This window comes from Paenalcaligenes hominis (genome assembly GCF_011927625.1).
GTDB classification, from domain to species: Bacteria; Pseudomonadota; Gammaproteobacteria; order Burkholderiales; family Burkholderiaceae_B; genus Paenalcaligenes; species Paenalcaligenes hominis.
Genome location: NZ_JAATIZ010000001.1, coordinates 749,091 through 806,761, shown reverse-complemented (window position 1 = coordinate 806,761; position 57,671 = coordinate 749,091). Strand labels below are relative to the sequence as shown.

Annotated in this window: 53 protein-coding genes and 1 pseudogene (2 of these 54 cut by a window edge); 34 read left to right on the top strand and 20 right to left on the bottom strand. The window is 45.4% G+C overall.

The genetic code is table 11. The annotated features are described in order from the left end of the window. On the bottom strand, positions 1–2,404 hold the 5' portion of the coding sequence (locus GGR41_RS03870; protein WP_167660713.1) for an AAA family ATPase. Its footprint begins 1,268 nt before the window's first position; 2,404 of the gene's 3,672 nt are visible here — the first part of the coding sequence; it begins with the start codon at positions 2,402–2,404; its stop codon lies beyond the left edge, outside the window. 1 nt (position 2,405) lies between these two features. Next, on the bottom strand, positions 2,406–3,623 hold the full coding sequence (locus GGR41_RS03865; RefSeq protein ID WP_167660712.1) for an exonuclease SbcCD subunit D C-terminal domain-containing protein: 1,218 nt from the start codon (positions 3,621–3,623) through the stop codon (positions 2,406–2,408). Between the two features lie 119 nt (positions 3,624–3,742). Here GGR41_RS03865 and GGR41_RS03860 point away from each other — a divergent pair, with 119 nt between their 5' ends. Continuing rightward, entirely contained in the window at positions 3,743–5,047 is a 1,305-nt protein-coding gene (locus tag GGR41_RS03860; protein WP_167660711.1) for a serine hydrolase domain-containing protein, read from the top strand. 1 nt (position 5,048) lies between these two features. Here the strand turns inward: GGR41_RS03860 and GGR41_RS03855 are convergent, their stop codons facing one another. Beyond that, entirely contained in the window at positions 5,049–6,005 is a 957-nt protein-coding gene (locus tag GGR41_RS03855) for a helix-turn-helix transcriptional regulator (RefSeq protein WP_167660710.1), read from the bottom strand. A gap of 158 nt (positions 6,006–6,163) precedes the next feature. Between GGR41_RS03855 and GGR41_RS03850 the strand changes: the two genes are divergently transcribed. Both GGR41_RS03850 and GGR41_RS03845 read left to right on the top strand, forming a co-directional pair. Continuing rightward, positions 6,164–7,618, top strand: coding sequence for an aldehyde dehydrogenase family protein (locus GGR41_RS03850; RefSeq protein WP_167660709.1), 1,455 nt, complete (start codon positions 6,164–6,166; stop codon positions 7,616–7,618). Between the two features lie 205 nt (positions 7,619–7,823). Then, complete coding sequence (locus tag GGR41_RS03845; protein ID WP_167660708.1) at positions 7,824–8,870, top strand: AraC family transcriptional regulator; 1,047 nt, start codon at positions 7,824–7,826, stop codon at positions 8,868–8,870. On the opposite strand, the gene GGR41_RS03840 is transcribed toward GGR41_RS03845, so the two are convergent. Continuing rightward, on the bottom strand, positions 8,860–9,372 hold the full coding sequence (locus GGR41_RS03840) for a 2,4'-dihydroxyacetophenone dioxygenase family protein (RefSeq protein WP_167660707.1): 513 nt from the start codon (positions 9,370–9,372) through the stop codon (positions 8,860–8,862). The genes GGR41_RS03845 and GGR41_RS03840 overlap by 11 nt on opposite strands. 234 nt (positions 9,373–9,606) lie before the next feature. Here GGR41_RS03840 and GGR41_RS03835 point away from each other — a divergent pair, with 234 nt between their 5' ends. From GGR41_RS03835 to GGR41_RS03825, 3 genes are all read left to right on the top strand, one after another. Next, positions 9,607–9,903 carry an SH3 domain-containing protein gene (locus tag GGR41_RS03835; protein ID WP_167660706.1) on the top strand — a complete coding sequence of 99 codons (297 nt, stop codon included), beginning with the start codon at positions 9,607–9,609 and terminating at the stop codon, positions 9,901–9,903. 70 nt (positions 9,904–9,973) lie between these two features. Next, positions 9,974–11,080 carry an AAA family ATPase gene (locus tag GGR41_RS03830; RefSeq protein ID WP_167660705.1) on the top strand — a complete coding sequence of 369 codons (1,107 nt, stop codon included), beginning with the start codon at positions 9,974–9,976 and terminating at the stop codon, positions 11,078–11,080. Beyond that, a complete protein-coding gene (locus GGR41_RS03825; protein ID WP_167660704.1) occupies positions 11,074–11,673 on the top strand; it encodes a DUF4276 family protein in 600 nt (199 codons plus the stop codon). Before GGR41_RS03830 ends, GGR41_RS03825 begins: the two co-directional genes overlap by 7 nt. 108 nt (positions 11,674–11,781) lie before the next feature. On the opposite strand, the gene GGR41_RS03820 is transcribed toward GGR41_RS03825, so the two are convergent. Then, on the bottom strand, positions 11,782–12,243 hold the full coding sequence (locus GGR41_RS03820) for a MarR family winged helix-turn-helix transcriptional regulator (protein ID WP_167660703.1): 462 nt from the start codon (positions 12,241–12,243) through the stop codon (positions 11,782–11,784). Between the two features lie 172 nt (positions 12,244–12,415). Between GGR41_RS03820 and GGR41_RS03815 the strand changes: the two genes are divergently transcribed. From GGR41_RS03815 to GGR41_RS03770, 10 genes are all read left to right on the top strand, one after another. Next, a complete protein-coding gene (locus tag GGR41_RS03815) occupies positions 12,416–13,375 on the top strand; it encodes a PDR/VanB family oxidoreductase (RefSeq protein WP_209279723.1) in 960 nt (319 codons plus the stop codon). Between the two features lie 34 nt (positions 13,376–13,409). Further along, positions 13,410–14,528, top strand: coding sequence for an aromatic ring-hydroxylating oxygenase subunit alpha (locus GGR41_RS03810; protein ID WP_167660702.1), 1,119 nt, complete (start codon positions 13,410–13,412; stop codon positions 14,526–14,528). A gap of 75 nt (positions 14,529–14,603) precedes the next feature. Further along, positions 14,604–15,935 carry an MFS transporter gene (locus GGR41_RS03805; protein WP_167660701.1) on the top strand — a complete coding sequence of 444 codons (1,332 nt, stop codon included), beginning with the start codon at positions 14,604–14,606 and terminating at the stop codon, positions 15,933–15,935. Between the two features lie 307 nt (positions 15,936–16,242). Further along, entirely contained in the window at positions 16,243–16,842 is a 600-nt protein-coding gene (locus GGR41_RS03800) for a YagK/YfjJ domain-containing protein (protein ID WP_167660700.1), read from the top strand. A 51-nt stretch (positions 16,843–16,893) separates the two neighbouring features. Next, positions 16,894–17,817, top strand: coding sequence for a GIY-YIG nuclease family protein (locus GGR41_RS03795; RefSeq protein WP_167660699.1), 924 nt, complete (start codon positions 16,894–16,896; stop codon positions 17,815–17,817). A 171-nt stretch (positions 17,818–17,988) separates the two neighbouring features. Next, positions 17,989–20,385, top strand: coding sequence for a type I restriction-modification system subunit M (locus tag GGR41_RS03790; RefSeq protein WP_167660698.1), 2,397 nt, complete (start codon positions 17,989–17,991; stop codon positions 20,383–20,385). Beyond that, on the top strand, positions 20,382–21,728 hold the full coding sequence (locus GGR41_RS13235; protein WP_209279722.1) for a restriction endonuclease subunit S: 1,347 nt from the start codon (positions 20,382–20,384) through the stop codon (positions 21,726–21,728). Before GGR41_RS03790 ends, GGR41_RS13235 begins: the two co-directional genes overlap by 4 nt. Before the next feature lie 2 nt (positions 21,729–21,730). Beyond that, positions 21,731–22,876, top strand: a complete 1,146-nt coding sequence (locus GGR41_RS03780) for a DUF4268 domain-containing protein (protein ID WP_167660697.1) — start codon at positions 21,731–21,733, stop codon at positions 22,874–22,876. Positions 22,877–22,885: 9 nt separating this feature from the next. Beyond that, positions 22,886–25,930: a type I restriction endonuclease subunit R gene (locus tag GGR41_RS03775; RefSeq protein ID WP_167660696.1), complete on the top strand. Its 3,045-nt coding sequence runs from the start codon at positions 22,886–22,888 to the stop codon at positions 25,928–25,930. Between the two features lie 549 nt (positions 25,931–26,479). Beyond that, complete coding sequence (locus GGR41_RS03770) at positions 26,480–27,886, top strand: reverse transcriptase domain-containing protein (protein ID WP_167660695.1); 1,407 nt, start codon at positions 26,480–26,482, stop codon at positions 27,884–27,886. Positions 27,887–27,905: 19 nt separating this feature from the next. Here GGR41_RS03770 and GGR41_RS03765 read toward each other — a convergent pair. Together GGR41_RS03765 and GGR41_RS03760 are read right to left on the bottom strand one after the other, a co-directional pair. After that, positions 27,906–28,133, bottom strand: a pseudogene (locus GGR41_RS03765) (JAB domain-containing protein); the annotation flags it as partial. 227 nt (positions 28,134–28,360) lie between these two features. Next, a complete protein-coding gene (locus GGR41_RS03760; RefSeq protein WP_167660694.1) occupies positions 28,361–29,287 on the bottom strand; it encodes a YicC/YloC family endoribonuclease in 927 nt (308 codons plus the stop codon). Positions 29,288–29,371: 84 nt separating this feature from the next. Between GGR41_RS03760 and rph the strand changes: the two genes are divergently transcribed. From rph to GGR41_RS03735, 5 genes are all read left to right on the top strand, one after another. Continuing rightward, positions 29,372–30,139: a ribonuclease PH gene (rph, locus tag GGR41_RS03755; RefSeq protein WP_167660693.1), complete on the top strand. Its 768-nt coding sequence runs from the start codon at positions 29,372–29,374 to the stop codon at positions 30,137–30,139. 4 nt (positions 30,140–30,143) lie between these two features. Continuing rightward, positions 30,144–30,749 carry an RdgB/HAM1 family non-canonical purine NTP pyrophosphatase gene (gene rdgB, locus GGR41_RS03750; protein WP_167660692.1) on the top strand — a complete coding sequence of 202 codons (606 nt, stop codon included), beginning with the start codon at positions 30,144–30,146 and terminating at the stop codon, positions 30,747–30,749. After that, positions 30,746–31,948 (top strand): radical SAM family heme chaperone HemW, encoded by a 1,203-nt coding sequence (gene hemW, locus GGR41_RS03745; RefSeq protein ID WP_167660691.1) that lies wholly within the window; start codon positions 30,746–30,748, stop codon positions 31,946–31,948. The genes rdgB and hemW overlap by 4 nt, the downstream gene beginning before the upstream one ends. Positions 31,949–32,059: 111 nt before the next feature. Further along, positions 32,060–33,475: a type I glutamate--ammonia ligase gene (glnA, locus tag GGR41_RS03740; protein WP_167660690.1), complete on the top strand. Its 1,416-nt coding sequence runs from the start codon at positions 32,060–32,062 to the stop codon at positions 33,473–33,475. A gap of 192 nt (positions 33,476–33,667) precedes the next feature. Further along, positions 33,668–33,973 carry a hypothetical protein gene (locus GGR41_RS03735; protein ID WP_167660119.1) on the top strand — a complete coding sequence of 102 codons (306 nt, stop codon included), beginning with the start codon at positions 33,668–33,670 and terminating at the stop codon, positions 33,971–33,973. A 73-nt stretch (positions 33,974–34,046) separates the two neighbouring features. Here the strand turns inward: GGR41_RS03735 and GGR41_RS03730 are convergent, their stop codons facing one another. The 3 genes from GGR41_RS03730 to GGR41_RS03720 form a co-directional block, all read right to left on the bottom strand. Continuing rightward, a complete protein-coding gene (locus GGR41_RS03730; RefSeq protein WP_167660689.1) occupies positions 34,047–34,835 on the bottom strand; it encodes an ABC transporter ATP-binding protein in 789 nt (262 codons plus the stop codon). Positions 34,836–34,844: 9 nt separating this feature from the next. Continuing rightward, entirely contained in the window at positions 34,845–36,503 is a 1,659-nt protein-coding gene (locus GGR41_RS03725) for an ABC transporter permease (RefSeq protein ID WP_167660688.1), read from the bottom strand. 94 nt (positions 36,504–36,597) lie between these two features. Then, complete coding sequence (locus GGR41_RS03720; RefSeq protein ID WP_167660687.1) at positions 36,598–37,638, bottom strand: Fe(3+) ABC transporter substrate-binding protein; 1,041 nt, start codon at positions 37,636–37,638, stop codon at positions 36,598–36,600. A 270-nt stretch (positions 37,639–37,908) separates the two neighbouring features. Here GGR41_RS03720 and GGR41_RS03715 point away from each other — a divergent pair, with 270 nt between their 5' ends. The 6 genes from GGR41_RS03715 to GGR41_RS03690 all read left to right on the top strand — a co-directional run bounded on the left by GGR41_RS03715 (position 37,909) and on the right by GGR41_RS03690 (position 43,966). Continuing rightward, positions 37,909–38,685 carry a ferredoxin--NADP reductase gene (locus tag GGR41_RS03715; RefSeq protein ID WP_077733141.1) on the top strand — a complete coding sequence of 259 codons (777 nt, stop codon included), beginning with the start codon at positions 37,909–37,911 and terminating at the stop codon, positions 38,683–38,685. 77 nt (positions 38,686–38,762) lie between these two features. Beyond that, entirely contained in the window at positions 38,763–39,149 is a 387-nt protein-coding gene (locus GGR41_RS03710) for a Rid family detoxifying hydrolase (RefSeq protein ID WP_167660686.1), read from the top strand. Positions 39,150–39,167: 18 nt separating this feature from the next. Next, positions 39,168–41,231 (top strand): ATP-dependent DNA helicase RecG, encoded by a 2,064-nt coding sequence (gene recG / locus GGR41_RS03705; protein WP_167660685.1) that lies wholly within the window; start codon positions 39,168–39,170, stop codon positions 41,229–41,231. Further along, a complete protein-coding gene (locus tag GGR41_RS03700; protein WP_077733143.1) occupies positions 41,232–42,155 on the top strand; it encodes a LysR substrate-binding domain-containing protein in 924 nt (307 codons plus the stop codon). Between the two features lie 71 nt (positions 42,156–42,226). Further along, entirely contained in the window at positions 42,227–42,736 is a 510-nt protein-coding gene (locus tag GGR41_RS03695; RefSeq protein ID WP_167660684.1) for a Dps family protein, read from the top strand. A gap of 105 nt (positions 42,737–42,841) precedes the next feature. Further along, positions 42,842–43,966 carry a high-affinity branched-chain amino acid ABC transporter substrate-binding protein gene (locus GGR41_RS03690; RefSeq protein ID WP_167660683.1) on the top strand — a complete coding sequence of 375 codons (1,125 nt, stop codon included), beginning with the start codon at positions 42,842–42,844 and terminating at the stop codon, positions 43,964–43,966. Between the two features lie 69 nt (positions 43,967–44,035). Here GGR41_RS03690 and GGR41_RS03685 read toward each other — a convergent pair whose 3' ends face one another. Both GGR41_RS03685 and GGR41_RS03680 read right to left on the bottom strand, forming a co-directional pair. Continuing rightward, entirely contained in the window at positions 44,036–44,821 is a 786-nt protein-coding gene (locus tag GGR41_RS03685; RefSeq protein WP_167660682.1) for an RsiV family protein, read from the bottom strand. 9 nt (positions 44,822–44,830) lie between these two features. Next, positions 44,831–45,532, bottom strand: coding sequence for a glutathione binding-like protein (locus GGR41_RS03680; RefSeq protein WP_167660681.1), 702 nt, complete (start codon positions 45,530–45,532; stop codon positions 44,831–44,833). A 19-nt stretch (positions 45,533–45,551) separates the two neighbouring features. Between GGR41_RS03680 and arsC the strand changes: the two genes are divergently transcribed. Continuing rightward, positions 45,552–45,890 (top strand): arsenate reductase (glutaredoxin), encoded by a 339-nt coding sequence (gene arsC / locus GGR41_RS03675; RefSeq protein WP_167660680.1) that lies wholly within the window; start codon positions 45,552–45,554, stop codon positions 45,888–45,890. A gap of 93 nt (positions 45,891–45,983) precedes the next feature. On the opposite strand, the gene GGR41_RS03670 is transcribed toward arsC, so the two are convergent. The 3 genes from GGR41_RS03670 to GGR41_RS03660 are packed head-to-tail and all read right to left on the bottom strand — an operon-like array spanning position 45,984 to position 47,674. Further along, entirely contained in the window at positions 45,984–46,559 is a 576-nt protein-coding gene (locus tag GGR41_RS03670; protein WP_167660679.1) for a YceI family protein, read from the bottom strand. A gap of 32 nt (positions 46,560–46,591) precedes the next feature. Further along, the gene (locus GGR41_RS03665; protein ID WP_167660678.1) at positions 46,592–47,143 is read right to left on the bottom strand and encodes a YceI family protein; all 552 of its coding nucleotides are present in this window, start codon (positions 47,141–47,143) and stop codon (positions 46,592–46,594) included. A 9-nt stretch (positions 47,144–47,152) separates the two neighbouring features. Beyond that, positions 47,153–47,674, bottom strand: a complete 522-nt coding sequence (locus GGR41_RS03660; protein WP_167660677.1) for a cytochrome b — start codon at positions 47,672–47,674, stop codon at positions 47,153–47,155. Between the two features lie 99 nt (positions 47,675–47,773). Here GGR41_RS03660 and GGR41_RS03655 point away from each other — a divergent pair, with 99 nt between their 5' ends. Continuing rightward, on the top strand, positions 47,774–48,673 hold the full coding sequence (locus GGR41_RS03655) for a LysR family transcriptional regulator (protein ID WP_167660676.1): 900 nt from the start codon (positions 47,774–47,776) through the stop codon (positions 48,671–48,673). On the opposite strand, the gene GGR41_RS03650 is transcribed toward GGR41_RS03655, so the two are convergent. Further along, the gene (locus GGR41_RS03650; RefSeq protein WP_167660675.1) at positions 48,638–49,627 is read right to left on the bottom strand and encodes a DNA-binding protein; all 990 of its coding nucleotides are present in this window, start codon (positions 49,625–49,627) and stop codon (positions 48,638–48,640) included. The genes GGR41_RS03655 and GGR41_RS03650 overlap by 36 nt on opposite strands. Positions 49,628–49,923: 296 nt before the next feature. Between GGR41_RS03650 and GGR41_RS03645 the strand changes: the two genes are divergently transcribed. The 4 genes from GGR41_RS03645 (at position 49,924) to modD (ending at position 53,485) form a co-directional block, all read left to right on the top strand. Next, positions 49,924–51,102 carry a tyrosine-type recombinase/integrase gene (locus GGR41_RS03645; RefSeq protein WP_167660674.1) on the top strand — a complete coding sequence of 393 codons (1,179 nt, stop codon included), beginning with the start codon at positions 49,924–49,926 and terminating at the stop codon, positions 51,100–51,102. Between the two features lie 149 nt (positions 51,103–51,251). Beyond that, positions 51,252–51,968 carry a molybdate ABC transporter substrate-binding protein gene (modA, locus tag GGR41_RS03640; protein ID WP_167660673.1) on the top strand — a complete coding sequence of 239 codons (717 nt, stop codon included), beginning with the start codon at positions 51,252–51,254 and terminating at the stop codon, positions 51,966–51,968. After that, a complete protein-coding gene (gene modB, locus GGR41_RS03635) occupies positions 51,969–52,631 on the top strand; it encodes a molybdate ABC transporter permease subunit (protein ID WP_167660672.1) in 663 nt (220 codons plus the stop codon). Continuing rightward, on the top strand, positions 52,628–53,485 hold the full coding sequence (gene modD / locus GGR41_RS03630) for a ModD protein (protein WP_229711148.1): 858 nt from the start codon (positions 52,628–52,630) through the stop codon (positions 53,483–53,485). The genes modB and modD overlap by 4 nt, the downstream gene beginning before the upstream one ends. 54 nt (positions 53,486–53,539) lie before the next feature. Here the strand turns inward: modD and GGR41_RS03625 are convergent, their stop codons facing one another. Next, positions 53,540–53,875 (bottom strand): c-type cytochrome, encoded by a 336-nt coding sequence (locus tag GGR41_RS03625; RefSeq protein WP_077733156.1) that lies wholly within the window; start codon positions 53,873–53,875, stop codon positions 53,540–53,542. 122 nt (positions 53,876–53,997) lie between these two features. On the opposite strand from GGR41_RS03625, the gene GGR41_RS03620 reads away from it, so the two are divergent. Continuing rightward, a complete protein-coding gene (locus GGR41_RS03620) occupies positions 53,998–54,426 on the top strand; it encodes a universal stress protein (protein ID WP_167660671.1) in 429 nt (142 codons plus the stop codon). 1 nt (position 54,427) lies between these two features. Here GGR41_RS03620 and fumC read toward each other — a convergent pair whose 3' ends face one another. The 3 genes in view from fumC to GGR41_RS03605 are tightly spaced (at most 45 nt apart) and all read right to left on the bottom strand, a layout consistent with a single transcriptional unit that may run on beyond the window. Continuing rightward, positions 54,428–55,831, bottom strand: coding sequence for a class II fumarate hydratase (gene fumC / locus GGR41_RS03615; RefSeq protein WP_167660670.1), 1,404 nt, complete (start codon positions 55,829–55,831; stop codon positions 54,428–54,430). A gap of 45 nt (positions 55,832–55,876) precedes the next feature. Beyond that, positions 55,877–56,908, bottom strand: a complete 1,032-nt coding sequence (locus GGR41_RS03610; RefSeq protein WP_167660669.1) for a type I glyceraldehyde-3-phosphate dehydrogenase — start codon at positions 56,906–56,908, stop codon at positions 55,877–55,879. A gap of 10 nt (positions 56,909–56,918) precedes the next feature. Then, positions 56,919–57,671: the 3' portion of an SDR family oxidoreductase gene (locus tag GGR41_RS03605; protein WP_167660668.1), read on the bottom strand. Its footprint extends 24 nt past the window's final position; the window shows 753 of its 777 coding nt (coding positions 25–777); its start codon lies beyond the right edge, outside the window — the gene reads right to left on this strand; the stop codon is at positions 56,919–56,921.

Here is a 57,671-nt window from a genome sequence, read left to right as displayed (position 1 = left end):
ATTCGGCGATGAAATCTGCGGGCCGTTGCTCTGCCTTTAAGCCATAAGGCTGACAGGCCTCGACCAATTTTTCTTGTTCTTGCGCTACACGCTTCACAAGTTGGTCCACGTCGTGCTGACACTCTGCCACGCGCTGCGCGTGCTCTTGCCGCTGTGCATGGCATTGCTCAACTTTTAAACGGGTGGTGGCGTCGATTTGCTCTTGCTGCATTAAGGCTTGCTTTGCAGAAAGCAATGCCGTATCTAAGGTGGTGATTTGAGCTAACTGACGTTCTGTGTGTTGCCATGCTTCTTTAGCTTGCTGTAGAGCGTGCTGCAGCGCCTCGGGTTGCGCTAACTGCTGCTGCAGTGTGATTGTGTCTAGACCATGCCGCTCTGCAAATCGTTGCATGCGTTGTGTTTGCTGTTGTTGCTCTTGTTTTGCTTGCGCTTGCTCGCTGTGCAACTGTCCTTGAGTGCGGTGTAAAGCATCACGTTGGGTTTGAACTTGCTGCTGCAGACGCTGCAGCTGTTGGGTAGCTTGATTGAGCTCGTGCTGGGTCTGTGCAATAGGCGGGGTGATCGCCTTGTCAGCCCACGGGTGCTCGGTTGAGCCACAAAGCGGGCAGGGCGTATCCTGCTCTAGCAGCGCGCGTTCATGCTCCATCGTCATGATGCGCTGCTCTGAAGCAAGCAAGCGCTCTAAGGCATGGACCGCTTGCTCTTGAGAGTGCACTACGGTTAATGCTTGGCCTAAAGCGTGTTGAGTCTGCTGCTCTTGTTCGATTAGCGTAGCCATGCGTTGTTGGCGAAGGCGCTGCTGGTGCTGCCACGTTTGAGCCTCTAGAGCGAATTCCATTAAAGCGGTAGCACGGTTGTACTGAACTTTCTGGGCATCCAGTTGCTCTTGCCATTGCGCTAAGGAACGGTTTTGGGTCAGGGCTTGCCAATTATGCTCGTTTTTCTGAACCAGATCGAGCGCTTGCTGTAGCTGGTTTTCATTTTTGGCTTGAGCCAACACCAAGTCTTGATGCTGTGCGTCCAACTGGTTACGGCGCTCTTGAGCCTGCTGCAACACGCCTTTTTTCTTTTTTAATTCAGCCTGTAGGCTATCTACGTAATCCGCGCAGTGCAGCATAGCGCCTAACTCAGCGCTCAAATGGCTATCTTGCTGATTGTGATCCAGATACTGTTTTACCGTATCGTGTTGGGCTTGTGTCTGCTGTAATTGCTTTTGGCTATCCTCTAACCGCTGCCGTTCCGTCTGCTGCGCGGCTGTCAGCTGCTGTTTTTGTTCTGTACAACGCCGTAGCTCTCTGTCTAGCCGTTGTAGCTCACCATCTAAAGCACGCGCCTGCTGAAACACAGGCCGTTGCGTCTGCAATGCAGTTTCAGCGCGCTGGACATCTTTTTCTGTGCGCTCACGTGTTGCTTGGCACTGGTCTAATTGCTGTTGCAATGGCGGTAGACGCTGCATTAACGCGTGCTGTTTTGCTTTGGCCTGCTGCAGCGCGGTACGCTGCGCCGTCAAGGCGTAATGCTTTTTTTCTAGCTGCGCAGCTTTTTCGGCTTCTTTTAAGCGTTGCGCTGCGGCGGCAAAGGTTTGCTTTCTATACTCTAAATCATTGACCTGTTGGGCAATGAGGCGTTTATTTTGCTGCAGTTGCTCACGTTTTTCTAAAGCATGCCGTATGGCTCTATATTGGCTTAGCTCATTATCCAAATCACGCAAGGCGGCATTCACGTCTTCCAATTCTTGCTGCATCTGTTGCTCTTGCTCGGGCGATAACAGCTCAATGTGATCAAGGGATTGCATCAAGTCTTTTAAGGTTTTCTTTTCCGCGCTGTATCGCTCATGCGCCAAAATAGATAAGTCACTGTAAATAGCCGTGCCAGTGATCTGCTCTAAGATAGGGGCGCGTTGATCGGCGTCTGCTTGTAAAAAAGCGGCAAAATTCCCTTGGGCTAAGAGCATAGAACGTGTAAATCGATCAAAATCCATGCCTGTCAGGCGTTCCACTTCGCTAGCAACTCGTCTTAACTGGTGGGCTAATACTGTGCCACACTCTATTTTGGCTAGCTCATGGCGTGGCGACTGCAGCTCCCCTTGGGGCTGTTTACGTGCACGGTGTTGAGCCCAATGAGCCCGAAACTGCCCCTCATCCGTTTCAAAACAAACTTCAGCAAAACACTCGCCTGTGTGCCTAGACATAATGTCATTTTGAGATGCCGAGATACGATCTAAGCGGGGGGTACGACCAAACAAGGCCAAACTAACGGCATCAAGTAGGGTGCTTTTCCCCGAACCCGTTGGACCAGTAATAGCAAATAAGCCTTGAACCTCATAATCAGGATGGGTGAAATCGACTAGCCACTCGCCCTCGAGTGAGTTTAAGTTTTTTAAACGTAAGGACAATAAACGCATATTACGACTCGCGATGCTGATCCCAAATTTCTTGGAACGCGGATGTTAAGGATAAGTGCTGAGACTCGGGAATCTCGTGACTCGCCAAACAACGCTCGAACACGTCCATTGGCGTCAGTGCATCCAGGCATTCTGTTATGGCATTGCTTTTTAATGTGTGTTGCACCATTGCTAGGTTTTGAATGCGTAGAACCTCAACCGAACTCTTGGCGCATATCGTCTCGATGCGTTCGCGCAAATCGGTCATTAAAAGCTGGTCTTGATACACCACCTCTACCCAAACCGATTCACCAGTACCACATAACTCAGTAAGTTGTTGTTCAATATGCGACCAGTCACCTTGTAGTTGCACCAACGCTTGGAAACGGGGAATGGGCAAGGCACGTACTTGATGTAAGGCGGCTTGGTGAAATTCGACAATACACACTTCCTTTTGGTGTGTTGCCTCGCCAAAGCCCATCGGAATGGGGGAGCCACAATACCGGATATGCGTTTGCTGCGCCACTTTTTGTGGCACATGTAAATGGCCTAAAGCAATGTAATCAAACACAGAGGGAAAACGCGCGGCAGAAAAATGCCCTAATTCACCCACATATAAATCACGCACTCCATCATCTTTCAGTAATTGCCCGCCGGCTGTAAACAAATGGCCCGTTGCCACAATAGGAACGGGCTGTGGCAAAGCATCACGCAGTGCGACGGCCAGGCTTGCCACCTCGTCATAATGCGCTTGAATGCCGGCGATCAGCTTTTGCGCCTTATCTTCCACACTTTCCCCAGCTTGCACCGTACGAATATCTCGATCACGCAAATAGGGCACGGCACACACAATTAACTCGACCTCGCCCGCGGCGTTTTTGAGGGCAAGCACCTCGTCTTGGCGATCTGCGCAGGCTTGGCCGATCACATGAATAGCTAAACTGCTTAATAACTGTTGAGGGGCATTGATAAAGGAGGGTGAATCATGGTTGCCTGCGATAATCACCACATGCCGACAACCCGTTGCCGCCACGCGCGTTAAAAACTGGTAGTACTGGGTTTGGGCTTGATTGCTGGGCGTGCTGGTATCAAACACATCGCCCGCTACAACCAACACATCAATGGTTTGTTCTTTTAATGTTACGAGCAGCCAGTCTAAAAAAGCCTGAAACTCTGCCTCACGTCGTTTACCATACAAGTGACGTCCTAAATGCCAATCTGAAGTGTGAAGAAGTTTCATAACGGAAATAAAGACTCTGCAATCTGATAGGGGTGACTCGCTATAAGACAGTGGCTAGAGTATCGCCCTGAGCCAACACGGCTGCCCGAATAGCCAGAAAAAGGATAGAAGGATTTGGAATGAAAAATGTGATTATACCGCTCATGTTAGGGCTAAGCAGCATCAGTCACGCTGGCTCTGAACCGACTGAGCCATTAAATGCGCAGGAATCGGATCCCATTACGATGGGCTGGATGACCGGGTTTCCCCCGCCCCCAACAGCACTGATTATGCAGCCCGAATCCGACTTTTTTAGTTTCCCCAAGCTACGTTGGACCGTCTGCCATATACGAGAGCTTATGCCAACCAAACAGGTCAGTCGAGGCATTGCAGCCCCCAGCAGTTTGCCGTATGCCATAGATAAAAACATCGACGCCATCACCTTTCGCCCTTTAGGTCGTGAAAATAAAATGACTTGGGCCGAATCCCTGTTAGCGAATTATACGGATGGCATCCTGATCCTGCATCAGGGACGCATTGTGTACGAGAGCTATTCAGGCTGTTTAAGTGAAATCGGACAACATGCCGCCATGTCGATGACAAAATCCTTAATAGGGCTCTTAGCCGAGGTGCTAGTGGTTGAAGGCAAGCTAGACGAACAAGCCCACGTGTCTTCGCTGGTCCCCGAACTCAAACACAGCGCTTTTGGTTCTGCTACCGTGCGCCATGTCATGGACATGACCACCGCTTTGGATTACAGCGAAGACTATGCCGATCCTAACGCCGACATTTGGCTTTATTCCCAAGCCGCTAGCCCTTTACCTAAACCCAGCGATTACACTGGGCCTAATGGCTATTTTGATTACTTGCAAACAGTAGAACAAAAAGGAACACATGGCGAGGCCTTTGGTTATAAAACCATAAACACCGATGCCTTAGGCTGGATTATCTCTAGAGTCACTGGTCAAGACATTACTACTCTTTTGTCTGACCGCATCTGGAGCCAAATTGGTGCTGAACAAGACGGTTATATGACCGTAGACGCTAAGGGCACGCCCTTTGCAGGAGGCGGGCTGAGTGCAGGCCTACGCGACCTAGGGCGTATTGGGCAACTGATACTCAATAAAGGCCAGCTGAATGGGCGCCAGATCCTGCCCGCGCAAGCCATTGAAAACATCCAATTAGGCGGAGACAAATCCGTATTCGCTAAAGCCAATCACACCACTTTGCCCGATGCAAGTTACAAAAGCATGTGGTGGGTTTTTCATAATGACCACGGTGCGTTCGCTGCACGAGGTGTCCATGGGCAAACCATTTATATAGACCCAACGGCGGACATGGTGATTGTGCGATTTGCCTCCTTTCCCGTAGCCAGCAACGCTGCCATAGATCCCACCTCTCTGCCTGCCTATCAAGCGGTAGCAGACTACCTAAAAACACAATAGGCTATTGTGTTTTATGCGCAGAAGTAGAGTGGTGACGCCGCTCGCTTGGGCTGACATCAAAACGACGACGATAGGCGTTACTAAAGTGCGCCTGATCCGAAAACCCAACGGCATAAGCAATCTCGGAAAGCAATAAGCGAGAGTGATTCGCTAACAACTGATCTGCAGCAAGTAAGCGAGCCTCTAAGAGCGTCGCTCTAAATGTGGTATTGTGCCGTTGAAAAAGGCTTTGTAAGGTTCTAGGCGCTAGGTTCACATGGTCGCTGACTCGTTGAAGAGTAAGACTAGAATCAGCTACGTGCATTTTTATATAAGCGCAGGCGCGCTCATACAGTATCTGTTGAAAACTACTTGAATCGTTCTGAGCACAGGGGTCGCCATCAATTAGCATCGTCACTAGATTAAGCAAACAACGGCTAGCTAGCTCTACTTGATGAAGCGCAAGCTGTTCAAAGTTCTGTACCAAACTAGTTAAATAGTCGTGTAGCAAAGGACCGCCTGCATTGGTAGGCAACGGCCGAGCGACAAAATCATGGATTAACCCCGAATGCGCTAGAGGCCCAACCAGAGGCAAACGCACACACGTCATCGCAACGCCATCATCAAAATCAAAGGTAAACGGAGAACTACCTACATTGATACTCAGCTCGCCAGGGCCAATAGATTGAGACCTACCATACTGCTGTAACTGACATAAGCCAGCACGATGTTGGTTGATAAACAGCCAATCATTGAACTGATCCTCTGTATTACAAATAACTTGATAAGACTGCGCCTGTAATTGATTGATTGAAAGATCGCCTGCTTTTTCCGATTTTAAATAGGCATGAAAGGGGCGAGTGGGGTGTCGAGGTTGTGTTTGTACCCTTAAAAAAGCAGAAGAAATGGCTTCATTCCATACGGAAGAAGCGCATTCAGACTCGAGTTTGTGAGTACTCCAAATTGTAGTCCGTTCCATAGTGCGTTGACTCAGGCAATGCGCCTAAATACAAATCAATGGGCGCGTAAGTACAAGACAGGGCGTGGGATTTGTTGATAATCAAACAATAAAGATTTCGTTAATAGGACTGATGCCTGTCCATAACGATCAATACCCATATCCTTAGGAGACGACAAATGAGTTCAACTGTAAAGACCTATTATCCCTATATCAATGGTCAGTTCTGGCAATCTGAAGGCCAGCCCATGAAAGAGGTGCGCAATCCTTTTAATGGTGAGCTAATTGGGCAGGCTTACTTGGCTACTGCAGCAGATATTGAACTAGCACTCGCCAGTGCCGAGCACGCTCAAAAAGCCTGGGGTAAAACCTTAGCCAAAGAAAGGGAGGCTGTTTTATTAAAAGCGGCTGACATTGTAGAGCGTCGTCGCTTAGAAATCGTCAAAGTGCTAGTTGAAGAGGGCGGGAACGTCTTTGGCAAAGCAATGTTTGAATGCGACTACATCATTAGCACGTTTCGTATTGCAGCGGGTCAAGCACGTGATATACGCGGTGAAACCCTGCCCACAGAAATACCAAATCGCTTATCGATGACCCTACGCCAACCGGTAGGGGTAGTGGTAGGGATTGGACCCTTTAATGCGCCCCTGTTATTAAACGGTAAAAAATTGGCACCTGCACTGGCTGCTGGCAATAGCTTCATTTTAAAGCCCTCACCCTATACACCTCTAGCGGCCTTGCTCTTTGCAGAGATTCTCGAAGAGGCGGGGCTACCAGCAGGGGTGCTTAGTGTTATTCCTACTACAGACGACGCAATGGGCGACACGCTTTTTTCTGACCATCGCGTCAAATTAATTACATTTACTGGTTCAGCGCGGGTAGGTCGCTTTTTAGCCGAGCTAGCTGGCCGTTACCAAAAACGCATTGTCTTAGAGCTAGGAGGAAAAAGCCCTTTAGTTATATTAGCCGATGCAGACTTAGATTATGCCGTGCGTTCTGCCGCGTTTGGGATCTTTTTCAACCAAGGCCAAGTGTGTATGGCGAACTCGCGCATTATTGTTGAAGCGCCAATTTACGAGGCGTTTTGTGAAGCCTTTGCTGAAAAAGTCAAACAAGTACCTTTTGGTGACCCCGCCCTAGAGCACATGGCGGTCGGGCCGCTCATTGATGCGAATCAGGTTAGCTTTATTCAAAACCATATCAACGATGCCGTTTCTAAAGGGGCAAGCTTAGTCACAGGTGGCCAAGCTATAGGAAATGTGCTCGAGCCCTCTGTATTAGTCGACGTAGAGCCAGGTATGGCTGTTTATAACGAAGAAAGCTTTGGGCCATTAGCGGCTATTTACAAAGCCAATGATTTCGATCATGCGGTAGACATTGCCAATGACACCTCGTACGGGTTGTCCTCTGGCATTGTGACCAATGACCTGCAAAAAGCCTTTGATTTTGCATTACGTGTAGAAGCCGGCTCGGTACACATTAATGACAACGCCTTTGACGACGACCCGAATGCACCTTTTGGTGGGTTTAAAGATAGCGGGTATGGCAAAGAAAACGGACGTTATTCCATTGAGGACATGACCGAACTGAAATGGGTCACCGTGCAATTAGGAGAGCGCCCGTTGCCGTTTTAAAACGCAGTTGCATTCTATTTTTTCTTTAGAAGACCAGTGGGTTGCCCATCAAGCAAACGGGCTGGGCGACTCACTCAAAGCCTGCGTATCTAGGCGCATTACCTTTCGCTACGCTTCCAGTAGGGTAAGTCCATCTATAGCGTCTATTAGAAAAACTCTATCATGCTCTTAGTAGAGGTTAAATCTAAGATAAGGGATAGACTTTATGCAGACACAGCTTGCGCTTGATGTATCGCCTATTTACTCATACCCAATTATCCAGTCCCGATCCGCGGTTAAATCTCATCAAGAGCTTAGCCACAGCATTTCAGGTCATGAATTGGAATGGCGTAAAGGTAAAGTAAACACTCGACTTTTTCGCTATAACCTCGAACAGATAAGCATGATGGTGTTGGGCTATGGGGCAGAGGTAGAAATTCAAGCTACAAAGTTTCAAGGGTTCAGCTTAGTGCAGATTCCCTTGCGCGGTACAACAGAAATAATAAGCGATGGGGTGTCGGTTATAGCCAAACCAGGGGAAACCGTTATTGTCACCCCAAAAGAAAAAGTACAAACATTATGGCAATTGGGATGTGAGCAATTGCTTTTAAAAATTCCTCATCACCTAATCAGCTGTTTAGACCAGGCATGGGTATCACCCCACCTTCGCCCCCAAAACACCTCAAATTTACGTCCTGCTTATAAAATACAACCTCAAATCACCCAGCAATGGCACGCACTACTTCAGCAACTAATCATGCTGCCAAGTTTATATGGGAAAAAAGGACTAAACTCAGTTTGGCTTCGCCATTTTGAGACCAATATTGCATTGTTTTTACTAAGCCATCAGCCCAGCGTAGACCAAACAGAAACTACGCCACTGTGGCCTAAGCAAAACCATACCAGTATTACAACCGACATTAATCAAAATCGTTTAATACAACTAAAGCGCTACGTACAAGCTCATTTTACGGAAAAAATAACGCTAGCCGATTTAGCCAGAGTTGCCGGGGTCAGCACTCGCACCTTAAATGTGATGTGCCATCAACAGATAGGCATGTCACCCATGACGTGGCTACGCACAGTCAGGCTTGATGCCATTCGGCAAGCGCTTTTATCAAACCCCAAAAAAAGTATTACAGAGCTTGCATTAGCACATGGTTTTGAGCATTTAGGCCGCTTTTCTTTTTATTATCAGCAGCGTTTTGGCGAGCTTCCAAAAGACACCGGACAGAAGCCCACCAAAACAGCCAAATCCACAATTAACGAATAAAGAGTGCTTCATTAATAGGAAGATTATGCTTCTCACAGTATGTAAGGTAATGATCTATCATCCAAAACACATCGACTATTTCAATAATACGATCATTTTCATCTAAAAACTCAACCGGCGTCCCTAGCTGAAACAGAGTTTCCATTCCTGTGTCTGTCATTAAAGTATGCGCTCGCCCTGGTGCCTCATTAAAATACGATCCGGCCGTAGCCACCCAATCGTATTCTTTATAATAAAGACTACCAGATAACACATAACCCATCACTGGGGCTCGATGTCGATGGCGGCCTAAGGCTCCTCCCTGGGTAGCTCTCATAATATGCACAGAGACGTTATTACGAATATCAAAACTTAGATGCCGCAAGGAAACAATATCGTTCATGGGTATCCAAGGAGAGGTCTGCTCAGAAGCATCTAAATAGCCTTCTTCCGGTGCAAATTTTGCACGTATCTCATCTAAACGCTTTTCAAGAGTAATATAGCTATCAGTATTTTGTCTCATCCAATTTTCCTTTATTATCAAACACTTGTTTTACAATAAGTTTTACAGTCTATGACTTACTCAGCTCAATATTTAGTGTAAAGACAAGGGTCTAACAAAAATAGCCATAATACGCATGCGCAATTATCCGTTTTTTGCAGTGAGTTAGCCTGTGACCCAGACCTCCGTGTAGTTATTACTAATGCTCATGCGACTATTGCAGGTGTAGAGCGTAATTTATTAGCCGATGGTTATTTGCAGGTACGAGAGTTCGTACCGTATCGTATTGACATTGATGCTAATTTTCCAAATGCTTCAGAACGTCCCCAAGCCTGCCAAGCCCCAAAGTTTACCGCTACCGCTGTCATTCAAGACAAAGACGGCTACAGCAATGTACGGGCTCAGCCTAATGCTAAAAGCAACGTTATTGAAAAGCTCTTTGATAACGAGCCGTTTTATACCTTTGAGCAAAAAGGTAACTGGTGGCAGGTCTGTACGCCAACAGGGCAGGTGGGGTATTTGTACCATGACCGTATACGATTGCAGCATTAAAATGAGTGAGAGTCACTGTGCTTTATAATAATTATTTGTAGCTAGCTAATCGTCATTTACAGGTAGATGCATGTCAGAGATTTCAACACATCTTAAGCGGGTGCAAGTTCAGGGCTTTAAGTCGATTAAAGAGCTGGACTTAGCCATGAACCCTATCAATATACTCATAGGGGCGAATGGCTCAGGAAAGTCAAATTTCATCTCGCTTTTCACCTTTCTACGTCATCTTTCCGAAGGAAAGCTACAAACCTACGTGGAAAAAAATGGATTTGCTAACGTCTTTTTTCATTTTGGCTCTAAGCAAACCGAAAGGATCATGATTGATCTAACGGTCAATAACAATAGCTACCATGTTAAGTTTGTACACGGCGAAGCCAATGACGCTTTAGTGTTTGAAGAGGAATACTGTACCTATGCCCAGTCAAACAAACATTTTTATGTGAAAGGTAGTTTAGGAGAAAGTGGACTTCTGCCTAATGCAGATGCAGATAGCAAACCAGTGAGAAAGTACACGCTGGATTATTTACAGAATTGCCGTGTTTATCACTTCCATGATACGAGTGCTACAGCAGCCTTTAAGCAAGCGCAAAAACTCAGTGCTAATACGTACTTGTATTCTGATGCCGCGAACCTAGCTCCTTTCTTATTGTTTTTACGGGAGCATTACCCAGCTAGCTATCAAGACATCATTACAGCGATTCAGACGGTAGCGCCTTTTTTTCATGATTTTTACTTACTACCCCAGGGGCGTGCTGGGGATGAGTCTTTACTTCTAAGATGGACACATCGAGAGAGTGAGACACCATTCTCCGCTAATCAGCTATCGGATGGCACGGCGCGTTTTATTTGCATGGCTACGCTGTTTTTGCAGCCCGATGAACTTAGACCCGATACCATTATTTTAGACGAGCCTGAGCTGGGTTTACATCCCGCGGCACTTGAGGTGCTCGCTGAAATTATCAAGGCCACCTCTAAAACCACACAAGTGATTTGCTCTACACAGTCTGTCACCTTTGCAAATCACTTCGCGCCAGAGGATTTCATTGTGGTCGACCAACGTCAAGGCGTTTCCGACTTTTCTAGACTACAGCCTGAGTCTTTAAGTGAGTGGCTAGCAGACTATGGCATGGGCGATATTTGGAACAAGAATCTTATCGGAGGTCGCCCAGAATGGTAAGAGTTGGAATTTCTGTAGAAGGTGCCACCGAAGAACGTTTTATAAAAATGGTGTTAGCTCCTTATCTGGCAGCTAAACAGGTGTATGTCACACCAATCTCTGTAGGTGGTGGGATCAACCTAGATCGCATTCGCTCTGAACTTAAACGGATGGCAAGTAGCTTTAGTTATGTGACTACGTTTTATGATTTTTATGGTTTTCAAGGCAGAGCAATAGGTGAAACCAAAGTCTCGCTTGAGGACAAGATTAAACAACACGCTCATTCCAACGTTCAAGCTAAACTTATTCCTTATGTACAGATGTATGAGTTTGAGGGCTTGTTGTTTACTTCCCCAGAGGCAATCGCTGCACACTTGAATGGCGATAGTGTAATGAGTTGGGCTCAAGCGGTATTGAGCCAGTTCCATAACAACCCAGAGACAATAAACGATAGTACCGAAACGGCACCATCAAAACGCTTGCTACAAAAAACGAACTATAGAAAAACAACTCATGGCCCTAACATTGCCCAAGAGATAGGCATTGAGGCCTTGCGTCATCAATGTGCAGGTTTTAATGCGTGGCTAGTCAGCTTAGAGTCTTTGGCTCAATAGTTGAACTCATCTTTAGCTGGGAATTAATTTATTTATAGGCTCCGTAAAGGAGCCTGTTTTTTACTGTGCAAAGGTAAGTTATGACCACAGTATCCAAACAATGTTTTCTTAAGGCCTATATTCGTTTACATAGTCAATCTGGCTATGCAGGCGGTTGAGAATATCGATAAAAATCTCTCTTTCATCAGGAGTTAACGTTTGTAGAAGTCGTCGCTCTCTTTCCTGAGCAATCTCAAAAATTTCATCATGCAAACGATAGCCTTCAGTCGTAAGGCTTAGGCATTGCTTTCTGGCATCTTTTTTATCTGGCTCTGACTGTATATAACCTGCCGTTAGTAATGTTTGAACTGACTTGCTCACAGCGCTTTTATCTAAGCCAATAACCTGACAAACACGTTGTGCAGGAATATGGCTTTCTACTACAAGCATAGATAAAACACGCCATTCAACAATACCAATATTAAACCGCTCTCTGTACAGCTGTGAAGAGCCCGAAGAAAGCTTATTGGCGATGAAAGTAAGTAGAGCAGGAGTGTAACGCTCAAGATCTAGTTTTTTTGTTGAAGTCATAGGTTATGAAATATATTAGGGTAAACATTAGTTGATACATCAACTTATTGTTTTTATAGTTGGATCGTTGGCAAGTCAACTAATTGACTAGTTAAAGCTTAGAAACGAGTCTTTAGCTATCACTTAGTGTATTTAATGATAACTGCATTGGCAAAGCTAGGGTTGTACAGCTATGGATATAAATATTTTAAATCTTATTGTCTCACGAAGAGCGCAAGAGGCCGAGGACATAATCTGTTTGGATTTGGTTTCAGCTGAAGGTGGGGAACTGCCCACCTTCGAACCGGGTGCTCATATTGACCTTCATCTACCTAATGGTTTAATTCGTCAATACTCATTGTGTCATCCTGCCACACCATCCACAGATAAGTACTCCATTGCCGTTCAACGTGAAAAAGACTCTAGAGGTGGGTCACAGATAGTGCACGATCAATTAATAGAAGGGTTCTCATTGAGAGCTAGTCCTCCTAAAAACCTATTTGAGTTAGCCCCTCTGGCAGATTTACATGTATTACTAGCTGGTGGCATAGGTATTACTCCTTTGATCTGCATGGCTCAAGAACTTGCAAGAAAAAAAGAAAACTTTGAGCTTCATTATTTTTGTCGCTCACAAGCACATGTTGCCTTTATGAATCTATTGGTTTCTGAGGGGTTAGCACCTTCTGTTCATCTTCATATAGAAACAGATAGTCGCTCTGAAATAGCTAATATTTTGAAAAAGCCAGGCTTAGAGACTCACCTTTATACATGTGGACCGACAGGCTTTATGGATTATGTATTAGAAGTTGCTCATAAAAATCACTGGCCAAGTTCAAACATACATAAGGAGTATTTTGCAGCAGAGACTTCGCCCCAACAAGGTGACCAAATTTTTGAGGTACAAATTGCGAGTACCGGAAAGACTTACCAAATACCTGCTAATAAGACGGTTTTTGAAGTACTGGATGAAGCGGGGATCGACATTCCTGTGTCTTGTGAGCAAGGAATTTGTGGTAGCTGTGTGACTGGTGTGTTAAGTGGCGACCCTGATCATAGAGATCATTTTCTGACAGACGATGAAAAGGCGGCAGGCAACTGCTTTACTCCATGTTGTTCAAGAGCAAAAAGCCCAAGCTTATTACTTGATCTTTAAAACATAAATCAGACTTAATGCTAAGGAGATGATAATGACTATCGCGACAGTAGAAGTTAAACGAGACGTATCAGAAAAAAGTAAATTTCCTCTTAATCAGTGGTATGTAGCCGCTCTTTCCTCTGAATTGAAAGATCAGCCTATTGGACGTACTTTATTGGAAAAACCTATTGTGCTTTTTAGAATGGGTGACGGGACTGTTGCTGCACTAGAGGATCGGTGCTGTCATCGTGCATTACCTCTTTCCAGTGGTATGGTGGAAAGCAGTGGGTTACGGTGTGGCTACCATGGTTTACTATTTAATCAAGATGGGAAATGTATTGAAATTCCGGGCCAAGAAAAAATTCCATCTAAAGCTAAAGTGGCTGCGTATCATGTCCAAGAACGTGATGGTTTGATTTGGATTTGGTTTGGCCAAGATCAACATGTAGCTCCTGCTTGCGATGCGCCATCTTATTTTGTGCACAGCGATCCACAATATGTCTACGGTGGAGGTGTTTACTATTACAACGCTCCATATCAGCTAATTCATGACAACTTATTAGATTTAAGCCATTTGGCTTATGTGCATCCACACACCATTGGTGGAAATGCCAAAATTCACATGAATGCGGAAATGAAAGTGGAAAGTGAGGGTGATAATGTAAGAGTTATTCGCTATATGCCTAACTCAGAGCCACCATCCACGTATACGGCCGCTTATACTTTTCACGGTAATGTAGATCGTTGGCAAGAAATTGATTTTCGTGTCACACACCAATTGATTTGGACAGGTGCAGTTGATCATAATACTGCGGATTTGAATGATCCTGAGCGAGGAGGTTTCCATATGAGAGGCTTTCATGGCATTACCCCTGAAACGGAAACTACCTGTCATTATTTTTGGACCATGGCTACAAATCCTACCAACAATGTTGAGGAAATAAAAAATAAGGTAGTTGAGCAAACTCAACTCACTTTTGACGAGGATAAGGAAATAATTGAAAAACAGTATCAAAATATGCTGCGGTTTGGACCTAAGCCTGTGATTGATATCCATGTAGATGTAGGAGCTAATCGTGCCCGTCGAATTATTGACAGACTATGCGAAAAAAAAGAGATGATTCAATCTGAGTCTAATCAAGACAAAGTCTTAGAGACTGAAACCGTCTAAGCGATTTAAGAAAGATAGGCAAAGTGGGTACTGAAAACAGATCACTTTGCTTACACCCACATAAAGGAGACAAAAATGAAATCTTCAGTCGCTATGGGCATGAGTCAAAGACCAATGAGTACGTTTCAATGGTTTGTTATTTCCTTGTGCTTCTTAATTAATATGCTGGATGGCTTTGATGTTTTAGTCATGGCTTTTACTGCATCCTCCGTGTCCAATGAATGGGGGCTAGGAGGAGTACAACTAGGTTACTTATTAAGTGCTGGGTTGATAGGAATGGCTTTAGGGTCTTTAATCATAGCCCCCTGGGCCGATCATATAGGACGCCGTCCTTTGATTATGGTATGTATCGCTATTACTGGCTGCGGCATGTTGGCTTCAGCATATGCACAGTCGGCGATGCAGCTAGGTGCTCTCCGCTTATTGACTGGGCTTGGGATAGGCGGAATTCTTGCTAGTAGTTATGTGATAGCGGGAGAATATGCCTCAGATCGCTGGCGTGGTCTAGCAATTAGTCTGCAAGCAACTGCCTATGCGTTGGGCGCAACCATTGGAGGGTTAATTGCGGCTCAGATTATCCCTAGTTTAGGTTGGAGGCCGGTTTTTTTCTACGGCGGCATAGTAACACTCATTACTCTTCCGATTCTATTTGTTTGGTTGCCCGAGTCTTTAGACTTTTTAATGTCGAAACGCCCTAAAGATGCTCTTAAAAAGGTGAACTTAATTCACTCTAAGGTTGGGCTACAGTTATTTGATAGGCTCCCAGATGTCTCTAGCTCGGAGCTAGCACCTAACACTAATAAAGTTGGAAGCTTATTTTCATCAGGGCTGGCGGCTTCTACCTTATTAATTTGGGTGGCTTTCTTCATGATCATGTTCACTTTTTATTTTGTCATGAGTTGGACACCTAAACTGTTAGTAACAGCTGGCTTATCTACTCAACAAGGTATTACTGGTGGTGTATTGCTTAATGTAGGTGGAATTGTAGGAACATCTCTAATCGGATTCTTAGCTGCTAAGTATCGTTTGTCTCGCTTGCTAATCATTTACTTCATTATTAGTGCTATTTTGATGAGCATCTTTGTCAGCTTAACTAGTAATTTACACTTGGCGTTTCTGACTGCTTTAGCTTTAGGTGTTTTTGTTAATGGATGTGTAGCGGGGCTTTATTCTATTACCCCTAGCATTTACAGTGTCACGCAGCGTGTAACAGGATTAGGTTGGGCTATTGGTATTGGACGATCCGGAGCTATTTTATCCCCGTTGGTTGCTGGCGGACTTATTGATGCTAATTGGAGCCCAGAACAGTTGTTTACTCTATATGCAGTTGCTTTTTTATTAGCTGCTCTTGCCATTTTTTTATTACAACGTAGGCCTGCTTCTTCGGTAGTTCCACAACCCGCATAGGAACACCTGTTTATTACTTTACAGGCTCCTTTATGGAGCCTATTTTTTTACGTCTCGCCTCTAAGTATATGAACCTAAGTGTGTAGTTTAAAACACCAATCACCTTTGATTTTTCCTTTTACCTGATGGGGTATTTTGGATTGGCTCTTAACTGGGCTTAGGTTCATCACTTTAGGTTTTAGATGCTATTAAATTAAGAAGCAAGGGTAATCGTAGTAGTAGGGGGTGTTCTCAACATACCCCCTTACTTTCTTACTGTTTCATCTAAGGCCTATACCTATCAATGAATCACCATAGAGGTATAGCGATGGCTACACGAAATTACAATCGTTCTAATCAAGAGAGACTTCATCACTTTATTGATCAGCTCTTTAATGACTACTCTAAGCTCCTTGTAGTGCGCTTAGATCTGTACATCGGAAATGAGTATGCTGATGTCAACACTTACGAATATATGAACGAGGCATTTATTCGACTACGTAATAACCTGCGTTTTAATCAGCTCTTTAACCATTACATCACCTATGCAGCAAAGCTAGAGTACGGAGTGGATAGGCGTTGGCATTACCATGTGGTGTTCTTTTTTGATGGACAAAAAGTAAAGAACGATTACTTGTTAGCGCAGGCTTTAGGTGAGTACTGGGTAGATACGATTACACGAGGGTTAGGTAGTTACTACAGCGCTAATATGAATAAATCTACCTATCGGGTGTTTGCTGTAGGTATGGTTTTGTATGATGACTCACAAGGTAAAGCTAACCTGAAAGAGGCTTTGAGGCATTTGGTAAAAGAAGAGGAAGGAAAGCCTGTTAGGCGCGATGCGGCAGGTAAAGCTTATCGTTCGTATAGGCAGGGTGGTTACAAGCCTAGAACCCATCGTTTAGGCCGTCCCAGACTACACTCATAACTCGTTTGAAATATTGTGTTACTTTGTGGCTTTACTTGGAGGAAATCAAGCATGTCACAAGGACGCAGCATTCGACTCTTTTTAGTAGACGGTTCACCTAAAGGTTTATTGACCGCAGAAATTATGAATTGGACAGGGCATGTGCTAACAGGCCCTAGAACCAAACTATCAGAGCTGGTGCAACGTCCAGAAAGCAAACGAACGGGTATCTATTTTTTAGTGGGTAGTGACCCTGAAGGCGGGGCGCTGCCTTTAGTGTATATCGGTGAGAGTGATGATGTTAGTGTCAGGCTCAAGCAGCATAATCGAACACAGGAATCAGGTGGCAAGGACTTTTGGGAGCATGTCTGGCTCGTCACAAGCAAAGATCAAAACCTAACTAAAGCCCATGCTAAATATTTAGAAAGCCAGCTTATACGAAGTGTAAGTCAAAGCGGATTGTGTCAGTTAGAAAATGGAACGGCTCATGAGTACGTCAATTTGCCCGAGTCAGATCAGGCAGATATGGCGTTTTTTATGGAGCAGTTGCGTACTATCTTGCCGGTGTTAGGTTTTGACTATTTGCGCAGCCCAGTCAACGAGATAAACGAACACCATAAAACAACAAACATACCAGCGGAATCTCCTTTATTTACCTTTGCTATGCCCACCAAAGGCATTAAAGCGCAGGCCAAAGAAATAGAAGGTCAGTTTGTTGTATTAGCTGGATCTTCAGCTAGAGCCAGATGGGAAGGTACCGCTGGTGGTTATGAAAGCCTCTACGAGCAGCTTTGTGCTAGCGAAACGTTGATCAAAACAGAATCAGGGCAGCGTACTTTTGCTGTGGATACGGTTTTTTCTAGCCCCAGTGCAGCGGCGGCAGTAGTGGCAGGGCGTAGTGCGAATGGGCGCAAGTCTTGGGTAGTTGAGGGAAAAGCTTTAACATATGGTGCTTGGCAAGAGCAGCAGCTTGATGGTGAGGTAAGTGATGAGTAGTTTTATCGAAAGTGGTCACATTGCTTTTTTAATGGTAGTAGATCAATAGTTAGGAGAAGGCTCTTAAAGTCTGCTGTTAGTCATAGCGCGCACCTCTATAGTAACTGAGAGGGTTAGGCTATACTCCTTGCAACTAATTATTTTTTAACTCATTCTCTCCCAAGCAGACCCATGAATCAAAGTGTACACAACAAGCTCGTTTCTTTTATTTGGTCTATTGCAGATGATTGTTTACGCGATGTATATGTTAGGGGTAAGTACAGAGATGTTATCTTGCCGATGGTAGTCTTGCGTAGACTTGATGCGTTATTAGAAAGCACCAAAGAAAAAGTATTAGAAGAAGTACGCTTTCAAAAAGAAGAAATGGGGCTAATCGAGCTAGATGAACACCCATTGCGTCGTGAGGCAGGTTATGTGTTTTATAACACGAGCGACTGGACTCTTAAAAAATTGCACCAAACTGCCAGTAATAACCAGCAAATACTGATAGCTAACTTTGAGGATTACCTCAATGGTTTTAGCTCTAATGTTCAAGAGATCATAGAGTGCTTTAATTTACGGGCTCAAGTTCGCCACATGGCAAGCCGTGATGTGCTCTTAGACGTGTTAGAGAAATTTGTTTCTCCTTATATCAATCTCACTACTGAAAGTACTGCTGATCCAGACGGTAACCTTCTGCCCGCTTTGTCTAACTTGGGTATGGGTTATGTGTTTGAGGAGTTGATTCGTCGCTTCAATGAGGAAAATAACGAAGAGGCAGGTGAGCACTTTACACCACGTGAGGTTATCGAGTTAATGACGCATCTGGTTTTTGAACCAATTGCTAATCAGCTGCCTTTAACCATCACTGTCTATGACCCTGTTTGTGGTAGTGGTGGGATGTTAACCGAAGCACAAAACCTAATCGAAGAGAAATATCAAACTGCCGATCATACCCGTGATGTGTATTTGTACGGTAAAGAGATTAATGACGAAACCTACGCTATCTGTAAGTCAGACATGATGATCAAAGGGAATAACCCAGAGAACATTCGTATGGGCTCAACGTTGGCCACAGATGAGTTTGCTGGGATGCAGTTCGATGTCATGTTATCCAACCCCCCTTACGGTAAAAGTTGGAACTCGGATTTAAAGTACATCAAAAGCGGTAATGATGTTATTGACCCTCGTTTTAAAGTACAGCTTAAAAATTACTGGGGGGAACACGAAGAAGTAGATGCAACACCACGTTCTAGCGATGGGCAGCTTTTATTCTTGATGGAAATGGTCAACAAGATGAAGGACCCTGTTGCGAGTGCAATAGGCTCACGCATTGCTTCTGTTCATAATGGGTCTAGTTTGTTTACTGGTGATGCAGGCAGTGGTGAAAGTAATATTCGTCGTTATTTAATTGAAAACGATTTACTTGAGGCCATTATTCAACTGCCTAATAACCTGTTTTACAACACAGGAATCACGACTTATATTTGGTTATTAAGTAATAAAAAAACGCCTGAGCGCCAAGGAAAAGTGCAGCTGATTGATGGCAGTTTATTATTTAGTAAGCTACGTAAAAATTTAGGCAATAAAAACTGTGAGTTAACCTCCGATCATATCGATACTATCGTTGCTACCTATAAAAAGTTGGCAGAGGTAGAGCGTGAGTTAGACCAGCAACAAGAGCCTAGAGGCATTGCCAGCCAAGTCTTTGAGAATCATGAGTTAGGTTATTACAAGGTCACCATAGAGCGCCCAGATCGTCGCAGTGCTCAATTCACAACAGAGCGTATTGCTGATTTACGGTTTGATCGTAATTTGGCTGAAGTAATGGCATACGCTTATAAAGCTCATGGTGAAAAGGTGTATGACAAAGCCTTTTTAACTGCGTTACGTAAAGAGTTAGAGGCGTGGTGTGAAGGGCAAGGCATCACGCTAAACGCTACCGCACGTCGCCGTTTAGTCGATGTAGAGCATTGGACTAAGCAGCGCGACTTATATACTGCTGCGGTGAAATTACAGCAGCAAATAGGAGACAAATTTTACAATGACTTTAATGTCTTTAAAAAAGACGTCGACGGGGCATTAAAGGCCTTGGAGCTTCGTTTGTCTGCTTCTGATAAAAACAGCATTTTAAATGCAGTCAGCTGGTATGACGAGAATGCAGAGAAAGTGATAGCTCGTCGTCAGTTGTTGAAGGGAGATAAGTTAGATGAACTGCTTGATCACTTAGGCTGCACTGTGGAACAGCTTCCTGACTTTGGCTATTACCCCACGGGAAAAGCCCATGAGTATCAGACCTATGAGTCGAACAGTGATTTGCGTGATAGTGAGTCTATTCCACTAAAGCAAGGCATTCATGACTATTTCATGGCTGAGGTAAAGCCACATGTAGATGAGGCTTGGATCAATTTAGATTCAGTGCGTATTGGTTATGAGATTAGCTTTAACAAATATTTCTACCGTCATAAGCCCTTACGAAACTTAGAGGAAATCACGGCAGATATTTTAGCGTTAGAGCAGCAGGCTGATGGCTTGATTGCGCAGATTTTGGGAGTGGAGATTAAGGCAGTACAAGGGGAAGAGGCGTGAAGAGTTTAGTGAGCTTTCCTCGGTATGAGGTGTATAAGGAGTCGGGGGTTGATTGGCTTGGGGAAGTGCCAGAGCACTGGCTAGTGGTGAAAATGAAATATCTTTATGAAGATGTTTCTATTAAAAATAAGCCAGAAGCTGAGCTTTTATCGGTTACTCAGGATAAAGGTGTAGTTCCAAGAACATGGGTTGAAACCCGAATGGTAATGCCCTCTGGAAACTTGGAAAGCTTTAAGTTCATCTCAAAAGGTGACTTTGCTATCAGCTTAAGGTCTTTTGAAGGTGGCTTAGAGTATTGTCATCGTGATGGGATTATTAGTCCTGCTTATACAGTTTTAAAAAGAAAAAAACCTAACCTTAGTCAGGGTTTTTATAAATACCTCTTTAAAAGCAAAGCATTTATATCAGAATTGCAGACTTCTGTTGTAGGTATTAGAGAGGGGAAAAATATCAGTTATGATGAGCTTTGTTACTCTTTGCTTCCTATTGCAGGTGTAGATGAGCAAAAAAATATTGCCACATTTCTAAATCAAAAAACCACTCAAATTGACCAAGCTATTGAGATTAAGAAAAAGCAGATTGAGCTATTGAAAGAGCGGCAGAAGGTGATTATTCAACAGGCCGTGACAAAAGGCTTAGATCCCTCTGTCAAGATGAAAGACTCGGGTATTGAGTGGATTGGGGAAGTACCGGAGCATTGGGAAACAGTACGCTTCCGTAACTTTTTTAAATTCAATAGAGGTTTGAGTATTACTAAAGAGAATCTAAGAGATGAAGGAATACCATGCGTGAGTTATGGAGAGGTTCATTCAGAGTTTGGCTTTGAGGTTAATCCGAAAAAGCATAAGTTAATGTGTGTTAGTAATGATTATTTAGCTAAAAACAAGAATTCATTAATTAGAAAAGGAGATGTTGTTTACGCAGATACTTCTGAGGATATAGAAGGATCAGGTAACTTCACACAGTTGGTGACAAATGACATTGTTTTTGCAGGTTATCACACTATAATTTGCAAGCCATTAAAATCTATTAATTTTCGATATTTAGCGTATTGCCTTGACTCTATTTCGTATAGAAATCAAATTAGAAAACAGGTAAAAGGAGTTAAGGTATATAGCATTACTCAGTCAATTCTAAAAAATACTTATATTTGGCTTCCTTCAGATAGGGAGCAAGAAGAAATAACTCATTACTTAGATCAGATGAGATCACAGATAAAATTAGCTATTGAGACTGAAGAAAGGCAAATAAAAAAACTTCAAGAATACAAGTTCAGCCTTATTAATAGCGCCGTAACGGGCAAGATAAAAATCACCCCAGACATGATTGCCGCTGAGGAGTAGGTATGTTTATTGTCGATAGGCAGAGCAATCGGATTAGCTCGGTGCAAAACAAAAGCTTCAGTGAGTTAGAGTTAGGAGAGCGGAAGCATTTGCAGGAGTGGTTGGCGCATAAGCCGAGTGCTTTGGGCGAAGAGTTGTTGATTATACAAAAAGAATTTGACGGCTTTAATGAGACACGAGAGCGGCTTGATTTGTTGGCTTTAGACAAAGAAGGCAACCTTGTCATTATTGAAAATAAACTCGATGACAGCGGTCGAGATATGGTGTGGCAGGCGCTAAAGTACGCTTCCTACTGTGCCAGTCTTACTAAAACCCAAATACTGGGGATCTATCAAGATTACTTGCAGCGTTATCACGCAGCAGAGCAACCACCTTTAGATGCAACCACTCGCATTTGTGACTTCTTAGAGACTCCTGATTTAGCCGAGGTAAAACTCAATTTGGGCAATAGTCAGCGCATTATGTTGGTAGCAGCTAATTTTCGTAAAGAAGTAACGAGTACGGCACTCTGGCTCTTGGGGCAAGGTATCAGTGTGCAGTGCTTTAAGGTCACTCCTTACGTGTTGGCAGACCAGCTTCTAATTAATATCGACCAAATTATTCCTACGCCTGAAGCCAGTGAGTTAATGATTAGCATGAGCGCTAAGGAAGCCGAAGAAAAAAGTATAGAAGTTGTGGTACGGAACAGCCATAGAAAACGTCGTGCGTATTGGGAAGCGGTCTTAGAGGCTTTTCAAAAAAGTGACTGTAGGCTTTATGACAATATTAGTGCCAGTAAAGATCATTGGCTTTCTGCAGGGTCTGGTTTAAATGGCTGTGGCTATCAGTTAATTTTTAATAAGAATGAGTTACGGATTGAGATGTCATTAGCTCGTAGAACCGCTGAAGAAAGCAAGTTTTTGTTTGATTACTTTTATGCCCGTAAAGAGCAGATAGAGAAACGGTTTGGGCAAGCCTTAGATTGGCAACGCTTAGATGGAAGAAAAATGTCGCGTATTTGTTTTTCTCGTGTGCCCGATAGCTTTAATGAAAACAAATGGTCGGAATGGATAGAGTGGCATGTACGACACATGACCCGTTTTGAAAATGCCTTTAAGCCAGAGATAGATGGAGCAGTACAAGCGGTAGGGCAAATAGAAAAAATGTGAGGATGAGTGATGGTCAGTAAGACGAATGAGCGAGCCTTAGAAGCAACAATTGAGAAGCATTTAACAGGTACCTGCTTAGAAGAGCTTATAGGAACAACTACTAGCCCTGTGAAACCGACTAATGAACCCAGGGTTCATTATGTAAGTAAAGACTATGAGCTGGGCTTAGCGGCTAATTTTGATCCTCACTATGCGATTGATACGCATTATTTTTGGCAGTTTCTAGAGTCCACCCAAGCCTCAGAGCTTGAAAAGATAAAACGCTATAGTCCCCATGACTGGAAAGTAAAAATTCTAGAGCGCTTTGACCGTCTCATTAAACGGCATGGCATTGTTCATATGCTAAAAAAAGGCTTAGCGATTGACGATGCTCATTTTCACTTAATGTACCCTGCTCCATTAGCAAGCAGTAGCGAACGGGTCATCAAAGGTTTTTCCTCTAACATCTTTAGCTGCACACGACAAGTCCGTTACTCTCTACAAAACCCACTACAAGAAATTGACCTGGTGCTGTTTATTAACGGTATTGCCTTGGTTACCTTGGAGTTGAAAAACCCATGGACAGGCCAAACTGCTAGTTATCACGGGATAAGGCAGTATAAAAATGACCGTGATCCGCATCAGCCATTGCTACAGTTTGCGCGTTGCTTAGTGCATATGGCGGTGGATACGGACGAAGTCTACATGACGACAAAGCTTGCAGGTGCAAAGACGTTTTTCTTGCCATTTAACAAAGGAAATAATTATGGCAAGGGTAATCCACCTAACCCTTACGGACATAAAACAGCATACCTTTGGGAAGAGGTGTTCACAAAAAATAGCTTAGCAAATTTAATCCAGCATTTTGTACGCTTGGATGGTAAGCCTACAGATATCTTGAGCAAGCGTACATTGTTTTTCCCAAGGTATCATCAGTTAGATGTAGTAAGAAAGCTGATTGATCATGCTGCTCATCATGGAACAGGACACACCTATCTCATTCAGCACTCAGCTGGTTCTGGTAAGTCAAACTCGATCACATGGGCTGCTTATCAGTTGATTGAAACTTACCCCATTAGCCCACAGCTGACGGGGGCAAAAGATATTGATAGCCCGTTGTTTGACTCGGTCATTGTAGTCACGGATCGTCGTTTGCTAGATAAGCAACTACGCGAAAATATACGCGATTTTTCTGAGGTGAAAAATATCATTGCCCCTGCACACACTTCAGCAGATCTACGCAAAGCTCTAGAGACAGGAAAAAAGATCATTATTACTACTATCCAGAAGTTTCCTTTTATTATTGATGGGATTAGTGATCTGAGTGATAAGCGTTTTGCAGTAATTATTGATGAGGCTCATAGTTCTCAAAGCGGCTCTGCACATGACAACATGAATCGTGCTATGGGTAGAGAAGAGCACGATGAGGACATCGACCCACAAGATAAGATTTTGTCTGCAATGCAATCACGCAAAATGCGCGACAACGCCTCGTATTTTGCGTTTACAGCAACCCCTAAAAACACCACTTTAGAAAAGTTTGGAGTTAAGCAACCTGATGGCAGCTTTCAGCCTTTTCATTTGTACTCCATGAAGCAGGCTATAGAGGAAGGCTTTATTTTAGATGTCTTAGCGAACTACACTACCTATAAGTCGTATTACGAAATTCAAAAATCCATCCAAGACAATCCATTATTTGATAGTAAAAAAGCACAAAAAAAATTACGGGCTTATGTTGAGGGCAGTCAGCAAACGATTAACGTTAAAGCAGAAATCATGCTGGATCACTTTATTCCTCAAATTATCAATAGTAAAAAGCTACATGGCAAAGCTAAAGGGATGGTGATCACACAAAATATTGAGTCTGCGATTCGTTATTACTTAGCCATAAAACGTAGTTTAGCGAGCAAGTCTGATCCTTTTAAGGTGTTAATTGCGTTTTCAGGCGAGAAAGTTGTTGATGGCATCACCTATACTGAAGCAAGCTTGAATGGCTTCGCTGAATCTGAAACCAGTGAGCAGTTTGATACGGATGAATATCGTTTACTTGTGGTAGCTAACAAATACCTCACGGGATTTGATCAACCTAAGCTTTGTGCCATGTACGTTGATAAAAAGCTCTCTGGTGTATTGGCTGTACAAGCCCTCTCTAGGCTTAATCGCTCTGCACCTAAGTACGGTAAAAAAACGGAAGATCTATTTATCTTGGATTTTTTTAATACGGTAGAAGATATAGAAGCCGCTTTCGATCCTTTTTACACCGCTACCTCATTAACTGAGCCTACAGACGTTAACGTATTGCATGAGCTAAAAGATATGCTTGGTGATGTAGGAGTGTATGAGTGGGAAGAGGTTGAAGCATTTAATCGTTTATATTTTGATGGAGTAGATGCCCAAGCACTGAGTCCAATTATTGACACGGTGGCTTATCGATTCAATGAAGAACTGGGATTAAATGACGAAGAAAAAATTGACTTCAAAGTGAAAGCCAAGCAGTTTGTGAAAATTTACGGTCAAATGGCAGCGATTATTCCTTACGAAATAATCGAATGGGAAAAGCTATTTTGGCTACTCAAGTTCCTCATTCCTAAACTACACGTAAGGGATAAAGAAAAAGATGCCGTCGATGCTCTTTTAGAGTCTGTAGATTTGGCTTCTTATGGTTTAGAGCGCGTTAAATTAAACCATTCAATTCATTTACAAGAAGAGGAAGGCGAGTTAAACCCTCTGAATCCAAATCCCCGTGGAGCTCATAATGTAGACGAAGAAAAAGACGCTTTAGATAACATTATTCGCCACTTTAATGAGCGTTGGTTCCAAGGGTGGAGTGCTACACCTGAAGAGCAGCGAGTCAAATTCGTGAGCTTGACTGAAAGCATAAAATCTCATCCCGATTTTAAAGTGAAGTATCAGGAAGAGCCGGACGCCCAAAATCGTCGTCTTGCTTTTGAGCGAATTCTAAACGAGATTATGCTAGATCGCCGCCGTAATGACCTTGAGTTCTATCGCTTGTTTGCGAGTGATGCTGCATTTAAAGCATCATTAGGGCAGAGCTTGCAGAATGTGTTGGGGTAGTTTGCAAGTTAAAGAAAGGGAGGGATCATAGAACATTAAGACATGGCTACGTATAAAGCCTCTGGTATTTATTTTATTGTGAATGATCCCAATGACTGATAGAAATAATAGGTAATCCATGCTATCCGTTGGAGCTATTACAACAAGTTATGAATGTGAGGTTGGATATTTGATTTGATCTTTAGTCTGGGGTAACCTATGGGTACTTTTAGATATTTTTTGTTAAGAAATGATCTAAATGGCTTATTGATTACTCCTATGTCAAGAGGAAGGGCACTAAGAATACTTAGTAAACTAATCCATCTGGATGTTAGGGATACTCCACATTTCCGTGGTGAGCTCACCACGCTAATGAGAGCGTATAGCGATATTAGCAATACATAATCAATATACACTATGGTAAAAACTGAGCCCAAGACAAAGCCATATCTTGTCTTGTAGACTGGAGCTTAAAGCTTGAGCATCTGGTCGGTGAATGCTGTAAGAGGCTTCGCCTGGCGGTGGCGGCGAGCAAGGGGGGCTCAACCTTGCGCCATCGGATATATGAGAATGAATAATAAAGATTGGTATAGACAAAGAAACTACGCTCATTTTGATAAGGCACTTTCAAAAAAAGAAGCTAAAGCTCTTGTTGAGAACCCTGGTAGGGTTTCCCGTCATGCTTTTTGGCCTTTAATCGTTAGTCCTATTAAGTCTATTTCAAGAAAAAAAGTTGAAAATAGCTCTCACAGAAAAATAAATATAAAATACAGACCTATCGCATATGCAGCGCACAGTGATAGTCATATCTACACTTATTATGCAAAGAAATTATCTGAATCTTTAGAGGATAGATATAAAAAAGATCCGATTTGCGATCAATCAGTCTTGGCCTATAGATCCTTTTATCCTAAAAAAAGCAATATTAATTTTGCATCTGAAGCCTTTGAGACTATAAAAGAGCTAGGGAGTTGTGAAGTAATTGCTTTGGACGTCAAAGGGTTTTTCGACAACATGGATCCTATTCAGCTAAAGCGCTCTTGGCAACAACTGTTAGGAGTTAAACGACTAGAGGCTGATCACTATGCTGTTTTTAAGGCATGCACACAAAGTTATGGTATTGGTTTGCCTAAGCTACGAAATCTGTTTGGTGGGAGTGTACGTCGTAGAAGAGGAAAGAATGGCACAGCTATATGCTGCCCTCCAATCTTCAGGGAAAAAGTTGTTCCTGAATTAAAACCTTTATCGATACTAGTAAGCGATATTAAAAAAGAAAGTGGGAGTGATATACGTAAAGGAATCCCACAAGGCTTACCAATCAGTGCAGTGTTAGCCAACGTTTATATGCTAGAGACGGATCGAGTTCTTGCAAGATATCTTCGCATGTTGGGAGGGCAATACCAAAGATATAGTGATGATATTTTGCTAATAGTTCCAGCAGGAAAAGGGGTATACGCTGAGATTGCTCTAGTTAGAAAATTGAATAGGCTCAAGTTAAGTATTCAACAAAGCAAAACACAGCGCTTATTAGTTTATGAAAATAGATCAAGCAAGAAACTCGAGGTTAGAAATGTAAAAAACGGTGAGGTTTCTGTGATCCCTTACCTTGGGTTTGATTTTTGCGGGAGCTCAATTGCGGTTCGCTCCTCTACGATCTCTAGATTTATGATTAAAGCCAAAAGAGCTATTAAAAGAGCGGAGATAGCCGCCATGAAAAGTGGCACCCCACTGAAAAAACGACAGCTTTATGCCCGTCTAACTACATTAGGCTATGGTGATGCTTATGGAAAAAAAGTTCATGAAAGTCCTCCTGTTCTCCCTAAAGGAGCTCCTCGGCTAGGTTTCTTTAAGTATATGGAAAGAGCCAGTCAGATAACCTCAAGTAAGAGAATATATAGGCAGATAATAAAAGTTGATCAGAGAATACACCGCCTAATTGATCAAGCTGAGAAAAGAGTTAAGCGAAACTTAGAATAAAACGCTCAAAGTTGTTTGTTCAAATAAACCCTTTCTCCGCAAACGACTCACACCCCTCCATTCCTACCACAATATGATCCAATACCCTTACATCCACCAAAGCCAACGCATCCCGTAGCTGCTTCGTCAGTTCAATGTCTGCCTGACTGGGCGTAGGGTCTCCCGATGGGTGGTTGTGGGTCATGATAATGGCAGCCGCATTGCGTTTTAAAGCCAGCTTAACCACTTCTCTAGGGTGAACAGGGGCTTGGGTGAAGCTGCGGCCTTTACCTAGACGTTTTAGCGAGCTGATTCGCCATTGTTAAGATATCCGCTGCCGAAAGCACGTTGGACTCCAGCAGGTACAGGCCAGACGTGGGGCAGGCTTTCATTTTGTGATAACGCACGATCATTTCCTTTAGACGTAAAAAATGCCACCTTTTAGGGTGGCGTTTATACTGTATGGGTAGAGTAGTGCTTAGCTTACCGTAGCCATCACTCAATATTCTGCGCCTGCTCACGCAACTGTTCTATCAGCAGCTTTAAATCTATGGCGGTGCGCGTGACCTCGATAGAGCCCGCTTTAGAGCCTAAAGTGTTGGCTTCGCGGTTCATTTCCTGAAAGAGAAAATCAAGGCGTTTGCCAATGCTGCCCGCACGGGTTTTACCGTGTTTGGCGGGTTTTGTTTCAGGCGCTAATATGACGGATAGCTCTTGGATATGCGAACGCAAACGGGTTATTTCCTCGGCCACATCAATACGTAAAGAAAATAATGAGGACTCTTGCGCAATACGTGTCGATAGCTCGGTGCCGGTAATTTGCGCAAAGCCTTCGGGGCTAATAGCAGTTAAGGCTTCAGTTAAGCGTTGAGTTATTTTGTTTTGATGCTCAATTAATAGCTCGGGCAAATGTTGCTCTACAAAATCCACCAACTCAGTCATTTGTTGAGCGGTCTCAAGCATTGTGGTGGCTAAGCGCAAGCCTTCACGTTCTTTAGAAGCATCGAGGTCATCTAAGGCAGAGTTCAAATTGTGCAGTAGGACGGGTAGCCAGACCTCGTGATCTAGACCTTGTTCTTGTTGGCTTAGGGCAATAATTTCGCCTAGTCGGGGTGCAGGCACATCGGCGATCACTTCACGCGTTTGCTGTAATTGTTTAGCCAGCTGCTGCAATAAATCGGGGTGAATAAGTTGGGCTTTAGCCGTAAAAGCCCGTTGAAAATTAACACGTAGCTCTACTTTTCCGCGCTGTAAACGCTGACCGAGTATTTCTCGGATCGGGGCTTCGCTAAAGCGTAGCTCTTCAGGCAGGCGAAGCTGTACATCTAAATAACGGTTATTCACACTACGGAGTTCCATAGTGATGGTGCCAGCGTCTAGCTCTGTGCGGGCATTAGCAAATGCGGTCATGCTGCGAATCATACTGTTCCTTATCTTTTTAGGCGCGGATGATCTATTGTAGGCTAGAGCATAGCTCGTAGTACACTAGAGGTTTAAGGGGTTTTTATGACAGTTATGCAGCGTTTTAATGGGCGTGCCGCCGATGCTTTGCGTCCGCTTCAGTTTGAATTGGGCATCAGTAAATATGCCGAGGGCTCCGTATTGGTCAAGATGGGTGATACCCACGTGTTATGTAATGCCAGCGTACTTGAAAAAGTACCCTCATTTATGCGTGGGCAGGGCAAGGGCTGGGTAACAGCCGAATACAGCATGCTGCCGCGTTCTACACATACTCGCTCAGATCGCGAGGCCGTGCGTGGTAAACAAAGTGGGCGTACGCAGGAAATTCAACGTCTTATTGGTCGTAGTTTACGCGCAGCATTTAATCTAGAAGCCCTAGGCGAGCGCACTATCCACCTTGATTGCGATGTGCTTCAAGCCGATGGCGGTACACGTTGCGCCAGCATTACTGGCGCATGGGTGGCTGCTGCCTTAGCGGTTGCCCATCTAAAACAACAGGGTGCTCTGGTTGCCGACCAACCGGTTATTACAAGCCAAGTCGCCGCTGTGTCTGTCGGCCTTAGCCAAAACCAAGCCATCTTAGACTTGGATTACATCGAAGACTCTAGCTGTGGTGCAGATGTAAATGTGGTGCTTTCTAGTCAAGCTGTACACGCCGATGCACTCAAAATGATCGAAATCCAAGGCACAGCCGAAGGCCAAGTCTTTAGTCGTCACCAACTTAACCAATTATTGGACTATGCAGAAAAAGGGGCGCTAGAGCTCATGCACGCTCAGGCCCAGTTACTTCAAGCTCATCAAATCCATTATTAATCGTATGCAAAACATTGTCTTAGCCTCGAACAACAAGGGTAAGCTTGCTGAATTTCAAGCTTTATTTGAACCTTTACAGCTGAGTATTATTCCTCAGGGTGAGCTTGGCGTAACCGAGGCCGAAGAGCCTTTTGATACTTTTGTGGAAAATGCGCTCGCCAAAGCACGTCATGCCAGTGCTCAAACGGGTCTGCCTGCAGTGGCTGATGATTCCGGATTATGTGTCATGGCCTTAGACGGCGCCCCCGGGGTGTATTCCGCGCGTTATGCGGCGCTGCATGACGCAGGACAGGGTGATGCCGCAAATAATGCGTTGTTATTGAAAAATCTAAGTCAGCAGTCCAATCGTAAAGCGTGTTTTGTATCGGTGCTGGTCTATGTAAACAGCCCGACGGATCCGCGCCCGTTAATTGCCGAAGGGGTATGGTGGGGCGAGGTCGCGCGTCAGGCCGCAGGCGAGCATGGCTTTGGTTACGATCCATTATTTTATGTGCCCGAGCGACAGCGTACCGCGGCAGAGCTTAGTCCTGCTGAAAAAAACACGTATAGTCATCGCGCTCAAGCGTTAGCGGTGTTGGTTAAGCAGCTCAAGGCGGTTCATTCTGAATGATAGATTTACCCCACGTTCGCATTCGTGCTGGCAGCACAGTAAAAAACAGTTTACTGACTAGTTTGCCACCATTGGCTTTGTATATTCATGTGCCTTGGTGTGTGCGCAAGTGCCCCTATTGTGATTTCAATTCACATAAAACCCCTCAGGTGTTACCCGAGGCGCAATACCTTGATGCGCTGCGTGCCGATCTCGAGCAGGCCTTACCATTAATTTGGGGTCGGCCAATTGTGTCGGTATTTATTGGTGGCGGTACCCCTAGCTTATTAAGCACAGGGGCTCTGACTGACATGCTCAGCATGGTGCGCGCGTATTTACCGCTTTTACCTACCGCTGAAATTACGCTCGAGGCCAACCCCGGCACCGTCGAGGCTCAAAAGTTTCAGGGCTATAGTGCGGCGGGTGTGAATAGGTTGTCTTTAGGCATACAAAGCTTCAACGATCAGGCATTAAAAGCATTAGGACGAATTCACGATAGCCAACAGGCCAAGGCAGCCATTGGCTATGCGCTGGATGCCGTAGAGCGCGTCAATCTGGATATTATGTATGCGTTGCCACAGCAGTCCGTCGCCAATGCACTAAGCGATATCCATACGGCGCTAAGTTTTGATACTAAGCATTTGTCTTTGTATCACCTAACCCTAGAGCCTAATACGGTCTTTGCCAAATACCCACCGCCTTTACCTACCGACGACGAAAGTGCCTTAATGCAAGATGCCATTATCGAGTTGACGGCTGAATACGGGTACGAGCACTATGAGGTCTCTGCTTATGCGAAGCCGGGTTTCCAAGCCGAACACAATCGTAATTACTGGGAGTTCGGTGATTACCTAGGTATCGGCCCTGGCGCCCACAGCAAACTGTCTTTCCCTGATCGCATTTTGCGTCAATCGCGCACTCGCAACCCAGAAAACTGGATGGAGCAAGCCGTGCTGCGACAAGGCAGCCATCTTGCTGAACATAAACTCGTCGATGCGGACGATTTGCCCTTTGAGTTTATGTTGAATGCCTTGCGCTTACGTGATGGGGTGCCAGCCGAGTATTTCGAAGAGCGCACCGGACAAGCCTTAACTAAAATTACGCCCACCATACGCAAGGCCATAGAAAAGGGGTTAATTGATCCGCATCCTTCTCGTATTCGCACCACAGATCTCGGGTGGCGGTTTTTAACGGATGTCCAAGAGCTCTTTTTGGATTAAGGCGCGGGTTATCTCTTAGAAAAATCTACGCAACCTAAATAGAATGCTTTAACATAATAAAAAGGTAATCGTTGGGTATTACCGCGTTTTGCTTAACTATATGGAGCCTTCATGTCTAGCGCTGATGAAATCCTTAGCCGGATTACTGATAACGACATTGCTTTTGTGGATTTTCGATATACCGACACCTTAGGTCGTGAACACCACTTAACCATTCCTGCTCACCGTTTCGATGAAGACCTCATCGAGTCAGGTATTCCTTTTGATGGTTCGTCCATGCCAGGCTGGAAAGGCATTGAAGCGTCTGACATGTTGTTGATGCCCGATTTATCTACGGTGCGCTTTGATCCTTTCCGCGAGGAATCCACACTCATTATCAGTTGTGATGTGGTCGATCCCGCCGATTTAAACGGCTATGATCGCGACCCCCGTTCCATCGCCAAACGTGCCGAGGTGTATTTACAGTCTACCGGCATTGGCGATACCGCGTTTTTTGGTCCAGAGCCCGAGTTCTTTGTTTTCGATGGGATCCGTTGGGACGATAACCCATCTGGAAACTTTGTCAAAATTGAATCCGACACCGCGCCGTGGGCCAGTGGTAAAAAATACAGCCATAAACAAAACACTGGGGTTCGTCCTGGTCATCAAAAGGGCTATGCGCCTGTACCGCCTGTAGACCATCATCACGATTTACGCTCTGAAATGTGTTTGCTTTTGGAGCAACAGGGCGTTCCTGTCGAGGTGCATCATGCCGAGGTCGCTTCGTCGGGTCAATTAGAAATTGGTACCCGTTTTGCTACTTTAGTGCAGCGCGCTGATTGGAATCAGATTCTTAAATACACCGTTCATAACGTAGCCCATGTCTATGGAAAAACAGCTACCTTTATGCCAAAGCCGGTAATTGGCGATAGCGGTTCAGGCATGCATGTACATCAATCCATCTGGAAAAACGGTACCAACGTGTTTGCAGGCGATGGTTACGGTGGGCTGTCGGAAACCGCTTTGTATTACATTGGTGGTCTCATTCGTCATGCGCACGCCCTTAACGCCATTACAAACCCCACCACCAATTCCTACAAACGTTTGGTGCCGCATTACGAGGCCCCCGTGAAATTGGCTTACTCGGCGCGTAATCGTTCGGCTTCAATTCGTATTCCTTACGTCAGTAACCCTAAAGCACGTCGTGTTGAAGCCCGTTTCCCCGACCCAATGGCAAACCCGTATTTGGCTTTTGCAGCCTTATTAATGGCGGGGCTAGACGGTATTCAAAATAAAATTCATCCAGGCGATGCCGCGGATAAAAACCTGTACGATTTACCGCCCGAGGAAGACGCAAAAATCCCAGCAGTTTGTCATAGTCTAGAGCAAGCCCTAGAGGCGTTAGATAAAGACAGAGACTTCTTAACGCGGGGTGGGGTGTTTAGCAATGAAATGCTCGATGCCTATATCGAGCTTAAAATGAAGGAAGTCACCCGTCTGCGCATGACGCCGCATCCGGTTGAGTTCGACATGTACTACACCCTCTAAAGTTGTATTACGGCTAGTTAATTAGCATAAGCTCTGCCTAATTAACTAGCCAACTTATAGGTATCAAGCCTTATAAATCATAATGATAGGGCAAATGTAACGTAGCACCACACACATTGTTATAAATCCACAAACCTTTTTAGGCTTTCATCGCTACACTAGGGGTATTAGCAAGACCTTTAGGAGCAAAAGATGAAATTCCCTGCGTGGTTAGTTGCCTGTGCATTAGTCGCTGTGCCTTTTACAGCTAGCGCTGATCGATGGCACTCGAATTATGATCGTGGGTATTACGGTGGTAAAGGCAAATACGAATACTGGGATGGCAACTGCAAAGTCAAGCGCGAGTTCAAGAAAAACGGGCGCTATAAAGAAAAAAGAGACTGCCGACCTCATGCACGTTACGCACCACCACGCCGTCATCATCACTCAGACCGTCAATACAGTGGTATCAATATCCCTGCCATCATTATTGAGCCGATCATCCGTATTGGCCGATAAACGATCCGTGTGGTACTGAATCCACCTACCACACGGGTTTTTTATTAATTACTTGGCGTTATCCGCCTGACTTTCAAGCCGCTTCACCGCGCGTAAAAGCTTGTGCCCGTTGCGTCATCAGCGCTTCTCGGCGAATAAAGTCGGATACAAAATCATTTACCGGGTTGTGATGCAACCCATATGCCGTATCCCACTGCACAATAGCACCATCTTTCATCACCCCAATTCGATCGGCAATCGCAAAGGCTTCGGCTTGATTATGCGTGACTAAAATAGCGGTTAAGCCGGTTTTTTGTAGAATCTCGCGTACCTCAAACGCCAATCGTTCGCGCGTATCCACGTCTAAGTTTGAAAAAGGCTCGTCTAACAAAAGTAATGACGGCTCTGGGGCAAGAGCTCGTGCTAAAGCGACACGTTGCTGTTGACCACCAGAAAGCTCGTGGGGGTAACGCTGCGCAAGTTGTTCGAGCCCAACTAAATGCAGCATTTCCTCGATACGTTGCGCACGCGCTAATTTAGTTTGTTTGCGCAAACCAAAGCCAATGTTTTTCTCTACACTTAGATGTGGGAAGAGGGCATAGTCTTGAAACATCATACCCACTTGTCTTTTTTCAGGCACCACACTGTGTTCAGGCGTAGATAACACTTGCTGATTTAACTCAATCACGCCCTGACGGAGGGGCTCAAACCCAGCAATAGCACGCAACACCGTGGTTTTCCCGCACCCAGAGGCACCCAACAAGCACCCAATATGGCCTTGATCAAGCTGTAAATTTAATTGATTCACAACCGTTTTTAAGCCATCTGGCGTGTCATACGCTAAAGAGATATTTTGTAGATTAAGAAAAGCAGAAGAGCTCATAGTCCCATCCTAAGTACGCAATGTTTTCAGCTGAGAGCGAGCCAAAATAATTACGGGTAATAATCCAGCTAATACAATTGCTAAAGCAGCTACTGCACCTTCTTCGTAGGTGCCTCGAGCGGCTTCGGCATACAACCAGGTAGCCAGGGTTTCAAAGTTCATTGGACGCAGTAACAATGTGGCAGGCAGCTCTTTCATTGCATCCACAAAAATCAATAACGCAGCAGCGCCAAGCGCAGGGCGTAGCAATGGCAAATGCACCCGTTTTAATGTACTGGCGGGTGTTTCGCCTAATAGCCTTGATGCTTGCTCTAAGGACGGCGGAATACGCGCTAAGCCCGCTTCAGTTCCACCAATTGCAATCGCTAGAAAGCGAATCACATAGGCCAGCACCAAGGCGGCCATCGTACCCATTAAATAGAGCTGAGGGGGTGTGGTATGAAACCAATTCACTATATGGTTAATGCCAGCGTCTACCCAAACAAGCGGTGTCAGTAACCCAATGGCTAACACCGTACCAGGCACGGCATAACCAATGGATGCTAACTTTGCCAACACATGGCTAAGCGTATTTTTTTGACCGTAGCGCACGGTGCGTGCCGCCCATGCCACAATCAAGCCAACGGCAATGGTCACCACTGTAGCCACCAACGCAATCGACACCGTATTCCAAGCGCTTGCTAGCAACTGGTTGGATACGGCTCCGGTTTGTTTTAGGTGTTTAATCGTTTGACTAAATAAATACCAAGCCGGTGCAATAAAACCAATAGCCACCGGAATCCATCCTAAAGCCATCGCAATTAGGGCCGCACCGCCTTTCAAAACAAAGGGTTGTACAGGGTGTGAGCGTTGGTTTTGGCTATAGCGCTGATGGCGTCTGCCATAACGTTCGATGCTAATCAGCGTGGCCACTAATACCAACATAGACAAAGCAATTTGAGCCGCCCCCGCTAGGTCAGAGCGAGTAACCCAAGTGGTGTAAATAGAAACAGTAAGCGTTTGAATTCCTAAAAACTCGGAGGCGCCGATATCATTTAAGGTTTCTAACAAGGCCAAACTAACGCCTACCGCTACAGCTGGGCGAGCCATAGGTAACGCTACACGGTAAAACACACTGCGCTGGCTTTCACCAAGTACCCGAGCTGCCTCAAGCAGACTGGCTGCTTGGGTGGCAAACATAGCCCGTGTGCTTAAATACACGTAGGGGTACAACACAAAACCCAGTAAAAAAATAGCACCTGCTAGAGACCGTATATCAGGCAGTCGGAACTGGCGTGGGCTGCTGTAACCTAATAGCTCGCGAATTAGGGTTTGCACAGGCCCAATGGGGTGCAAAATATCTAAATACGCAAACGCTACGATGTACGTGGGTACGGCCAGGGGCAACAAGAGCGCCCACGATAATATACCGCGCGTCGGAAATTGATAGGCGGTAATCAGCCATGCACTGCCTACACCTAAAGCGGTGACTAATACCCCCACCCCAATTAATAAGACCAGCGTATTACTGAAGGCAGTGGGCAAAACATGGTGCAATAAATGTTGCCAGTGGTCTGTGGCGCCTTGCAAACTGTGCCAGCCAAGCACTACAACGGGAGCTAAAACAATAAAAGTGATGAGTAACGAGCTGACTGTCCAGCCTGAGCTCACGCCATAATGCGCACGCATAAAAATTGTAGAAAAAACAGATTGATAAATACACAGAAGCCGCTGAGTCAATGTTTGAGACTCAGCGGCTGTAAGGGAAGCAGCAGAAGTGGGCTTAGTTATTGAACCCAACTTTATCTACAAGCTCACTTGCTTGTTTACGATGTTTGGCTATTTCGGTTAGATCCAAGTTATCGACCTTAAGTTCACCAAAGCTGGCTACGGTCGGATCTAACTCTACGCCGGCTTTTACGGGGTACTCGTAATTCGCCTTAGCATATAAATTTTGTGCTTTGTCGGATACTAAGTACTCAAGCAAACGCACCGCATTGTCCTTGTTTGGAGAGTTTTTCGCTAAAGCGGCTCCGGAAATATTGACATGGGTACCGCCGCTGTCTTTGAACGTTGGGCGTACCACTTTAATGGCCTCACCCCATTTGTAGGAATCTGAGCCAGGCTCAGCGTTTTTCATGCGACCCACATAGTAAGCATTGGCAATACCCACATCACAAATGCCACCTAAAATATCGCGAGCCACATCACGATCGCCACCCGCTGCGGGACGACCTAAGTTATTTTTTACATCTTTAAGCCATTGCTCGGTGGCCTCGACGCCGTTATGGGCGATCATGGCTGCAATTAAAGCTGTGTTGTAAGGGTGTTGGCCAGAGCGGATACACACTTTACCTTTCCAACGTGGATCGGCAAAGTCCTCGTAGGTGAGGGTAGTGACATCAGCAAGATCGGCAGCCACATAGCCAACGCGATCACGCATGGACAAGGTAAACCATTGGTTGTCTTTACCACGTAGGTTAGCAGGGATGGCTTCGGCTAACACTTGGGATTCGACGGGTTGGGTAATACCGGCCTCGACCAAATCAAGCAAATTACCAATATCGACCGTCATTAAAATGTCGGCAGGAGACTGTGCGCCTTCAGTTTTAACACGCTCAATTAAGCCATCTTTAACAAAGACGGTATTAACTTTAATATTGGTGTCGGCGGTGAAAGTTTCCAATATGGGCAAAATCAAATTGGGCTCACGCGTCGTATAGATATTAATTTCTTCAGCAGCGAATACCGGTGCTGCATTCAGTGCGACAGATGCCAAAGCCAAGCCACCCATAAGGGCACGCAGCGAATAATTCAAACGCATTCAGAAACTCCACCAAAGAGTAAAATTGAAAGTCAAACTAAATGATAATGATTATCATCCTACCTGTGCGAGAATAGCAAGGCTCGGGCTAAGTTGCAAGGGTTTGCACTACGATTTATGCACTTTTGGAAACTTCCGACGCTATTTTTGATCTGAATTAATAACTCGATAAAAAATTGGCTTATTTGCATGATAAGCATGCTCTATTAGGGTTATCCCCTCAATACGAGGTAAACTAAGCCTTATTACTTTCATTACTACACTAGACCTATGGCAGCTTTTAATACAGAAACTGTACTAAGCGTACATCACTGGAACGACACCTTATTTTCCTTTACCACCACACGCGATGCCGCATTGCGTTTTACCAATGGTCATTTTGTGATGATTGGTCTCGAGGTAGACGGCAAGCCATTAATGCGTGCTTATAGCGTTGCTAGCCCTAATTACGCCGAAGAGCTTGAGTTTCTCAGCATTAAAGTTCAAAACGGTCCACTCACTTCCCGTCTGCAGCACCTAAAAGTCGGTGACGAAATCCTCATGAGCCGCAAACCAGTAGGGACATTGGTGGTAGACGATCTCCGTGCAGGCCGTAATCTTTACTTGTTTGGTACCGGCACAGGTCTGGCCCCCTACATGAGCATCATCCAAGACCCAGACACCTACGAGCGCTTTGAAAAAGTCGTATTAGTGCATGGTGTGCGTTATGTAAGCGAGCTGGCTTACCGCGATTTCATTGAAAACGAGCTCCCTAATCACGAATACTTTGGTGACTTAATTCGTGAAAAGCTCATTTACTATCCAACCGTCACACGCGAACCCTTCCGTAACGAAGGACGTATCACAGCGCTTATCAATAGCGGCAAATTCTTCACCGATATTGGTTTACCTGAAATTGATCCAGAACACGATCGCGCCATGATTTGCGGCAGTCCCGCTATGCTCGAAGACATCAGCCAACTTTTAAACGACCGAGGCTTATCCATTTCCCCAGGGGTTGGTCAACCCGGCGACTACGTCATTGAGCGTGCTTTCGTCGAGAAATAAGGTCTCACTTGCTTGTTAAAAGCGGCAGTTGCTGCGTAAAATCAAGTTTGTACTAATTTTTTGCCTAAAGGCCTTTCATGAGTAAAGAAATTATTCAAACAGATGCAGCACCTGCCGCAGTAGGTCCCTACTCACAAGCCGTTGCTGTGCCAAACGGTAAAATGGTTTTCACTTCGGGGCAAATTGGTCTCGACCCTAAAACAAACGAGCTGGTCTCCGACAATTTCGAGGCCCAAGTGCGGCAATGTTTTACTAACTTATCTGCTGTCATCAATGCGGCAGGGGGTAGCCTAGAAAACATTGTTAAATTCAATTTGTACCTAACCGATCTCAGCAAGTTTGCTAGCGTAAACGCCATTATGACCGAGCTTATGCCTCAGCCTTATGCAGCGCGTTCTACACTTGGTGTGGCCAGTCTACCTAAAAACGCCCAGTTTGAAGTCGAAGCCATTTTAGTCATCTAATTTACAGCGCCTTTAGTCTTGACGGACTCTACTCAAAAAAAAACATCGAAAAAACCGACACAAGCCCAATTGCTTGAACGCTTGGGCTTAGTGCAAGACATGGATTTTATTGTGCATCTGCCTTTGCGTTACGAGGATCAGACGCAAATTCATGACATTGCTTCGTTGGCGATAGGCGAGTATGCGCAAGTCGAAGGCACGGTGGTACAACAGCATGTTTTGCATCGTCCTCGAAAACAGCTTCAGGCATTGATTCGTGACCACAGTGGCGAACTTTTAGTTCGCCTTTTGCATTTTTATCCTAATCAAATTAGCCAGTTCGCTGAAGGTAACGTTATTCGATTACGTGGCGAGGTACGACGCGGCTTTCAAACCGCTATTGAAATGGTGCACCCCAAAGTGTCCCAAGCCGGAGCCCCTTTAGCACAGACGTTAACCCCCATCTATCCCACTACCGAAGGCTTGAGCCAACCGAGTTTGCGTAAAGCCATTCTTGCTGCCCTAGAGCGCACTAGTTTAACCGACACGCTTTCATCCGCGATTCGTGAACGCTATGGATTGCTCGATTTTGCTAGTGCCGTGACGCAATTGCATTACCCAGCGGTGGAACACAGCTCGGCACTCTTAAATCAAACACACCCTGCCTGGGACCGCATTAAGTTTGATGAACTCCTTGCTCAACAGCTGTCATTAGCGGCAGCACGAGCTCGGCGTGCCTTGTTACAAGCCCCGTCCATTCCACCAGCTCAAACATTAGCGACACAACTAGAAAACGCCTTAGGTTTTCAGCTAACTCAAGCTCAACAACGTGTCATCACTGAAATCAGCACAGATTTACAGCGCGCTCAACCCATGAATCGCTTACTGCAAGGCGATGTAGGCAGCGGAAAAACCATTGTGGCGGCTTTTGCAGCGTTACAGGCGCTAGAGCATGGGTTTCAAGTCGCGTTAATGGCCCCTACCGAGTTGCTAGCTGAACAGCACCAGCAAAAACTCAAAGACTGGCTTCAACCACTGGGCATTCAAGTAGACTGGTTAAGCGGCAGCTTAACGCCTGCCCAAAAGCGACAAGCGCATGAACGCGTTGCCTCGGGCGTGAGTCAACTCATTGTAGGCACGCAAGCCTTAATTCAAGACGCCGTCCAGTTTCATCATCTAGGGCTAGTGATCTTAGATGAACAACATCGTTTTGGTGTAGAGCAACGCTTGGCCTTAAGTCGTAAAGGCACGCAAAGCTTACGCCGTTTAGGGCCCGCACTTTTACCCCATCAGCTCAACATGAGTGCAACCCCGATCCCGCGCACTCTGGCTCTCACTTTTTACTCTGATCTCGATGTATCTGTCATTGACGAGCTGCCACCTGGTCGAACTCCCATCCAAACCAAGTTACTTTCTGCCGATAGACGCTTAGAAATGATGGATCGCGTTCGTTTTGCTGTCGAAGAAGGGCAGCAAGTCTATTGGGTGTGCCCATTGGTCGAGGAAAGCGAGGCACTTCAACTAGAAACCGCAGTAGACACCTATGAAAAAATGGCGCTCGAGCTGGCCCCGTTACGGGTGGGTTTACTGCATGGGCGTATGAGTGCAAGTGAAAAAAACCATATTATGACCGCTTTTAGGGCGGCAGAGCTTGATGTACTGGTGGCAACCACCGTCATCGAAGTGGGGGTTGATGTCCCCAATGCTACCATTATGGTTATTGAACATGCCGAACGTTATGGGTTAGCACAACTCCATCAGCTACGTGGTCGGGTAGGGCGCGGTCATAAAGCCTCGTTTTGTGTGTTAATGTACCAAACCCCGTTATCTGCCATCGCACGTGAACGATTACGAGCCATGTACGAAACCACAGATGGGTTTGAAATTGCACAACGCGATTTAACCTTACGTGGGCCTGGCGAGTTTCTTGGGGTACGACAATCAGGTCAGATGCTGTTACGTTTTGCTAACCTAGACCAAGACAGTGCGCTCATCCATCACGCCAAGGAATGTGCGGCTTACCTTTATCAACATCACCCAGACCAAGCCGCAGCGCATGTGCTGCGTTGGCTAGGGGCCAAAGAAGAATTTTTACGTGGTTAAATGACTCTTACTGAACTTAAATACATTGTGGCGGTAGCCAGAGAGCGCCATTTTGGGCGTGCTGCAGAAGCCTGTTACGTTAGTCAACCAACACTGTCAGTGGCTATACGTAAACTCGAAGAAGAACTGGATGTGACTATTTTCGAGCGAGGTGGGGCCGAAGTAGGAGTTACACCTATTGGGTTGCGCATTATTGAACAAGCGCAAAAAGTGCTTGAAGAGGGCGCTAATTTAAAAGAAATTGCCAAAGAAGGGCAAAATCCACTGAGTGGCCCATTGCGTGTGGGCATTATCTATACCGTGGCGCCGTATTTGTTGCCTTTGCTCGTGCCGCAACAAATTAAACTTACCCCTCAAATGCCACTTGTTTTACAAGAAAACTATACCGTACGCCTATTGGAATTGCTTCGCCAAGGCGAGCTAGATGCCGCTATTGTGGCCCTACCCTTAAACGACAGCGGTTTTATGGTGCGTGAGCTCTACGACGAGCCCTTTGTTGTCGCCATCCCGCAGGGCCACGAATGGAGTGGGCGTAGTCATGTTGATTCCTCTGAGCTCAAAAACGAAACCATGTTATTGCTGGGTACAGGGCACTGTTTTAGAGATCAAGTTCTTGATGTCTGCCCAGAGTTATCGCGGTTTTCGGCCACTAGCGAAGGCATTCAACGTACTTTCGAAGGCTCATCCCTCGAAACTATCCGCCATATGGTGGCCACCGGCATAGGGGTAACGGTGTTACCTGCTACGGCGTTAAGCAGCACAGTACAAGAAAACGCGCTGTTAGAGTACATTCCTTTTAATGCACCCGTACCCGATCGGCGTATTGTGCTTGTATGGCGCAAGAGCTTTCCTAGAGCGGCAGCCATTGATGCCCTTACCGAAGCCATCCTAAGCTGCGGTTTAAAAAACGTGAATTATCTGTAGTGCAGTATATAAAACCGATTACACTAAGATGATGCGTTTTCATTTTGTTTTATCAACCAAGGAGTCTTACTATGCCTAAAAAAGTTAAATCAGATGTAGTTAAACAAGACAGCATTGCCGTTAATATTGGTATACCCACCGAGACACGCGCTCAGATTGCTACCGAGCTTTCTAAGGTGCTAGCTGACTCCTACACGTTGTACCTAATGACACACAACTTTCATTGGAACGTGACTGGACCTATGTTCAACACATTGCATACCATGTTCATGGACCAATACACCGAGCTTTGGCAAGCGCTTGATACTTTAGCCGAACGCATTCGTGCTTTAGGCTTTTTTGCCCCCGGAACTTATGCCGAGTTCGCTAAGCTTTCGTCCATCAAAGAGCCAGATCATGTTCCCAATGCCGAGGACATGATTCGTCTTTTGCTTCAAGCCAACGAGGCCGTCGTTTGCACCGCGCGTGCAGCGTGCGAGCTAGCCGAAGAGTCCAGCGACCAACCCACCGCCGACATCCTCACGCAACGCCTTGATATTCATGAAAAAAATGCGTGGATGCTACGCGCCCTCAGCGCTTAATTTAGCCCCAGCAAAATCTAGTCGTAAACCCTAGATTTTGCTTTCATTTTGCAATAATTAGACCATTTCAGTGTATGCTGTGGTGCACTTACTGGAGGTTTTTTTATGAAAATTCGCATTACCCCTTTAGCTGCAGCCCTTGGTATGGCTGCCGGTATGATGATGAGCTCAGCGGCCTCTGCTGAAAACATTAAATTTGTGATCGCCGGGCCATTTACAGGTGCGCTCACACAATACGGCGATATGGTTAAACAAGGTGTTGATACAGCCGTCGAGCAGATCAACGCTGATGGTGGTGTACTTGGTAAAAAAATCGAAGTGGTAGTCATGGACGATGCCTGCGAGCCTAAACAGGGTCCAGTTGTGGCTAACCGCGTTGTGAATGATGGCCACCATTACGTCATTGGTCATGTTTGCTCTGGGGCAACCATTGCTGCTGCCGACATTTATAACGACGAAGGCGTCATTATGATTTCCCCCTCAGCGACAGCGCCTGCCGTCACAGAGGGCAAAGATTACGAAACCATCTTCCGCACCATTGGTCGCGACGACCAACAAGGCCCAGCCGCTGCAGCCGTCATTATCAACCAAATCAAGCCCAAAAAAGTCGCTGTATTGCACGACAAACAATCCTACGGGCAGGGCATTGCGACCGCAGTGAAAAACGATCTAGAAAAAGCCAATATCGATGTTGTGCTTTTCGAGGGCATTAACGCTGGTGACAGTGACTATTCCGCCGTCATCACTAAATTAAAAGGTTCAGGTGCCGAGTTCATTTATTACGGTGGTTATCACCCCGAAATGGGCTTGTTGTTGCGCCAGGGCGCAGAGCAAAACCTAGGCATTACGTTTATGGGCCCAGAGGGTGTGGGTAACCCAGACATTAACGCCATTGCAGGCGACTCCGTTGCCGGCATGTTGGTTACCTTACCGGCTGACTTCACCCAAGACCCAAGCAACGATGCACTAGTGAAAGCATTTAAAGACAAAGGCCGTGATCCTGGTGGTGCGTTCCAAATGACTGCCTACTCTGCTGCACTTTCTCTTGCCGAAGGCATTAAAAATGTAGGTAAAGACGACCCCATCGCTGTGGCCGAATACTTACACAAAAATCAAATTAAAACCCCCATTGGTGAAATTTCTTGGAACGAGCAGGGCGACTTGAACGAGTTTAAGTTCGATGTTTTTGAATGGCACCCTGACGGCTCCAAAACCGTCTTTGCGCAATAAACCCCACTCAAACTCTTAAGCAAAAAACCGTCAGAAATGACGGTTTTTTGTTGCTGCCACACAATGTAATTATTTTGGCAAAAACTGGGGTTGCAAAATACCTGTAAGCTGAGGATAAGGAATCAGTAGCTCGGGTTGCCCTGATGAATACGGCGCAATTTCATACGAATTATACTTAGCGACTAAGCCGGCATCCGTTAAACCCACATTACGAGTCATTTGAAACGGCCACAATCGGTTGTAATTGTCAGGGTTTTCCTGAGCGGCTTCTTGGGTTGCTAGCCACTTTCGGTGCGCGTCACGCAGCTGCATTTCAAAAGCACCCAATTGATTAGGTTGGATAATTTGCTCTAGCGTTAATGGCTTATTGGTGCGGTTATCCCAATTAATAAAACGAACCTCACTCATGCCATGGGCTGCGCCCGTTAGGTATTGCCACGCACCTAGCTCAAGCACAGTAATGTGCTGATTTCTGTAGCGCGTTTTAGCATTTAGAATGACCTCGTCTCGATCATTGGCCTGCAACCAGTAATAATCCATGAACGCTAAAACGTTTGCACTGGGCTCGCGTCGCGATTCAAAGGTCGCCATGTGGGCCAGTTGCTGATCCACATAGCTCGTTAAAGCACGGTTACCCGGAAACACCAATGAATCAACCTGAATCCGAGCACAGCTGCCTTTACATCCAGGCTTTGTTTTATTTAGCGTTAAAGGTTGGGTAAATACGCCGTCTTTTGAGGTGATGTCGCCCGTTTGAGTCGGTATTAAAGAAATATCTTTAGGGGTGCCTGCGCATGCCGCTAGCATAAATACAGTGCCAGTAATGAGCCCCAAACGAAAGAGAGAGCTTCGCATAGTGTTCCTTTATTTTTTTATGATGGAAGCGTCTTGCCCAAACAAATGCTTGCGCGATTCGTCATCCGATACCGATGGTTGGGTATTGATGGCTTTGGCTTTTTCGTAGGCGCGTTGGGTAGCAGGGCGGGCAGCAATGCGTTCAAACCAAGCTTTTAAATGGGGGAAATCATTCAGATCTTGGCCTTGGTTAGCATGGGGCACGATCCAGGGATAACACGCCATGTCAGCAATGCTGTATTCGCCTGCAATAAAGTCTCGATCTGCAAGTTGTTTATTCAGAACGCCATACAAACGGTTGGTTTCTTTAATATAGCGTTGTTGCGCATACTCGATTTTTTCTGGGGCGTAGATAGTAAAATGATGGTTTTGCCCGGCCATGGGCCCGAGCCCTCCCATTTGCCAATTTAACCATTCAAGCGTTTGCACCCGTTTACGCAAGTCAGTAGATAAAAACTGGCCGGTTTTCTCTGCCAAATACTGCAAAATAGCCCCAGACTCGAACACAGAAATCGCTGCGCCGCCGTCTTGCGGGCTATGATCTACAATGGCAGGAATACGATTATTCGGGGCTATACGTAAAAAGTCAGGATCAAACTGTTCACCTTTACCAATATTAATAGGGTGAATGGTGTAATCCAACCCGGTTTCCTCTAGGAACAAGGTGATTTTGTGACCGTTCGGTGTAGTCCAGTAATACAAATCAATCATGTTTTAATCCTTAAATATAATGACTAAAATCTACCATAATCCGCGTTGCAGCAAATCACGGGCTGCGTTAGACATGCTAAACCAGCGAGACCTAAACCCTGAGGTCATTCTTTATCTGCAAGACCCGCCGAGCGTAGAACAGCTGCAGCAGCTCGTCGCTAAATCAAATGCATCGTTATTGGATTTAGTTCGCACCAATGAATCCATTTTTACCGAGCTAAACTTGGCTGCAGCGTCGGAAGCCGAGCTCTACAAAGCGGTGGCCGCACACCCTATTTTATTAAACCGCCCGATTGTGGAAACGGCTAAAGGTGTGCGACTAGGCCGCCCCATCGAGGCCATAGACGACATTCTCTAAATAACGCTGAGCTTTTATAGTACGCTACTACAACAAAAACCCCAAAATGCATAACAGGCTATTTTGGGGTTTTTATGTTGGGCTAAGAAGGTCTTAGCCGCCGATAGCTTCAATCGCAATGCTAATGGTGACGTCATCCGCTACGGCAGGTGCAAACTTGCCGGCATTGAAATCAGAGCGTTTGATTTGTACTTCGGCGTCTGCACCCAATGCGGGTTTTTTCAGCATAGGGTGGGGTTTGGTCGCAAATGAATTAATCGTTAGCGTTACAGGCTTGGTCACACCTTTAATGGTCAAATCGCCCTCGACGGCTGTTGGGGTATCACCGTCGAACACAATTTTGCTGGATTTAAAGGTGGCAGTGGGGTGGTTGCCGGTATCTAAGAAGTCTTCGCCTTGAATATGCTCGTTAAAAGTAGAAGAGCCCGTATCCACTGATGTGGTATCTATTTCTATATTGACCTCGCCAGTTTTGGCTTCGAGATCTAAGGCAACTGTACCTTTGGTAGAACTGAAATGACTAAGTTGCTGGCTTAAGCCCAAGTGATTATAGGAAAAACGAGCAAACGTATGGTTAGGGTCGACTTGATAAGTGACCGTTTCAGCCAATAGTGGCGCGCTAAACAACGTCGCTACCGCACCTGCCGTAAGTAAACGTTTAACATTCATTTTCATAACCTAAAACTCCAAATCGTTAATTGTTATTGCGTAGCTACAATAGAAAATTCAATACGAACTTCGTTAGCTACAATATCAAACTTAGACCACGCGCCTTCGCCAATAGCATAATCGCCGCGCAGCATATCAAAACTGCCTGTAAAAATGGCACGCCCATCTTCTTCGGCAACGGTAGCGGGGAACTCTATAGTTTGTTCATTTCCTTTAATGCTTAACATACCCGAAACCAAAAATGAGTTGTCGCCGGTTTGTTTTATCTGCTTAGAGACGAAGGTTGCATCGGGGTGCTCGGGCACATTAAACCATTCTGACTTTTGAACCTCTTCATCAGCCTCGTCGGAGCCAGTATCTACGCTATCCATTTTGACGCGTAAGGAAACGCTGGCTTTTTCTGGCTGAGCGGAATCAAAATCTATTTGACCGTCGATACCCGAAAAGATTCCCTCCATGTTTACACCCATCTGGCCATAAAAAAACTCGATTTGGCTCGATTCACTGTCTATGTGTGTATAAGTAGCAGCTGAAGCCATTAAGGGAACGGCGCATAAAGCGGCAAGTAATCCACGTAATTTCATTCGTTATCCTTATTTGATTCGATCAAATACATTATCTTTATCGATAAACTGGTGCTTTAACGCGGCACCTATATGACCAACAATGGTCATCATAAAAGCCACATTTAAATAAAGATGGGCAGAGCCAAGCCACTGGGCTAGGGCTTTATCTTTGCCTACTAAATCGGGCAAGGGCAGAACACCAAACCACACCGTTTGAAAGCCCATAGCCGAACTCATCAACCAACCTGATAGCGGAATCGCAAACATAAAGAAATACAATGCCCAATGCCCTAGATGGGCTAATTGACGTGCTTGTACGGACATAGAGGACGGAAAAGCAGGAGGGCGATGGATACGACGCCAAAGCAAACGCAATACAGCCAGAAAAAAAAGACTAACACCCGCCCACTTGTGCCATGAGTACACCTGAAGCTTGGTCGGTGATAAGGGCAAGCCTGTCATGTAAAACCCTAGGCCGAATAACGCGAAAAAAGCGAAAGCCATCAGCCAGTGCAGAGAGATTGCAGTTATAGTATAGCGTTGTGACATAGAAATTTTACTGAAGTCCTAACAAGTTATTACTGTACCCATTTTAACTGGTGCTAAACAGGTCTAGACAAGCAATTAACTATTGTTAAAAAAAGAACAATGAATCAATTTGAAATGATGTCACTTTTTATTCTCGTAGCCGAATTAGGGAGCTTTGCGGCGGCGGCACATCAGCGCGGCGTAGCGCGCTCGGTAGTTACACGTCAAATTGCAGCACTAGAAGAACACCTAGGTGTACAACTCATAGCACGTAGTACGCGCCGCCAAGCCTTAACCTCTGCGGGGAAAAAGTACCTTGAGCACAGTAAAGCCATTATTGATTTAGTGCAACGCAGCGAGGCCGAGCTCAACGAAGAACAAATTAAACCTACCGGCAATTTGCGTATCAGCTTACCTTTAAGTTTTGGCTTACGCCATCTTTCTGACTTATTGATGCAATTTGCTCAACGCTATCCAGATATTCATCTTGATCTAGAATACAGCGATCGAATGGTAGACGTAGCTGCTGAAGGTTTTGATATAGCAGTACGCATTGCAAGCGAATTGGCTTTAAGCGATATTGTGCGCAAAATAGGCGAATGCCAGCTGCTATTTGTGGCTTCGCCCGATTATATTGCACGCGCAGGTGAACCCACATGCCTCGAGGATTTAACAGAACATGAATGTTTGCAGTATTCCCATTACAGTCGCTGGATGTTTTCTGAAAATGGTAAAAATACCAGCATTCAGTTAAAAGGGCGCATTAAGGCCAATAATGGCGATGCCTTAGCCAAAGCCTCTGCTGCGGGCATGGGCATAAGCCTAATGCCAGACTTTATTGCACACGATTACCTTCTGGCCCAAACCCTTGTCGAGCTGCGGCACTTAGAGCCTCAGCCGCCCGTAGGCATCTACGTCGTTTTACCTAGTAACAGCTATATTCCAGAGCGTGTGCGCTTGCTAGTGGACTACCTGTCTGAACAATTAATGCGATCGAGTCGCTTTACGTTGTCGCGCTAAACGACTGGGTGCAGCGCGTCGTTCACCCGATTGATGCGCTCTACGTAGCTCGCGCTCTAGATGCTGAAGCAATTGATGCAAATCGTGGTTTTTCTGTTCTAGTTGGGTAATGCGCTTTAAATCCTCTGTACGCTGCGCATTTTCAAATTGGTATTTATGCTGCACGCTTAGATAGGTACTTTGCAGCGCGGCATACTCGTCTTGCAACCGTTGGTGCAGCGTGTGTTGCTGCTGTAGACGATGTTGTTCTTGACGTAGGTTTTTCTGTGATTCCTGACGTACACGTTCAATCTCTAGTCTTGCGTACTTTTCCATATCGGCTGCCCGTTGCTCGCTAAGCTGCAGTTGGTCTTTATGAAGCTGGGCGGTGCGTTCTAGCTCATTTTCTAATCCTTTTTTTTCTGCTCGCAGAGCCTCTTTCTGTTTTTCTAACTCCCTAGATACGGCCTGTTGTGCCTGAATCTTTTCATCTTTTTGCGCCAATTCCTGTGTTAGCGCATCAAATTGAAGTAGGGCGTGCTCATAAGCATGGGTAGTGCTTTGTAATTGCTCTGCCAACTGTTGGGATTCCTGTTGCACTAACGCCAGCTGAGTGTAAATCGCTTGGTTATTTTGTTCGGTGATCTGCTTGGCGTATTGAAGGGCGTCTTCCCACATTTGAGCGAACAAAGCACCTGCCGTCTGCTTTAAGCCCAAAGGAATATCGGCTTCCTCCATACGAACCTGACTGCGATCCCTGAGTTCTTGCCAAAACAAACGCAAGGCCTCGGCAGGTGCGCTCATGCTGCCTTTGCGCACGAGCTGGTACATACGATTCGTCGTAGGCGTACTGTCGTATTGAAAAAAGAGTAATGCCGCAACGGCTTTGTATAAATCCAGCGTATTGCTGTGTTCTGAGCGCAGTTTTTCCACTGCCAGATGTAATTCGGATTCTGTTAAGACAGGCTGACTCATTGGTATCTATCCATTTGTGTAAAACCAAAGCCACTTGGCAATGTGATGATAGTAAAGCATAAAAGACGATTATGCCTCTAAATCAACAAGGGTTCTAATTATTTTACGTAATACGTAAAATTATCAACTAAGTCATATTTCTAATTTGACATTACTGACATAATGTCAACTTTATGTATAATGTCGTTGATGTAAATCGTTCTGTGTTTTTTACTCTGATTCATATCACTACTAGACAGTTATCCAGTCTTTAGTGAAAATGATTGCATTCTTATTGTTTGGGTTTCTTTGCTTTTATGTCTTTACCAATACCCGCCGCACTCGAGTTTTATGCGCCTTACTCTGTTGAGATTGATGGTTCACGCGGCACCAATCGTGCCCACACACCCTCAACGCTTTTGCATGCCGACAATGACGTGGACGCTTTGCAAGCCTGGTTAGCGCAATACATCGATAGCCCAAATACCTTTACAAGCTATCGCAAGGAATCGGAACGGTTATTGCTTTGGGCAAACTTAGAACGTAATAAAGCCATTTCCTCGCTGACCCACGAAGACTTGTTGCTTTATCAGCAGTTTCTACGCGACCCTGCGCCTAGATCACGTTGGGTATTAAAAAAAGGCGCTAAGGTAGCGCGTTCTCATGAAGATTGGCGCCCTTTTGCTGGCCCGTTATCTGCTAGTAGCATTCGTCAAGCCTTAACGGTGCTAAATAGCATGTACAGTTGGTTAGTTTCTGCAGGCTACTTAGCTGCTAATCCATTGGCGGTATTACGTGGCGCACGCACGGCACCTGCTAAACGTATGCAGCGTTATCTCGACATGGAGCTTTGGGATCAAGTAAAGCAATGCATCGAGCACTTACCCCAAGAAACCCAACGAGAAAAAGAACATTATTACCGTTACCGTTGGTTGTTTTCTTTGCTGTATATGTGCGGCTTGCGGGTTTCTGAGCTCAGTCAAAACCGCATGAATTCACTTTTCTCTCGTCGTGATCGCCATGGTACTTTGCGTTGGTGGATGGATATCGAAGGCAAAGGCCAAAAAAGCCGCACCATTCCTATTACCGAAGAGTTAATGGATGAGTTGATACGCTATCGAACATTTAAAGGGTTACCCCCCTATCCAACCGCTAATGAAGACTATCCGCTCGTTCTACCTATTGGATACAAGCAATCAAAGCCTCTCACGCGCGCGGCAATCCACAATATTGTGAAGCGGATATTTACGGATACAGCGGCTTATTTGCGCAGTTTAGGCGATGCGTATGAAAGTGACGCCTTGCATGTAGAACAAGCCTCTACCCATTGGCTGCGCCACACCGCTGGTACGCATATGATCGAGCAAGATATGGATTTACTCCACGTGCGCGATACCTTGGGTCATTCTTCTATTAATACTACCAACCGCTATTTACACACTGCTGACGACGCACGTCATGATGCAACCCAAGATAAACACAAATTAAAATGGTAACTAACCAACCTTAACGCCGTGTGATCTTGCCAACATGTCAATACGCTCTATGATTTCTATTTAATGCCTTGCTAGATGGCAATTTCCAATAGAACCCGTTACACTTTTCTTTTTATATAAATATACCTACATATATAAAGAGGCTGAGAGTGAAGAAAAAAGTGATGGGATTGTTCTGTAGCATAGTGTTATCTACGCCGTTATGGGCCGCAGAACTGACGGTTGCCACGGCAGCGGGTTATCGTAAGCCGTTAACTGAGGTGTTTAACGCGTTTACTGAATCCACGGGTATTCAGATCGACAGCGCGTTTGGCAATATCAAACAAATTGAAGCTCAAGCACGACAAAACCCTAACATTCAAATCCTGATTGGCGACTGGTTTTTTATTGAACCTATGAAGTTAGCCCAAGAGCATGTCGTTATTGGGCAAGGCAAATTAGTATTAGTCAGCCCCAAAGATAACCCCCTTAGTTCGCTTAATGACCTGCTTAACGATTCGGCGAAAAAAATAGCGATTGCTGATAGAAAAAACGCTATTTATGGTAAAGCGGCTATGGAGTGTTTTACAGAACAGGGGTTATTAAAAGACATTGAGCCTAAATTGCTTGAGGTCACCACCCTACCACAAGTCAGTACCTATGTAGTCACGAACGAGGTGGATGCCGGGTTTGTCAACCTAAGCGAGGCTCAAGCCCATCAAGATAAATTGGGTCCACCGATTGAAATGCCGCAAAGCTGCTACCGCGCTATTGATTTAAGTGCCGCTCCAATAACAGGGCGCAGTAATACGAGGGAGGCCAACGCTTTTTTACAGTTTTTAACTACAGAAAACGCACGCGTTATTTTAATGCGTCATGGCTTGTAAATGGGTTTAGGTTGTAGTTTCTCTTCGCTATCGCTGAGCATAGAGGTGTTGCTGTGGTCGTTGCTTTGGCAGTGTGTAATCGGTACCGCCCTCGCTTGGCTGTTAGCTCGAAAACATTTTTGGGGCAAAGGCATTATCGATGGCCTGATTACCTTGCCTTTGATCTTTCCACCGATTGTTATTGGCTACGCTTTGCTTTTGACTTGGGGGCGCAATGGCTGGCTGAGTACCCTACTGCCAGAACTATTGCGTCCTACGGTAATTTTTACCACTAAAGGCTTAATTCTGGCCGCATTTATTGCGGGGTTGCCGCTAATGGTCAAGCCTCTACAAACTGCTTTTAGTCATGTGCCTAAACGTTTGCATGAAGCCGCTGCCACGCTCGGTTATTCCAAGTGGCAGACCTTTGTGTATGTCGACTTACCATTAATCCGCAAAGGCTTTGCGGCTGGTTTAATTTTAGCTGGTGGTCGCGCTTTGGGTGAGGTAGGCATTTCATTGATGTTAGGTGGAAATATTGTGGGCCGCACAGAAACCCTGTCTTTAGCTATTTTTAACCACGTAATGGATGCAAATTTTGCGTGTGCCAACACGTTATCTTTATTGCTTGCCTCCTTTGCTGGGTTGTCTTTTTATGTATTACGACGCTTTGGTGCTTTATGATGAACTCTGTTTTTTTTGACCATGCAACAATCGACCGCTGGATTAACGAGGATGCGCCCTTTTTGGATCTGACAAGTCATATGCTAGGAATTGGTGCAGCAGACGCATACATTGAATTTACGATCCGTCATGAGGGGGTAGCCGCCTGCACCGAAGAAGTCAACCGCATCTTAACGCATTGCGGTGCTCAAAGCATAGAAAGTAAAGCTTCCGGAACCCAAGTTCAGGCTGGTGACGTATTGCTTCGTGGCCATGGGCCTGCGCATGCCGTATTACGGGCTTGGAAAGTAGGCCAAAACCTATTGGAATACAGTTGCGGGGTGGCACGTCAAGCGGCACGCATGTATCAGAAAATACAACAACACGATCCAAGCATGGCGTTGCTTACTACTCGTAAACATGCCCCAGGTTTACGTGCCTTAGCACTTAAATCTACGATATGTGCTGGCGCCCTACCGCACCGCCTTGGCCTTAGCGAAACGGTTTTAGTCTTCCCGCAACATATTGCCTTATTAGGCGGCTGGGAAGCGTTAAAAAAGCAGCTAGTTACACAAAAAGCAGGTTTTGCGGAAAAGAAAGTCGTTATCGAAGCACAAAACCAAGAGGAAGCGCTTTTAGCGATTGAAGCAGGTGCTGATGTCGTGCAATTTGATAAAGCGACGCCTGCTGAACTGCAAGCTTGGCTACCCGCATTACGTCAACAATGGCCTCAAGGTGTATTTCTAGCGGCCGGAGGAATTAAGCTAGATAATATAGAGGGCTACGCCCACACTGGGGTCGATGCCCTAGTTACCAGTGCGTTGCACTATGCTCCACCTGCAGACATCGGAGTCCATATTTACCCAGACGCTTAAGGCCTAGAAATAAAAAAAGCGCTAGTTAGATAGCGCTTTTTTTATTTCACCTAATTAATTAGGCGCACCAGCCATTAGCCAATCAACGACAACGGTTAGGTCTTCGTCAGTAATACCCACGTTAGGCGGCATAGGAATGGCACCCCACACCCCTTGACTACCTTCTTTGATGTGCTTGGTTAACAGCTCGGCATTAGCTGGGTCATCTTTGTATTTTTCAGCGACTTCCTTGTAAGCAGGGCCAACGACTTTGTTGTCGACTTGGTGACAGGCTAAACAGGCATTCTTTTGTAGGATTTCTTGCACTTTCTCAAAGGAAGGTGCTTCTGCTTTTGCTACACTTGCACCAAACACAAGTGGTAAGCATAAAGCCAAATATTTGATTTTCATTAAAAACTCCAAAACGTATACTAACGTAGTAGTATATTTTACTACTACCAGACCTAATTCAAGTTACTCGCCTGCAAAAATAGTGTGTGTAACACGACTACATTCCCCATACAGAGAGACACATGAGAAATATTTTAGTCCCAACCGATGGTTCAAAGCCAGCACTACGAGCACTAGAACTAGCAATCTCAATGGCTAAACAACAAATCGAGACGTGTACAGTTCATGTTGTTAACGTACAAAGCCCAATTATCTCTAACAATGTAAGCCGTTTTTTTAGTGCAGACGTATTAACTAGCTATTATGATGATGAAGGCAAAGCCATATTGGATACCTTAATACCTACCCTTTCTGCTTCTGGCGTACAACACCAAACCCATGTGGCCGTCGGCACCATTGATGACGTAATAAAGCGTTTTATTACGGAACACCAATGTGATCACCTTATTATGGGAACTCGGGGCCTAAGCCCCGTTCCTGGTTTATTATTGGGGTCTGCTGCAACCAAGATTATTCATGCTGTCGATATACCCGTTACTTTGGTTAAATAAATTAGTCTTTTAGCGGCGCTGTCATAGCCAGAGGGTCAATCCAAGCATCGTACTGATCCTCTGTCAAATGCCCTAATTCAATCGCGGCCTCTTTTAGGTTTAGCTGATTTTCATGGGCATGTTTTGCAATAGCTGCAGCATTGTCATACCCAATATGGCGGTTTAATGCCGTCACTAACATTAAGTTTTGCTCTAGGTAGTAATCAATTTTTTCTAGATCAGGCACAATACCAACAGCGCAATGATCATTAAATGCCGCGCATGCATCGCCCAGCAACTGAATGCTTTCAAGGACGTTATGCACCATCACAGGCTTGTACACATTTAATTGGAAGTTGCCCTGGCTGCCGGCAAAAGCAACCGCGGCATCATTCCCAAAAACCTGTACACACACCATGGTTAAGGCTTCGGCCTGCGTTGGGTTCACTTTTCCAGGCATAATAGACGAACCCGGTTCGTTTTCAGGAATATGGATTTCGCCGATGCCGCAGCGTGGGCCACTGGCTAACCAGCGCACGTCATTCGCCATCTTAAATAAGCCACCAGCCAACGTACGCAAGGTTGCTGAAAAATTCACTAAAGCGTCATGGGCAGATAACGCAAAAAATTTATTTGCTGCACTTTTAAATGGCATGCCGGTGTGCTGGGCAATATACGAAGCGGTTAAATCGCCAAATTTAGGGTGAGCATTTAGCCCTGTTCCCACAGCAGTACCACCAATCGCCAAATCATAAATACCTGGCAACTGATTGCGTACGCTATCTAAACCAAAATCAATTTGAGCTACCCAGCTTCCTATTTCTTGCCCTAGCGTAATGGGAGTGGCGTCTTGCAAATGGGTGCGTCCGGTTTTTACGATCGCGCTGTATTTTTGTGCTAATCCGGCTAAGGTATCGCGCAATGCCTCGACATGGGGAAAAAGATGCCGGTGTGCGGCCAGCGCTACCGCAATGTGCATAGCAGTAGGAAAGGTATCATTCGATGACTGCCCTCGGTTGACATGATCATTCGGATGAACTGGGTGCTTGGTTCCCATTTCGCCGCCTGCTAGCTCTATGGCTCGGTTCGAGATTACCTCGTTGCTATTCATATTGCTTTGGGTGCCTGAACCGGTTTGAAACACCACCAAAGGGAATTCTTCATTTAATTTACCCGTGATCACATCATTGGCGGCTTGAATAATAAGTTCAGCGACCTCTGGGGGGATCTGATCTAAGTCTCGATTGGCTTTAGCTGCAGATTGCTTGAGTATGCCCAGCGATTCAATCAAAACAGGTGTTAATGTGAAACGCTTCACCCCAATCGGAAAATTCAGTATAGACCGTTGGGTTTGTGCACCCCAATAATGATTGGCGGGTACATCAATAGCCCCCATCGAGTCGGTTTCAACACGTGTGTTTTGCATGATTAGCTCCTTGGTTACGCCAAAACGGAATAAATTGCAGCAAGGTTAGGAATCTTCGAAGCGCTGAGCCCACAATAAACTAATGTCTACCATGCGATTCGCAAACCCCCACTCATTATCAAACCAAATAAATAAATTCACTAGGCCCTCCTCGTTTGTGGAGGTCTGACTACCATCTATAACAGCTGAATGCGCATCGTGGTTAAAATCAATGGATGCATGGGGGCGATCTGAGTAGGCCATGATCTCTGGGTGACGCTGTGCCGCCTGAATAAACAAGCTATTTATTTCATTAACCGTCGTTGGGCGTCGTAATTGCACCATTAAATCAATAGCGGAAACGTTTAAAATAGGAACACGGATAGCTTTAGCTTGGACTTTATGCAATAGCTGAGGCAACAAGCGCTCTACTCCGCGAGCAAGCCCAGTCGCTACAGGCACCATAGACTGCATGGCTGAACGGGTACGTCGTAAATCGTTGTGATGGTAACCATCGATCATGGGCTGATCATTCATCACGGAATGCAACGTCGTTAAAAAGGTGTAATCCACCCCATACGATGCATCAAGCTCAGCTAGTACAGGAATCACGGCATTGGTGGTGCACGACGCATTCGATACTATACGTTGCGCCCCATTAAGCTCGTGATTATTAATGCTTAACACCACCGTATGATCGACCTCGTCTGCGCCATCTGCGGGTTGAGACACCAACACACGCGGGCAACCTGCATCAATAAACTGCTGCAATTGTTGACGCTTGCCATAGATACCCGAACACTCTAAGACCAAGTCCAGCTTGTAATCGGCCCAAGGTACATCGACTATGCCAGAGGCATGGGTAACGGCTATTTCTTTGCCGTTAATTAATAAGCTGGTATCACTGCGCCCTACTTTGCCAGGAAAAACTCCATGGGTAGAATCAAACTGCGTTAAATACGCCATGGTTTCTAAATCGGAGGGCTCGTTAATCGCCACAATTTCTATTTGCTGATGTAAGCCTCTTTCATAAATAGAGCGCAATACACATCGCCCAATTCGGCCATAGCCATTAATTGCAATTCGTATAGGACGCATAACTGACTTATTAAAATGTAATTGAAAAACCGCCATCTATCACCATAACATGCCCATTCACGTACGAGGCAGAGGGAGAAGCTAAAAATACGGCGGCGCCTGCGATTTCATGTGGCTGTGCCCAACGTTGGATTGGGTTGCGTCCTAGCACTTGTGGCCCTTTAATGGGGTCAGCGGCGAGCGCTTGATTGGTTTCCGTTGCAAAGGTACCGGGTGCAATACCATTGCTTGTAATCCCATCGCTTCCGAATTCCACTGCCAACGCACGTACCATGCCTTCTATGCCTTGTTTGGCAATGGGGTAAATGCTGTCACCTGGGCGTGCTATACGCCCTGCTATAGAAGACAAACTGATAATGCGTCCAGATTGCTGAGATTGCCGCATAGCCATTGCAGCAAGTCGTGAAAGTTGAACGGTTGTCGTTAAATTCGTTTGAATGTGTTGGGTAATTTCTGTTGGTGTACATTCGGCAAAGCTTTTACGTAATCGTTGTCCTACGCAGTTGACATGGATACTAGGTACTCCATATACTTTACATAATATATTATGATTATGCGTATAAGAATCAAGATCGTTGATGTCTTGTACAAAAGGATAAGCCGCGTGGCCGGCCTGACGAATAGATTGAACGGCTGTAGCGACGGCGTCTGCACTGCGTCCGTTGATAAAAACAGTGGCCCCACTGGCGGCATAGGCTTGGGCAATGGCAAACCCTAAACCTTGACTGGATCCAGTGATCAAGGCGATTTGCCCTGCTAATGA

Excerpts from the sequence above, each read along its gene's own strand:
- GGR41_RS03795 (WP_167660699.1), top strand. The coding sequence starts at position 16,894 with ATGTCACAAGGACGCAGCATTCGACTCTTTTTAGTAGACGGTTCACCT.
- GGR41_RS03840 (WP_167660707.1), bottom strand. The coding sequence starts at position 9,372 with ATGAGACAAAATACTGATAGCTATATTACTCTTGAAAAGCGTTTAGAT.
- rph (WP_167660693.1), top strand. The coding sequence starts at position 29,372 with ATGACAGTTATGCAGCGTTTTAATGGGCGTGCCGCCGATGCTTTGCGT.
- GGR41_RS03700 (WP_077733143.1), top strand. The coding sequence starts at position 41,232 with ATGACTCTTACTGAACTTAAATACATTGTGGCGGTAGCCAGAGAGCGC.
- GGR41_RS03680 (WP_167660681.1), bottom strand. The coding sequence starts at position 45,532 with ATGATTGATTTGTATTACTGGACTACACCGAACGGTCACAAAATCACC.
- GGR41_RS03710 (WP_167660686.1), top strand. The coding sequence starts at position 38,763 with ATGAGTAAAGAAATTATTCAAACAGATGCAGCACCTGCCGCAGTAGGT.
- GGR41_RS03860 (WP_167660711.1), top strand. The coding sequence starts at position 3,743 with ATGAAAAATGTGATTATACCGCTCATGTTAGGGCTAAGCAGCATCAGT.
- GGR41_RS03665 (WP_167660678.1), bottom strand. The coding sequence starts at position 47,143 with ATGAAATTACGTGGATTACTTGCCGCTTTATGCGCCGTTCCCTTAATG.
- GGR41_RS03690 (WP_167660683.1), top strand. The coding sequence starts at position 42,842 with ATGAAAATTCGCATTACCCCTTTAGCTGCAGCCCTTGGTATGGCTGCC.
- modD (WP_229711148.1), top strand. The coding sequence starts at position 52,628 with ATGATGAACTCTGTTTTTTTTGACCATGCAACAATCGACCGCTGGATT.
- GGR41_RS03775 (WP_167660696.1), top strand. The coding sequence starts at position 22,886 with ATGGTCAGTAAGACGAATGAGCGAGCCTTAGAAGCAACAATTGAGAAG.
- GGR41_RS03650 (WP_167660675.1), bottom strand. The coding sequence starts at position 49,627 with ATGAGTCAGCCTGTCTTAACAGAATCCGAATTACATCTGGCAGTGGAA.
- GGR41_RS03805 (WP_167660701.1), top strand. The coding sequence starts at position 14,604 with ATGAAATCTTCAGTCGCTATGGGCATGAGTCAAAGACCAATGAGTACG.
- GGR41_RS03645 (WP_167660674.1), top strand. The coding sequence starts at position 49,924 with ATGTCTTTACCAATACCCGCCGCACTCGAGTTTTATGCGCCTTACTCT.
- rdgB (WP_167660692.1), top strand. The coding sequence starts at position 30,144 with ATGCAAAACATTGTCTTAGCCTCGAACAACAAGGGTAAGCTTGCTGAA.
- GGR41_RS03715 (WP_077733141.1), top strand. The coding sequence starts at position 37,909 with ATGGCAGCTTTTAATACAGAAACTGTACTAAGCGTACATCACTGGAAC.
- modB (WP_167660672.1), top strand. The coding sequence starts at position 51,969 with ATGGGTTTAGGTTGTAGTTTCTCTTCGCTATCGCTGAGCATAGAGGTG.
- GGR41_RS03815 (WP_209279723.1), top strand. The coding sequence starts at position 12,416 with ATGGATATAAATATTTTAAATCTTATTGTCTCACGAAGAGCGCAAGAG.
- GGR41_RS03845 (WP_167660708.1), top strand. The coding sequence starts at position 7,824 with ATGCAGACACAGCTTGCGCTTGATGTATCGCCTATTTACTCATACCCA.
- GGR41_RS03620 (WP_167660671.1), top strand. The coding sequence starts at position 53,998 with ATGAGAAATATTTTAGTCCCAACCGATGGTTCAAAGCCAGCACTACGA.
- GGR41_RS03760 (WP_167660694.1), bottom strand. The coding sequence starts at position 29,287 with ATGATTCGCAGCATGACCGCATTTGCTAATGCCCGCACAGAGCTAGAC.
- GGR41_RS03625 (WP_077733156.1), bottom strand. The coding sequence starts at position 53,875 with ATGAAAATCAAATATTTGGCTTTATGCTTACCACTTGTGTTTGGTGCA.
- GGR41_RS03825 (WP_167660704.1), top strand. The coding sequence starts at position 11,074 with ATGGTAAGAGTTGGAATTTCTGTAGAAGGTGCCACCGAAGAACGTTTT.
- GGR41_RS03790 (WP_167660698.1), top strand. The coding sequence starts at position 17,989 with ATGAATCAAAGTGTACACAACAAGCTCGTTTCTTTTATTTGGTCTATT.
- GGR41_RS03865 (WP_167660712.1), bottom strand. The coding sequence starts at position 3,623 with ATGAAACTTCTTCACACTTCAGATTGGCATTTAGGACGTCACTTGTAT.
- hemW (WP_167660691.1), top strand. The coding sequence starts at position 30,746 with ATGATAGATTTACCCCACGTTCGCATTCGTGCTGGCAGCACAGTAAAA.
- GGR41_RS03800 (WP_167660700.1), top strand. The coding sequence starts at position 16,243 with ATGGCTACACGAAATTACAATCGTTCTAATCAAGAGAGACTTCATCAC.
- GGR41_RS03725 (WP_167660688.1), bottom strand. The coding sequence starts at position 36,503 with ATGCGTGCGCATTATGGCGTGAGCTCAGGCTGGACAGTCAGCTCGTTA.
- GGR41_RS03735 (WP_167660119.1), top strand. The coding sequence starts at position 33,668 with ATGAAATTCCCTGCGTGGTTAGTTGCCTGTGCATTAGTCGCTGTGCCT.
- GGR41_RS03610 (WP_167660669.1), bottom strand. The coding sequence starts at position 56,908 with ATGCGTCCTATACGAATTGCAATTAATGGCTATGGCCGAATTGGGCGA.
- fumC (WP_167660670.1), bottom strand. The coding sequence starts at position 55,831 with ATGCAAAACACACGTGTTGAAACCGACTCGATGGGGGCTATTGATGTA.
- GGR41_RS03730 (WP_167660689.1), bottom strand. The coding sequence starts at position 34,835 with ATGAGCTCTTCTGCTTTTCTTAATCTACAAAATATCTCTTTAGCGTAT.
- GGR41_RS03850 (WP_167660709.1), top strand. The coding sequence starts at position 6,164 with ATGAGTTCAACTGTAAAGACCTATTATCCCTATATCAATGGTCAGTTC.
- GGR41_RS03780 (WP_167660697.1), top strand. The coding sequence starts at position 21,731 with ATGTTTATTGTCGATAGGCAGAGCAATCGGATTAGCTCGGTGCAAAAC.
- GGR41_RS03810 (WP_167660702.1), top strand. The coding sequence starts at position 13,410 with ATGACTATCGCGACAGTAGAAGTTAAACGAGACGTATCAGAAAAAAGT.
- glnA (WP_167660690.1), top strand. The coding sequence starts at position 32,060 with ATGTCTAGCGCTGATGAAATCCTTAGCCGGATTACTGATAACGACATT.
- GGR41_RS03720 (WP_167660687.1), bottom strand. The coding sequence starts at position 37,638 with ATGCGTTTGAATTATTCGCTGCGTGCCCTTATGGGTGGCTTGGCTTTG.
- GGR41_RS03855 (WP_167660710.1), bottom strand. The coding sequence starts at position 6,005 with ATGGAACGGACTACAATTTGGAGTACTCACAAACTCGAGTCTGAATGC.
- GGR41_RS03660 (WP_167660677.1), bottom strand. The coding sequence starts at position 47,674 with ATGTCACAACGCTATACTATAACTGCAATCTCTCTGCACTGGCTGATG.
- arsC (WP_167660680.1), top strand. The coding sequence starts at position 45,552 with ATGACTAAAATCTACCATAATCCGCGTTGCAGCAAATCACGGGCTGCG.
- GGR41_RS03670 (WP_167660679.1), bottom strand. The coding sequence starts at position 46,559 with ATGAATGTTAAACGTTTACTTACGGCAGGTGCGGTAGCGACGTTGTTT.
- GGR41_RS03830 (WP_167660705.1), top strand. The coding sequence starts at position 9,974 with ATGTCAGAGATTTCAACACATCTTAAGCGGGTGCAAGTTCAGGGCTTT.
- GGR41_RS03685 (WP_167660682.1), bottom strand. The coding sequence starts at position 44,821 with ATGCGAAGCTCTCTCTTTCGTTTGGGGCTCATTACTGGCACTGTATTT.
- GGR41_RS03655 (WP_167660676.1), top strand. The coding sequence starts at position 47,774 with ATGAATCAATTTGAAATGATGTCACTTTTTATTCTCGTAGCCGAATTA.
- GGR41_RS03820 (WP_167660703.1), bottom strand. The coding sequence starts at position 12,243 with ATGACTTCAACAAAAAAACTAGATCTTGAGCGTTACACTCCTGCTCTA.
- GGR41_RS03770 (WP_167660695.1), top strand. The coding sequence starts at position 26,480 with ATGAATAATAAAGATTGGTATAGACAAAGAAACTACGCTCATTTTGAT.
- GGR41_RS03695 (WP_167660684.1), top strand. The coding sequence starts at position 42,227 with ATGCCTAAAAAAGTTAAATCAGATGTAGTTAAACAAGACAGCATTGCC.